A 57,671-nucleotide genomic window follows, 5' to 3' on the forward strand; every position below is an offset into this window, starting at 1 on the left:
GGGCCTCGCGGACGCCGCGCCGGCCGGGCGCTCGGCTGTCAGCGTCGCCAGCACGCCGGTGACGCCCGGCAGGCGGCGCACCGCCTCCTCCGCCGCCTTGCGCATCGGCTCGGCCGCCGCCGGCCGCGCCGGGTCGGCCGCGATGGAGAGGTAGACCTTGCCGTTCTGGATGGAGACGCCCGCGAGAGCGCCGGATTGCGGCAGCGGCGTCCGCCCGTCCGGGCCGGGAACCGCTGACAATGCCGACAGGACGTCCTTCTCGCTGGCCACGCTCGTCACTCCCGCGAATGGCGCGCCCTCCGCGCCCTTGCGCGCGGACCGACGCCCGTGTTGTCGTGCGCTCTATGTAACCGGCGACCGGGCGGGGTCAATGCGCCAGGACAAACAGGCACGAGGCCGCGCGTGAGCGGGGTTCCCCCGCGACCCCCGTGGCACGTGCTCGGCGCCGTGCTGGCCGGCGGGCTTTCCTCCCGCATGGGGCGCGAGAAGGCGCTCGTGCAACTGGAGGGCGCGCCGCTGCTGCGCCACGTGCTGGACCGCTTCGCGCCGCAGGTCGACGCCATCGTCCTCAACGCCAACGGCGACCCGGCGCGCTTCGCCGCGTTCGGGCTGGAGGTCGTCGCCGACGGCAGGCCGGGCGCGCCGGGGCCGCTCGCCGGCCTGCTCGCCGCGATGGAGGCGGCGCGCGCGCGGGGCCTCGGCCTCGTCGCGACCGTGCCGTCTGACGCGCCGCTGCTGCCGCGCGACCTCGTCGCCCGGCTCGCCGCCGCGCTGGGCCCGGCGGACGTGGCGAGCCTCGCCGTCAGCCCGGGCGGGCTCGAGCCCCTGTTCGCGCTGTGGCGCGCCGACGCCGCGCCCGCCATCGCCGCCGCGCTCGACCGGGGCGAGCGCGCGCCCCACCGGCTCGTCGCCACCCTGCCCCACGCGCGCGTCGCCTTCGAGAGCGAGGCGGCGTTCCTCAACGTCAACACGCCGGAGGACCTGCGCCGCGCGGCGGAGCTGATGCGGGTGGCGCGGGCGGCGGAAGCTTAGGCTCGCCCTTTACTTGCCGCTTTCGTGCTCCCATCGTGCGGCGTCGCGCAACGCCCGCGTGCGTTCGCCGGTTGGATGGAGACGATGGCCGTATCGGCATGGCGGAGTGTGGGTTGCGCGGGCTTGGCGCTGCTGGCGCTGGCGGTTCCCGCCGCGGCGCCGCTCGCGCGCGAGTGGCGCACCGTCCGCATCGCCACCGAGGGCGCGTACCCGCCGTTCAACTTCACCGACGCCGACAACCAGCTGCGCGGCTTCGAGGTCGATCTCGGCAAGGCGCTGTGCGCGCGCATGAAGGTCGAGTGCGTGTTCGTGCAGGAGGACTGGGACAACCTGATCCGCGGGCTGCGCCGCGATCGCTTCGACGCCATCATGGCCTCGATGGAGATCACCGACGAGCGACGCGAGCGGATCGCCTTCTCGCGGCGCTACTACCGCACGCCGCCCGTGTTCATGATCCGCACCGACAGCGACGTCGCCGGGGTGTCGCCCGAGGCGCTCAAGGGCCGCCGGCTCGGCGCGATGGCCGACACGGTCTACGCCACCTATCTCCAGGACCTCTACGGGGCCGACAGCACGGTGCGCCTCTACGCCAACCAGGACGAGGCGAGCCTCGACCTCGCGCTGGGGCGGCTCGACGCCGTGCTGGGCGACCGCATCGCGCTGTCCGTGTGGCTCAAGCGGGGCCGCGAGGCGAGCTGCTGCCGCTTCCTCGCCGAGCCGCCCTTCGACCCCGCCTATTTCGGCGAGGGCTACGGCGTCGGCCTGCGCAAGAAGGACGACGATTTGCGCCAGATGTTCGACGACGCCATCGCCTCGATCCAGGCGGACGGCGTCTACGACGAGATCCGCGCCCGCTATTTCGATTTCGACGTGAAGTAGGCGCGCTACTGCGCCAGGAAGCCCCCGTCCACCGGCAGCACCGCGCCGGTCACCATCGACGCCGCCGGGCTCGCCAGGAACAGGCAGGCGCGCGCCACCTCGTCGGGCTGCGCCAGCCGGCCCATCGGCGTCATGCGCCGCACCTCGTCCATCAGCGCGGGATTGGCCTTGAGCGCGGCGATGAACTCGGTGTCGACCCAGGTGGGCGCGACCGCGTTGACGCGCAGGCCCTCGCGCGCCCACTCCACCGCCAGCGCGCGCGTCATGTTGACCAGCGCGCCCTTGGTCGCCTGGTAGGAGATGTTGGGATAGAGCCCGCCGCCCGACAGGCCCATGATCGAGGCAAGGTTGACGATGGCGCCGGAGCGGCGCGGCAGCATCAGCCGCGCGGCGGCGCGCGCGCACAGGAACGCCCCGGTCATGTTGACGTCGACGACGCGCTGCCAGTCGGCCAGCGACAGCTCGACGGTGGGGCGGCGGATCGCCGTCCCGGCGTTGTTGACGAGCACGTCGAGCCGGCCCTCCTCGGCGGCGAGCGCGGCGAACGCCGCGTCGACTTGCGCCTCGTCGGCGACGTCGAGTTCACGCCATGTCGCGGCCGGGCCGATGCGGGCCGCCTCCGCCGCGCCGCCGTCCCGGTCGAGCACCACGACCCGCGCGCCGGCGGCGGCGAACAAAGTCGCCGTGGCCAGCCCGATTCCCCGCGCCCCTCCGGTGACGGCCGCGACCTGGCCGTCGAGCCGGAAGCAGCCGAGCGCGTCGGCGTCCGCCATCGCCGCGCTCCGTCTCAGGCCGGCACGGCGGCGTCGGCCGCCAGCAGGCCCTCGGCCTTGAGGTCGCTCCACAGCGCCGCGGGAATCGGCTGCGCCAGGTCGGCCGCGTTGGCGCGCGGCTCGGCCGGCTTCACCGCGCCGATGACGACGGAGATCACCGCCGGATGCGCCAGCGCGAAGGCCAGGGCGGCGCGCCGCAGCGGCACGCCGTGGCGCGCGCACACGTTCTCGATGCGGCGCACCGTCCGCATCACGTCCTCCGGCGCGGCGGCGTAGTTGTATTTCGCGCCCGGGATCGAGCCGGTCGCCAGGATGCCGGAGTTGAAGACGCCGCCGAGCATCACGCCGATGCCCTTGCGCACCGCCAGCGGCAGGAAGGTCTCCAGCGCCGGCTGCTCCAGCAGCGAGTAGCGGCCGGCCAGCAGCACGGTGTCGAAATCCCCTTCGGTCGCGAAGCGCGTGGCGACTTCGCTCTCGTTGACGCCGACGCCGATGGCCTTCACGAACCCCGTGCGGCGCAGCTCGTCCAGCGCCTTGTAGGCCCCGCCCATCGCCTCGCCGAAGCGCCTCTCGTAGTCGTCGCCGTGCGTCCACACGTCGACGTCGTGGATGAGCAGGATGTCGATGCGGCTGAAGCCGGTGCGCAGCAGCGAGTGCTCCACGGAGCGCATCGTGCCGTCATAGGAGTAGTCGAACCGCGCCCCGTGCGGGAAGCCGCCTGCGAAGCCGGGCGAGTAGACGTCCGGGTTCTTGGGCGCGGGCGGCTTGAACGGGTCCATGACCCGGCCGACCTTGGTCGAGAACACGAAGCTGTCGCGCGGCAGGCCGCGCAGCGCCGCGCCGCAGCGCGCCTCGGCGAGGCCGTTGCCGTAGTGCGGCGAGGTGTCGAACAGCGTCACGCCCACCTCGTGCGCGGCGGTGAGCGTCTCGAACACGGTGCGCTCGTCCAGGATCTCGAACAGGTCGCCCAGCGGCGCCGCGCCCAGGCCCATCTCGCTGACATCGAGCGTCGCGCCGGCGCGCGTGGTGAACTTGCGTGACTTCATCCCGGTCCTCCCTTGCGGCCGGCTTCGCGCCGACCGGACCCTTGGCCGCTTCGGCTGCGACTATAGGGCATCGAACGCGCCGCGCGACCTCCCCGCGGCGATGCGGGGGAGCCGGCGCGCGGACCGAAACCTACGGTGGAAACTGCCGCCGCGCCCCTGTTTTCGGCCGCGATTCGACGAATATCCAGCGCGAAATCGCTCACGCGGGGAGTTGCGCTCGGGCAGGACGCGGTGTCCAATGCGGCCCATGCGGCCGCGAAGGCCGAGGCAGGAAAGGGTCGCGCAGGCGACCCGTCGAGGAGGGTAGAGTGAGACGAATCGTCACGATCGCCGCCGTCGCGGCGGCGGCCATGCTGGCGGGCGCGGGTTTCGCCCAGGCGCAGCAGAAGGAATGGAAGGAAGTCCGGATCGGGACGGAGGGCGCGTATCCTCCCTGGAACAACCTCAACAGCAAGGGCCAGCTCGAGGGCTTCGAGATCGATTTCGGCAACGCCCTCTGCGAGAAGATGAAGGTGAAGTGCACCTGGGTCGCGCAGGACTGGGACGGCATCATCCCCGCCCTGCTCGCCGGCAAGTACGACGTCATCATGGCCGGCATGAACGCCACCGAGGAGCGCGCCAAGAAGGTCGACTTCACGGCCGTCTATAGCCGCACGCCGATCAGCTTCATCGCAGCGAAGTCGGTCACCAGCACCGACGTCTCGCCCGCCGCCCTGAAGGGCAAGGCCATCGGCGGCCAGGGCTCGACGATCCACGCCAACTATCTCGAGAAGTACTACAAGGACTCGCAGATCAAGCTGTACCCGACGCAGGAAGAGGCCAACCTCGACCTCAAGAACGGCCGGCTCGACTACATCCTCGCCGACAAGCTCGCGCTCATCGACTTCATCGAGGGCCAGGGCAAGGATTGCTGCAAGTTCGTCGCCGACATCAAGCGCGACCCGCCGATCCACGGCCCGGGCGTCGCCGCCGCGGTGCGCAAGGAAGACACGGCGCTCAAGGCCATGTTCTCCAAGGCGATCGAGGAATCCATCAAGGACGGCACGCACAAGAAGATCATGGACAAGTACTTCAAGGTGAACATCCTCGCCGATTGAAGACGTCCTTTTCGCGGGCGGCGCTGCGGCGCCGCCCGTCGCCTTCCCCCTCCCCCTTCCTCCGCGTGAGCCGACGGCCTCGCGCTTTCCCTGACGGACAGGCGCGGCCGGCGTCCCCATGGACTCATATCTTACGCTGTTATCCTTCGGGGATCGGGGCTGGGGCGACGAGCTCGCGTCCGGCGCGCTCGTCACCATCGCGCTGGCGCTGGCCACGCTGCCCTTCGGCCTCGCGCTCGGGCTCGTCGTGGCCCTCCTGAAGCGCTCATCGAGCGCCGCCCTGCGGGCAGTCGGCACCGTCTACACCACGGTGTTTCGCGGCCTGCCGGAGCTCTTGACGCTCTACATCGTCTATTTCGGCCTCCAGCTCGGCATGCAGCATGCCTGGAAGACGCTCGGGTTTTCGGGCAACCTCGAAATGCCGGCCTTCGTGGCGGGCATGATCGCGCTCGGGCTGGTGCTGGCCGCGTTCTCCTCGGAAGTGTGGGTGGGCGCGCTCAACGCCATCCCCAAGGGCCAGCGCGAGGGCGCCTACGCGCTCGGCCTGACGCGCGGCCTGGCGTTCCGCCTCGTCGTCATGCCGCAATTGCTGCGCGTGGCGCTGCCGGGGCTCGGAAATAACTGGATGGTGCTGCTCAAGGAGACCTCGCTGATCTCCGTCATCGCCCTGCCGGACCTTATGTACTGGACCGGCCGGGCCAATATCGTCACCAAGGAGCCGTTCCTGTTCTTCGGCGCGGCCTGCCTGATCTACCTCGTCTTCTCGCTGATCTCCAGTGCCGGCCTGCAGGCGCTCGAGCGGCGCACCAATCGCGGCGTGGCTCACAATGCCGGGGCCGGCCGATGACGTGGTGCGAAGTCCCCGGCTGGCTGATCGGCAACGAGGCGATCGCTAATTACGGCTGCCGCATGTTCGGCGGCCTCGCGGTGACGCTGCAGCTGGTGGCGATCTCCGTCAGCCTCGGCGCGGCGATGGCGCTGTTGCTGGCCCTCGTCCGGCTCTACGGCGGCAAGGTCGCGTCCACGCTGGTCGGCGGCTACACGACGTTCTTTCGCGGCACGCCGCTGCTGTGCCAGCTCTACCTCGTCTATTACGGCGCGGGACAGTTCCGGCCGTTCCTGACGGACATCGGCCTGTGGACCCTGTTCCGCGACGCCTTCTTCTGCGCGGCGTTCACCTTCACCCTGAACACGGCCGCGTACCAGGCCGAGATCTTCCGCGGCGCCATCCAGTCGGTCGGCCGCGGCCAGTGGGAGGCGGCGCGCGCGCTCGGCCTGCACTGGCGGGGCATCCTGCGCCACATCATCCTGCCGCAGGCCGCCATGGTGGCGCTGCGTCCGCTCGGCAACGAGCTCGTCATCATGGTGAAATCGTCCGCGGTGGCGTCGCTGGTGACGATCTTCGACCTGATGGGCACGACCCGTCTCGCCTTCGCGCGATCCTTCGACCTGACCGTGTACCTCTTCGCCGCCGTGCTCTATCTGTGCATCGTGGAAGTCATCCGGCGCACGTGGGATGTCGCCGAGCGCCGCCTGACGCGGCACCTGCAGGCCGGCTGACCGCGATCGCCGCACCATCGGATCGGAGCACGAACATGAAAGTCGCTTTCCTCGGCCTCGGCGTCATGGGCTATCCCATGGCCCGCCACCTGCGCGCGAAGGGGCACGACGTCACCGTCTACAACCGCACGTTCTCCAAGGCCGAGACATGGGTGTCCGAGCATGGCGGGCGCGCCGCCCGCACGCCGCGCGAGGCCGCGCAGGGGCAGGAGATCGTGTTCGCGTGCGTCGGCAACGACGACGACCTGCGCGCCGTCACGATCGGGCCTGACGGGGCGTTCGCCGGCATGGACAAGGGCGCGGTGTTCGTCGACCACACCACCGCCTCGGCCGAAGTGGCGCGCGAGCTCTATGCGCTGGCCAGGGAGAAGGGCCTCGCCTTCGTCGACGCCCCCGTCTCGGGCGGCCAGGCGGGCGCGGAGAACGGCGTGCTCACCGTGATGTGCGGCGGCGACGCCGACGTGTTTGCCCGCGTCGAGCCGGTCATCATGAGCTTCGCGCGCGCCTGCCGGCTTCTCGGTCCGTCAGGGGCCGGGCAGCTGACCAAGATGGTCAACCAGATCTGCATCGCCGGCCTCGTGCAGGCGCTGTCGGAGGGGGTCCATTTCGCCAAGAAGGCCGGCCTCGACGTCGAGGCGGTGATCGAGACGATCTCCAAGGGCGCCGCGCAGTCCTGGCAGATGGAGAACCGCTACAAGACGATGAACGCCGGCAAGTACGATTTCGGCTTCGCCGTCGACTGGATGCGCAAGGACCTGTCGATCTGCCTCAGCGAGGCCCGCCGCAATGGCGCGCATTTGCCGGTGACGGCGCTGGTCGACCAGTTCTATTCCGAGGTGCAGAAGATGGGCGGCAAGCGCTGGGACACCTCCAGCCTGCTCGCCGTGCTGGAACGCTGACCGGCGGGACCGGGTCTGCCGGGTTTCGATCCGGACCACCTCGTCAGAAAAAAGAAGCCCCGGGCGGCGAGCCCGGGGCTTTTTTCGTGGCCGGCGCGGGGCTCAGCGGCAGGGCTGGCCGTTCGGCAGCACGCAGCGGGGCGGCGCGGCATTGCGCTGCTGCTGCGGCTGGGCCTGCGGCGGCGGCTGGCGCTGCGGCTGAGGCTGCTGGGGCGGCCGGAACGCCGGCTGCGCCTGCGGCGGAGGCCGGTAGGCCGGCTGCGCCTGAGGCGGCGGAGGCCGATAGGCCGGCGGCTCGGGACGCGGCGCGGGCCGCGTTTCCATCTGCGGCGGCCGGCGGAACTCCTGCGGCGGCTGCCGGAACTCCTGCGGCTGCTGCCGGAACTGCTGCGGAGGCTGCCGGAACTCCTGCGGCTGCGGGCGCGGAGGCCGGAACTCCTGCTGCGGCGCGGGGCGCGGCGGCTCGGCGCGCGGTTGAGCGCGGAATTCCTGCGGCGGCTGTGGCCGGCGCTGGATCGGGTTCTCGGCCGTCGGCGGACGCCGGCCGAAATCCGGCTCGCGCGCCTGCGGCGGCTGCCCGCCGGGACGCGCCGTGTCCGGCGTCGGCAGCGGCCGGGTCGCCTCGGGGCGCTGGCCGGGGCGGAAGCCCCCCTGCGCCGGAGGTTGCGCGCCGGGCGCGGGGATCGTCTGCGACGGCGGGATCGCTCCGGGCTGCGGCGGCCGCTGGCCGGGACGGAAGCCGCCGGGCGGAGGCTGCGTTCCGGGAGTCGGCTGCGTCTGCGCGGGCGGGACCGCGCCGGGAGCCGGCTGCGTCTGCGCAGGCGGCACCGTTCCGGGGAGCGGCGGGCGCTGGCCAGGGCGGAAGCCGCCCGGCGGGGGCTGCGTCCCAGGCACGGGCTGCGTTCCCGGAGCCGGCTGCGTCTGCGGGGGCGGGACCGTTCCGGGAAGCGGCGGGCGCTGGCCCGGGCGGAAGCCGCCGGGCGGGGGCTGCGTTCCAGGCACAGGCTGCGTTCCCGGAGCCGGCTGCGTCTGCGCGGGCGGGACCGTTCCCGGGAGCGGCGGCCGCTGGCCGGGGCGGAAGCCGCCGGGCGGGGGCTGCGTCCCGGGAGCCGGAATCGTCTGCGACGGCGGGATGCCGGGCTGCGGCGGGCGCGGGCCGCCGGGGAAGCCGCCGGGCGGAGGCTGCGTCCCCGGAGCCGGGATCGTCTGCGACGGCGGAATGCCGGGCTGCGGCGGGCGCGGGCCGCCGGGGAAGCCGCCGACGGGGATGGGACGGCCCGGCACGTAGATGGGCGGCGGCGGCGGAGGCCGGCGGCGGACCCAGTCCGGCAGCGGCATCGGCCGGGGAATCGGCAGGTAGCCTGGGGCCGGGCGCGGCGGCGGGGGCGGCAGGAAGAAGCCCGGCGGGCGCGGCGGCAGCAGGTAGATCGGCGGAGGCGGCGGCGGCGGGAAGTAGTCCTCCACGTACCACACCGGCGGACGCACGACCTCGATGCCGACCAGCGGCGGCGGCAGGTCGTAGACCTCCTCGACGAAGGTGGCCGGCGGCTCCTCGGGCGCGGTGAGCCGGGCGAGCCGGCGGCGCGCGTCGCGGGCGTGCGGCCCTTCGGGATAGGTGCGCAGGTACGTCCAGTACGCCTCGGGCGTGTTGCGCGACAGAGAGCGCTGCCAGAACAGCGCCTCGCGACGGATGGCGAGGATGCGCTTCACGCGCGCCGACTGCGGCGAGTCGGGGTAGATGCGCAGGAATTCCTGGTAGGCGGGGATGGTGTCGCGCTCCACCGCGATGGCGTAAGCGTCCTCGGGCCCGAGCGAGGAGATCGGCGGCGGGGGCGGCGGCGGAGGCGGCGGGGCCGCGCCGGCTTCCGCCTCGAAGAAGGCGAAGCGCTCGCGCAGCGTGGAGACGTCCCACGGCGTCTGCCGGCCCTGCGTGGCCTCGTGGACGCGCACGCGGACCTTGGCGAACAGCTCGTCCGGGCTCAGGCCGGGCTGGCGCATCATCTCGACGATGGCCGAGGCGTACGCGCCGTAGGAATCGCCGCCCTCCTGGAAGACGAGGTCGGGGCCGGTCGAGTAGGAGAGCAGGAAGCCTTCCGGCGGCTCCACCAGCACGAGGCCGGGCGCGATCTCGCCGCCGTCGCGCAGCGCCGGGAAGGGCCGCGCCAGGTCGAGCATCACGATGCGCGTGCTGGCGCGCAGGGCGGCGAGCGCGCGCGTGAGGTCGTTGATGCGGAACGCCTCGAACGGGATGTCGGTGGCGCGCTCGATGCGGGCGGCGACCGGAACCATGAAGTTCTCGCCCTCGAACTGCACGCCGTGGCCGCCGAGATAGACGACGGCCGACACGCCCGGCCCCGCGGCCTCGACCTTGTCGAGGAACTCGCGCACGCTGTTGCGCAGCCCGTTGAGGTCGAGGTCGGCGCCGGCGACGACCTCGAAGCCGGCCGCCTGCAGGTTCTCGACCATCAGGCCGGCGTCGTTCACCGGCGTCGCGAGCGCGCCGGTGGCGTAGTTGCCGTTGCCGACGACGAGCGCCACGCGCGGCTCCGTCTGCGCCCTCGCGGGGGCGGCGAGGCCCAGCGCCAGGGCGAATAGGGCAATGAGAAGGCGCAAGCTCATGCGCTGGTATCCTGTCTGCGGAATGCCCCCCGGCACGGCACAATGTGTCGCGCAGGCGAAATGAATAACACATGAACCGTTTGTAAGGTCCGCGCCGGGCGCGCGGCGGGGCCGCCTCAATGGGGAGGCGGCGCGTCCGGGCCCGGCGCCGGCGCGCCGGCGGGGCCGCCGAACAGCGCGTGCGCCTTCTCGCGCAGCTCCTGCGCGATGCGGTAGAGCGCCGGGATGAGGAAGATGCCCAGCACCGCCGCCGCCAGCATGCCGCCGAACACCGCCGTGCCCACCGCCCGCCGGCTGGCCGCGCCCGCGCCCGCCGCGATCACCAGCGGCACCAGCCCGAGGATGAAAGCGAAGCTCGTCATCATCACCGCGCGGAAGCGCAGATGCGCGGCCTCCAGCGCCGCGTCCTTGATCGGCTTGCCTTGGGCGCGCGCCTCCATGGCGAACTCGAAGATGAGGATGGCGTTCTTGGCCGCCAGCGCCACCAGCACGACGAGGCCGATCTGTGCGTAGAGATTGTTGGGCAGGCCCAGCAGCAGCAGCGCCCCCATCGCGCCGGCCACCGCCACGCCCACCGACAGCATCACGCCGACGGGCAGCGTCCAGCTCTCGTAGAGCGCCACGAGGAACAGATAGGCGAACAGGATCGACAGCGCGAAGATGAAGCCGGTCTTGCCCGCCGCCTCCTTCTCCTGCAAGGCCGTGCCCGTCCACGCGTAGCCGAAGCCGGCGGGCAGCGTGGCGTCGGCCACCTGCTCCATCGCGGCGAGCGCGGTGCCCGAGGCGACGCCCGAAGCCGGCTCGCCGTTGATCGTCGTCGAGCGGAGATTGTTGTAGCGCGTCAGGCTGGCGGTCGCGACCTCGAGCCGCGCCGAGGCCACGGCGCGCAGCGGCACCATGTCGCCCTTCGCGTTGCGGACGTTGACACGGTAGATGTCGTCGGCCGCCATCCGGTCCTCCGGGCGCGCCTGCAGCATGACCGACCACGTGCGCCCGAACTGGTTGAAGTCGTTGATGTAGTAGCCGCCCAGCGTGGCCTGGAGCGCGGCGAACACGTCGCTGACGTTGACGCCGAGCACCTGCAGGCGCTCGCGGTCGAGGTCGAGCCGCAGTTGCGGCGTGTTCACCGCGAAGCTCGAGCGCACCGAGGCGAGGTCGGCGTTCTGGTTGGCGGCGATGGTCAGCCCGCGCGACACCTGCGCCAGCGCGTCGATACTGGCGCCCTGCCGGTCGAGCAGCTGGAACTCGAAGCCGGAGCCGGTGCCCAGGCCGATGATGGGCGGAAGGTTGAACGCGAAGGCGATGCCGGCGCTCAGCGCGTTGAGCCGCCCTTGCGCGCGGGCGATGATCGCCTGCGCGGTGCTGGCGAGCCCGTTGCGGCCGGCCTCCTCCTTGCGCTCCTCGAAGGACTTCAGCGACACCACGAAGAAGGCGCGGTTCGACAGCACCAGGCCGTCGATCATCGAGTAGCCAGGCACCGCCAGGACCTCGCGGACGGAAGGGTCCTCCCTCAGCACGTTCGTCACCTCGGCCGCCACCTCGCGGGTGCGGTTCACGGACGCGCCGGCGGGCAGTTGCAGCTCGGTGAAGAACGCGCCCTGGTCCTCGTCCGGCAGGAAGCCGGTGGGCGTCAGCCGGCCGAGCCAGAACGCGGCCGCCAGCGACAGCACGAGCAGCGCCACCGTCACGCCGACGCGCCGCACCAAAAGCCCACAGCCGCGCACATAGCCGTCGCGCGCCTTGTCGATGCCGCCCTGCACGCGCTGGATGATCCGGTTGGGCTTCGTGCCGTGTTTCAGCAGCAGCGAACACAGCGCCGGCGACAGCGACAGCGCGTTGATGGCGGAGATCAGCATCGACACCGACACCGCCACGGCGAACTGCTGGTACAGCATGCCGGTGATGCCGGGGATGAAGGCGGTCGGCACGAACACCGACAGCAACACGAGCGTGATGGCGATGATCGGCCCGGTGATCTCGGCCATGGCGCGTTTGGTCGCCTCGGCCGGCGACAGTTCGGGGTGGTCGTGCAGAACGCGCTCGACGTTCTCGACCACCACGATGGCGTCGTCCACGACGATGCCGATGGCGAGCACCAGCGCCAGCAGCGAGACGGTGTTGGCCGAGAAGCCGAGCGCCAGCATCACCGCGAACGTGCCGATCAGCGACACCGGCACGGCGATGATCGGCACCAGCGTGGCGCGCGCGCTGCCCAGGAAGATGAAGACCACGATGGCGACCAGCACGAACGCCTCGATGAGCGTGTGGACCACCTCCTCGATCGTGCTCTTCACGAACACCGTGGTGTCGTACATGGTGCGCACGTCGAGGTCGGCGGGAAAGCGCTGCTTCATCTCGGCGAGCGCCTTGTCGATGCCCTCGGCCACCGCCACCGCGTTCGCGCCCGGGGCCTGGTAGATGCCGATGGCGCTGCCCGGCTGGCCGTCCAGGAAGCTCAGCGAGTCCTGGTTCTTCGCCCCGACCTCGATCCGCGCCACGTCGCGCACCCGCACCGTGCTGCCGTCCGGGTTGGCGCGCACGATGATGGCGCCGAACTCCTCCGGCGAGGTGAGGCGGCCGAGCGTGGTGATGGTGAGCTGGAACTGGGTGTCGCCGGTCAGCGGCGCGGCGCCGATGCGCCCGGCCGCGGCCTGCACGTTCTGCGACTGCACCGCCTTGATGACGTCCGACGGCGTCAGGCCGAGCGCCGTGAGCCGCTCGATGTTGAGGTCGACGCGCATGGCGTAGTCGAGCGGGCCGAACAGCGACACGGAGCCCACGCCCGGCACGCGCGCCAGCGTGTCGAGCATGTTGATCGTGACGTAGTTCGACAGGAACAGGCCGTCATAGCTGCGCTTGGGCGAGTACAACACGGCGATCTGCAGGAGCGCGGAGGACGCCTTGGCGACCGTGACGCCGACGCGCTGCACCTCCTGCGGCAGCTTCGGCAAGGCGAGCTGGACGCGGTTGAGCACGTTGACGGCGTTCATGTCGGGGTCGCTGCCCACCGCGAACGAGACGGAGAGGCTGTAGCTGCCGTCGTTGCCGGAGGTCGACTTCATGTACAGCATCTTGTCGACGCCGTTGACCTGCGACTCGATGAGCTGGGCCACGGTCTGCTCCACCACCGCGGCCGACGCGCCCTGGTAGCTCGCCTTTACCGACACCTGCGGCGGCACGATGTCGGGAAACTGCGCCACCGGGATGCGCGTGATGGCCAGCAGGCCGGCGATGGTGATGACGATCGAAATCACGAACGCCATCCGGGGCCGGTCGACGAAGACGGCGGAAATCATGACGGACCTCTGGGTCGCGGAAGCGGGGCGTCGGGCGGACGGGGCGGCGTCAGGATTTCGGGCCGGTCGGCGACAGCATGGGCGTCACCTGCATGCCCGGGCGCACCCGCTGCCCGCCCTCGACGATGACGCGGTCGCCGACGGCGAGGCCCTTCTCCACGACGGCCATTCCGCCGCGCTGCGGGCCGAGCGTGAGGCGCTTGATCTCCACCTTCTCGCCCTGCCCCACCACGAGCACGAACGGCCCCTGCTGGTCGATGGCGATGGCGGAGCTGGGCGTCGTCATCCGCTTCTCCGGCTCGCCGATGTCGAGCAGCACGCGGATCGAGGCGCCGTCGATCAGCACGCCGTCCGGGTTGGCGATCGAGGCCCGCACGGTGACGCTGTCCGTGCCCTGGTTCGACTGCACGTCGAGCAGCTGCACGTGGCCCGTCTCGCCATAGACGGACCCGTCCGCGAGGCGCAGGCGCACGCCGATCCGTTGCGGTTCGCCGCCGGCGCGCTGGCGCGCCTGCAGCAGCTCGCGCTGCGTCACCGGAAACGTCACGTTGATCGGGTCCACCGAGACGAGCGTCGCCAGCGGCGGGCTGGACGGGCCGACGAGATTGCCCCGCGTGACCTGTGCCTGGCCGATGCGGCCGGAAATGGGCGCCTTGACGTCGGTCCACGACAGGTTGATCTCCGCCGAACGCAGCGCCGCCTCCACCCGCATGATGTCGGCCTTGGCCTTGGCGTCCTCGGCGATGCGCTGGTCCAGCGTCGCCTGGGGAGCGTTGCCCTTTTCCGCCAGCTCGCGCGTGCGGGCGAGCTGGAGTTCGGCGTTCTGGGCCAGCGCCTTGGCCGAGGCCAGCTCCGCCTTCACCTGATCCAGCGCGGCCTCGAACGGGGCCTTGTCGATGACGAAGAGGATGTCGCCCTCCTTCACCATCTGGCCTTCGGTGAAGCGGCGCTCGGTGAGGAAGCCCTGCACCCGAGCCCGCAGCTCCACCTTGTCGGTCGCCTGGATGCGGCCGAGGAAGTCGGCCTGGCTGGTGATGTCGGTGAGCGTGACGGGCGTCACCAGCACGGTCGGCGGGGCGGGCGGCGTCTGCGCCTGGGCGAAGCCACTCGCGGCCATGACGCCGCCGGCCAGCGCCGCGATCCGGACGGTTGAGAAGAACATCGCGCAGCCCCCCGCATGGATGTCCCCCTTCAATGCCGCATGATCAAGGCTTAGTCCATCCTGACAATAAGATCAGCCGCGAATTGATCGGCTTGGCTCAAGGTCTGAATGGATCAAGTCGCGGGCGGCTCAATGCCCCTCGGGCCCAGGGCGTCGCCGACGGCCTGCCGCAGCACGGGCAGCAATTCGCTCTCGAACCATGGATTGCGGGCGACCCAGGCGCGGTTGCGCCAGGAGGGATGCGGCAACGGCAGGATGGAGGTCGCGGTCCACACCTCGCGCCAGTTGCGCACCGAGTCGTGCAGGGTGCGCGCCGCGAGATCGGGCCGGCCGACCCGCGCCAGGTGATAACGCTGGGCGTAGAGCCCCAGCGCGATCATCAGGCGCGGCGGCGGCAGCAGGGCGAACAGGGGCCCGTGCCATGTGCGGGCGCATTCCTTGCGCGGCGGCAGGTCGCCTCCCTTGGAGTCGTGACCGGGAAAGCAGAAGCCCATCGGCACGATGCCGATGCAATCCTCGTCGTAGAACGTCTCCCGCGTCACGCCGAGCCAGGATCGCAGCGTGTCGCCCGACGGGTCGTCGAACGGAATGCCGCTGGCGTGAACCCGCGCGCCGGGCGCCTGCCCGCAGATCAGGATCAGCGCCCTTCCCGCGCCGACGCGCAGCACGGGGCGCGGCTCGTGCGGCAGCGGAGGGCCGGACGGCGTGTCCCGGCAGATGCGGCAGGCTGCGATGCGGCGCGTCAGCGACGCGAGGTCTTCGTGGGAGTGCTCGCTCATTCGACCGGCCTCGGATGCCGGGCCCGCCAATCGGCCGGCCTTTCGAAAACCGTGGCCCACACGCCGCGCTTCCAGCGCCGGGCCTCCTGCTCCTCCGCATGATAGGCGTCGACCGCGACGGCGTGTCCGGCCAGCACCATCTCGCGGTTGAGATCGCGCCCGCCCGCGGTGCAGATCGCCAGCGTGCGGCCGTAGCGGTCTCGTCCCGAGCCGTCGCAGCGGACGCCGCCGGATGCGAGCAGCGCGGCGAGCGCCTGCCGCGCCTCGTGGCCGCACGCCTCCTCGCGCCCGCCGCGCAGGCAGGTCTGACGATATTCCGGCGCGTCGACGCCTTCCAGTCGGATCTCGACGCCGCCGAGCCGCAGCGAATCGCCGTCGATGGCGACGGCGTCGCCGCTGATCGGCTGGCGGCGCGGCTGGGCGAGATAGAGGCTGACGGCGGCGACCGCGCCGAGCGCCAGCCCGCTCCAGAACGAGGAGCCGACCCTGCGGACGATGCGCCCGCCCATCGCCGTCAGCGGTTCGAGACGCCGGCGGACGAGAAGGTGGCCATGTCGCGGTGGCAGGCGAGAGCGGCCTTGACCAGCCCCATCGCCAGCGCCGCGCCGCTGCCCTCGCCCAGCCGCATGCCGAGATCGAGCAGCGGCTTCTTGCCGAGCCGCTCCAGCACCTCGCGGTGCGCGCCCTCGGCCGAGACGTGCCCGGCGATGCAGTGGTCGAGCGCGGAGGGGTCCAGCGCGTGCAGGATCGCCGCCGCCGCCGTCACCACGTAGCCGTCCAGCACCACCGGCACGCGCTGCAGGCGCGCGGCGAGGATGGCCCCGGCCATGGCGGCGACCTCGCGCCCGCCCAGCCGCCGCAGCACCTCCAGCGGGTCCGACAGGTGGCCGGCGTGGGTCGCCAGCGCCATCTCGACCACCTCGACCTTGCGCGCCAGCCCGGCGTCGTCGACGCCGGTGCCCCGGCCGACGAAGCGCCGCGCCTCGCCGCCATAGAGCGCCGCGTAGATTGCGGCCGCGATCGTCGTATTGCCGATGCCCATTTCGCCCAGGCCCAGCAGGTCCGTGCCGCCGGCGACGGCCTCCATGCCGAAGGCCATGGTGGCGACGCAGGTGCGCTCGTCCATGGCCGGCCCGCTGGCGATGTCGCCGGTCGGCATGTCGAGCGCCAGGTCGAAGGCCTTGAAGCCGAGGTCGTAGGCGGCGCAGATCTGGTTGATCGCCGCGCCGCCGGCCGAGAAGTTCTCCAGCATCTGGCGCGTCACCGCCTGCGGATAGGGCGACACGCCCCGCTCCACCACGCCGTGATTGCCGGCGAAGACGCAGACCGTGGGACGGTTGACCGTCGGCTTCGCATTGCCCTGCCAGGCGGCGAGCCATTCGACGATCTCCTCCAGCCGCCCGAGGCTCCCCGGCGGCTTGGTAAGGTCGCGGTCGCGCGCCCGCACCGACTCGACCGACGCCGCGTCGGGCTCCGGCATCAGCGGCAGCAGGTTGCGGATGTCGTCGAAGGGAATGCCGGTCGCGTTCTGCGCCATGTCGGGGGCCTGCTGTGAACGGGGGGTTGGGAGGGCGACGCCGCCTGCTATACAGGGTCGAACCGCCCGCCGAAAGCGCGTCCGCCATGTCCGAGCCGCAACCCGCCCCGTCGTTCTCCTGGCCCGGCTTCGCCGCCGAGGTGGCGCAAAACATCCGCTTCTATTCGCGGCTGAGGACGCCGCGCCTGCCCGGCGAGCCGGACCCGCACGCCACGCCCGACTTCACCCGCCTGCCGCGCGCTTTGCCGCTGGCCGGGGCGGCGATCGGCTGCGTCGGCGCGGCCGGGCTCGCCCTCCCGGCCGCGCTCGGCCTGCCGCCTTTGGTGTGCGGGGCGGTCGCCGTGGCCGCGCTCGTCCTCGCCACCGGCGCCTTCCACGAGGACGGGCTGGCGGACATGGCGGACGGGTTCGGCGGCGGCGGCACCCGGGAGCGCCGGCTCGAGATCATGCGCGACAGCCGGGTCGGCAGCTACGGCGCGACCGCGCTGGCGCTCTCGTTGCTGCTGCGCGCCGCCCTGGCCGGGGCGCTACTCGAACGGCTCGGCCCCGGCCCGGCCGCGCTGGCGATGGTGGCGGCAGCCTCGGCCTCGCGCGTCGCCGGGCTCGTGCCGGTTTGGGCGCTGCCGAGCGCGCGGGCGGACGGCAAGTCGGCGGCGGTGGGCCGGCCGGGCGACGCGGCGATGGCGTGGGCTGCGGGGCTGGCGGTCGCGCTCGCGCTGGTGCTGCTCGGCCCCTCGGCGGGGCCCGCGCGGGCGCTGGCGGCCTGCGCCGCCGCGGCGCTCACCGCCTGGCCGGTGTGCCGGCTGTCGAAGCGGCTGATCGGCGGCCAGACCGGCGACGTCGCCGGAGGCGCCCAGCAGCTCGCCGAGATCGCCTTCATGGCCGTTCTCGCCGCCCATCTCGGATGAATGCGCGGAAAACGGCCTTTTCCGATTTTGCTTTGGAACTCGGCGGCCGAACAGGCCGGAATTCGCTACGAAATGATCCCGACAAGGAAGCGAAGACAGACAAGCAGGAGGAAGATTCCAAAGAGTTTCTCCAGCCAGGCCTTCGACAGGCGGTGCGCCACCGCCACGCCCAGCGGCGCGGCGATAATGCTGGTGGGGATCAAAAGCGCCATGCCGATCAGCGACACATAGCCCAGCGAGAAGGGCGGCAGCTCGCCCATGTGGGGCCAGCCGGCATAGACGTAGCCGACCGCGCCGGGAATCGAGATGAGCACGCCCAGCCCCGACGACGTGGCCACCGCCTGGTGGATCGGCCTTCCGTAGAAGGTCATGAAAAGATTGGACAATTGCCCGCCGCCAATGCCCATCAGCGAGGACAGCACGCCGATGATGAGGCCGTAGATCTTCATCACCGCGCCGCCCGGCATCTCGGTCCCGAAGCGCCAGGAGTCCCGGCCGAACAGCAGGCGGATGGAGCTGACGCCGGCCACCACCACGAACACCGCCTTGAACAGGTCTGCCGGCGCGTAGCGCGCCACGAAGCTGCCGCCGATCACCCCCACCACCACCGGCAGCGCCCACATCCGCAGGATGCTCATATCCACCGCCCCCTTGCGCTGATGCGCCCGGAAGGACCGGATCGAGGTCGGGATGATCACCGCCAGCGAGGTGCCCACCGCCAGCGGCATGCGGATGTCCTCGGGCACGCCCTGGAAGCGGAACAGCTCGTAGAGCACGGGCACCACGATGGCCCCGCCCCCGACGCCGAACACGCCGGCCAGCAGCCCGGTGACGGCGCCTGCGGCGAGCAGGCCGACGACGAGGACAAGGATCTGGCTCAGGGCGATATCAGCGAAAGGCATGGAGCGGACGACCTCGGGGGATGGCTGCGCAGCCCCGGGGCGACGGCACGCGGCGGAGCGGCGCGGCGCGGGGGCACGGGATGCTTGGAGCATTTCCGCCGCCCGGGCAAGCCCCGCGAGGCGCAAGGCCGTCCCCTGACCCCGGATCAGGCCGCCGCGCGCGGCCCGCTTTCGCGCGACACCAAAGCCAGCGCCTCGCGAAGCGTCGCCAGCCCCGCGCCGGGCTTGACGGCCTCGGTGGCGAGATGGCGTCGCCAGGCCCGCGCGCCCGGCCGGCCGGGGAACAGCCCCAGCATGTGGCGGGTCATGGAATGCAGGCGCACGCCCTCGGCCAGCCGGCGCTCCACATAGGGCAGGAAGGCCTCGACCGCCTCGAAGCCGTCGGCCACGGGCGCTTCCTCGCCGAACAGCAGCGGATCGACGCCGATCAGGATCTCCGGGTCGTGGTAGGCGGCGCGGCCGAGCATCATGCCATCGAGCGGCGGTAGGTGCGCCAGCCCCGCCTCGAGTGAGGCGAGGCCGCCGTTCAGCACCACCGGCGCGCGCGGCAGCCGCGCCTTGAGCTGGAGAACGCGGTCGTAGTCGAGCGGCGGAATCTCGCGGTTTTCCTTGGGCGACAGGCCCTGCAGCCATGCCTTGCGCGCATGGACGATCAGCGCGCCGGCCCCGGCGGCCAGCGCCGCGTCGACCAGCGCGTCGAGCGCCGGCCCGGGGTCCTGCTCGTCCACGCCGATCCGGCACTTCACCGTCACGGGGATGGACACGGACGCTGTCATGGCGGCGACGCACTCGCCCACCAGCCCGGGCGTGCGCATCAGGCACGCGCCGAAGCGCCCGTCCTGCACGCGGTCCGACGGGCAGCCGACGTTCAGGTTGATCTCGGCGTAACCCTCGCCCTCGCAGATGCGGGCGGCCTGCGCCAGCGCCGCGGGCTCGCAGCCGCCGAGCTGGACGGCGACGGGCTGCTCGGCGGGGTCGAAGCCCAGCACACGCCGGCGGTCGCCGTGGATCACCGCGCCGGTCGTGACCATCTCGGTGTAGAGCCGCGCCCGGCGCGTCATGACCCGGTGGAAGGCGCGGCAATGGCGATCCGTCCAGTCGATCATCGGCGCGACGCAGAAGCGCCAGCCGCCGGCCATCGGGCCGCCGTCGGTCGTCTCGGTGTCGGTCAAGCTCGGGTCGCTCACGCCTAGTCGCCGCCGGTTGCGCCCGCCGCGCGGCGGGCCGGAGCGGTCCCATACGGCAATCCGGCCCGCGACGCCAGCGCGCGTCGAAAAAGACCCCGCCGACGGGCGTCGGCGGGGCCATGGACCGGACTTGCCGGTGGACCGGAGGGCGGCTCAGACGATGAGGAAGTCGGCCGCCGTGATGGCAGGTTTGCCTGTCAGGGTCACGACCAGCTGCGCCGTGCCCGCGCCGTTGCCGTCCGCGTCGTAGTACAGGTTGCCGGTGTTGGTGTCGTAGAACAGCCGGATATCCGCCGTGGTGGCCGCCGTCATGCCGGCGCCCGAGGCGAAGCTGGTCGCCGCCAGCGCGCCGGCCGCCCCGAGCGCCGTGAACGCGGCATTATCGAACGCGAGGGTATCGTCCGTACCAGCGTCGCAACGGTCGGTTCCAACGAGGCTATCGAAGACGAACCGGTCCGCACCGCCGCCGCCGCTCAACGTATCGTTGCCGGAGCCGCCGATAAACGTGTCTCTGCCCACGCCTGAGCTTAGGTTGTCGTTGCCGCCCATCCCGTAAAAAACGCTCGATCCACCATAGTTTTGGCGGACGTCGAATGTATTGCTCGAAGCATTACCCGTGATGTTCATACCGGACCACGATTCGATCCATACCTTTTCGACATTCGCGGCCATCGTGAAGGTTAGCCTGCTAGTTCCAGCCTCGATATAATAGTTATCGGTTCCCTCGCCCGCAGCCTCGACGACCGTGGAGCCGGTGGAGTTGATGAAGTAGGTATCGTTGCCGACGCCGCCCGCGAGCGTATCCGCGCCACCCCGGGAGTAGAGGTCATCGTCTCCGGCCCCGCCGATCATCGATTCCGCGCTGGTGTCGCCGATAAGACAGTCGTTCCCGATTCCGCCATCGAGCGTATTGGCGCCCGTGCCGCCGTCCAGCGTGTCGGCGCCATCGCCGCCGGATAGCGAGTCGGCCGCGTTGCCGCCGATGAGCACGTTGGCGTTCGCATCGCCGATCAGCGTGCTCGCGGCCGTCGTCGATCCGGTGACGTTCTCGATGTTGACCAGGGCGTCGAGCTGCGCGTCCCCGCCCATGACGATGCTCAGCGTCGAGCCGGCTAACGTGACAAAGACGCTACCCGCGGACCCGGCGTAGCTGACCGTGTCGATCCCGGCTCCGCCGTCGATCGAATCCGCGCCCGCTCCGCCGGTCAGCAAATCCGCGCCGTCGCCGCCCAGCAGCGTGTCGTTGGCCGAGCCGCCGCTCAGCGTATCGTCGCCCGCCATGCCGCTGAGCGAGTCAGCCCCCACTCCACCGTTCAGGACGTTATTCAACGTGTCGCCGATGAGAGTGTTGGCCGCCGTGGAGGAGCCGATGATGTTCTCGATGTTCCTCAGCACATCGTTGGCCGCGTCCCCGCCGGTCACGACGGCGTTGCCGGACCCGTTCAGCGTGACCGAAATGCCTCCGCCGGCCGAATAGTCGACGGTGTCGAAATCGGCGCCGCCGTCGATCGTGTCCGCTCCCACGCCCCCGTAGAAATAGTCGGCGCCGGCCCCGCCGATCAGGGAATTCGCGCCGTCGTCGCCGTCCAGCGTGTCATCGCCGGACCCGCCGTTCAGCCTGTCGTTGCCGAGGCCGCCCCATAGGGAATCGTTCGCACTCCCGCCGGTGAGCGAATTATTGAGCGTGTCGCCGATCAGCGTGTTCGCCGCCGTCGACGATCCCGTGAAGTTCTCGACGTTGCGGACATTGCCGCTGGCGGCGCCGCCGACGTAGACCGTCGCGGCGGTCGCGCCGTTCAGCGTCACGCTAACAGCGGTCGTCTCCGCCGCGAAGGTGACCAGGTCGGTGCCGGCGCCGCCGTCGATGGTGTCGCCATCGGTCCCGCCATCGCCGACGATGGTGTCATTGCCATTGCCCGCGTCGATGGAGTCGGCCCCCAGTCCGCCCCAGAGGCTGTCATTGCCGTCGTTGCCCCTCAGCGTGTCGGCCCCACCGCCGCCCGAGAGGGTGTCGGCGGCCGCGCCGCCGGTCAGGATGTTGGCCGCAGTGTCGCCGGTGAGCGAGTTGGCGGCGGTCGACGAGCCGATCACGTTCTCGACGTTGACGACGGAGCCGTTCGCGGCGCCCCCGACGGTCACGCTCGCGGCGGTTGTGGTGTTCAGCGTCACGGAGACGCCGCCCGTCGCCGCCGAGAAGTTCACCGTGTCAATTTCCGTGCCGCCATCGATCGTGTCGGCGTCCGCGCCGAGGCCGCCGATGATGCTGTCGTTCCCCGCCCCGGCGGAAATGGAATCCGCCCCCGCGCCGCCATCGAGCGTATCGGCCCCGCCGCCGCCGTTCAGCGTATCGGCTCCCGCGCCGCCCGAGAGTGTGTCGGCGGCCGCTCCGCCGGTGAGCACGTTGTTCAACGTGTCGCCCACCAGCGTGTTCGCGCCCGTGCCTGAGCCGGTCACGTTCTCGACGTTGCGCACCGTGCCGCTCGCCACGCCGCCGACGGTCACGTTGGCGTCCGTCGCGCCGTTCAGCGTCACCGAAACGCCGCCGGTCGCCGCCGTGAAGTCCAGCGTATCGACGTCCGCGCCACCATCGATCGTGTCGCCGTTCGCGCCGGCTCCTCCAACGATGGTGTCGTTCCCCGCGCCGGCCGAGACGGAATCCGCCCCCGCGCCGCCATCGAGCGAATCGGCCCCGCCGCCGGCGTCCAGCGTGTCGGCGCCGGCGCCGCCCGAGAGCGTGTCGGCGGCCGCGCCGCCGGTGAGCGCGTTGGCGGCCGAGTCGCCAGTCAGCGCGTTCGCCGCCGTCGCCGAGCCGATCACGTTCTCGACGTTGCGCACGGTGCCGCTGGCCGCGCCGCCGACGGTCACGTTCGCGGCGGTCGCGCCGTTCAGCGTCACCGAGACGCCGCCCGTCGCCGCCGAGAAGTCCAGCGTGTCGATGTCCGCGCCGCCGTCGATGGTGTCGCCGTTCGCGCCGGCTCCCCCGATGATGGTGTCGTTGCCCGCCCCGGCGTCGATGGAATCCGCCCCCGTCCCGCCGTCGAGCGAGTCGGCGCCGGCGGCGGCGACGAGCGTGTCGGCTCCCGCCGCGCCCAGGAGCGTGTCCGCGCCCGAGCCGCCGGTCAGGGCGTTGGCGTTCCCGTCGCCGGTGAGCGCGTTGGCCGCCGTGGCCGAGCCCACGATGCTCTCGACGTTGCGGACCGTGCCGTTGGCCACACCGCCGACGGTCACGTTCGCGGCGGTCGCGCCATTCAGCGTGACCGAGACGCCGCCGGTCGCCGCCGCGAAGGTGACGGTGTCAGAGTCCGCGCCGCCGTCGATGGTGTCGGCGTCCGCGCCGAGGCCGCCGACGATGCTGTCATTGCCCGCGCCGGCGGAGACGGAATCCGCCCCCACGCCGCCATCGAGCGTATCGGCCCCGTCGCCGCCATTCAGCGTGTCGGCCCCGTCGCCGCCATTCAGCGTGTCAGCGGCCGCGCCGCCTGTGAGCACGTTGTTCAGCGTGTCGCCGACCAGCGTGTTCGCGCCCGTCGCCGAACCGACGATATTCTCGATGTTGCGCACCGTGCCGCTGGCCACGCCGCCGATGGTCACCGCGACGTCGTTCGCGCCGTTCAGCGTGACCGAGACGCCGCCGGTCGCCGCCGCGAAGGTCACGGTGTCGACGTCCGCGCCACCGTCGATCGTGTCGCCGTCCACGCCGGCTCCTCCGACGATGGTGTCGTTCCCCGCGCCGGCCGAAATCGAATCCGCCCCCGCGCCGCCATCGATGCAGTCGTTTCCGTCCGCGCCGTTCAGCGTGTCGGCCCCGGCGCCGCCCGAGAGCGAGTCGTTGCCCGCGCCGCCGCTCAAGACGTTGGCGTTGACGTCGCCGACCAGCGTGTTCGCGCCCGTCGCCGAGCCGATCACGTTCTCGACATTGCGCAGAGAGCCGCTGGCCGCGCCGCCCACGGTCACCGCCGCGTCCGTCGCGCCGTTCAGCGTGACCGAGACGCCGCCGGTCACCGCCGCGAAGGTCACGGTGTCGACGTCCGCGCCACCATCGATCGTGTCGCCGTCCACGCCGGCTCCTCCGACGACGGTGTCGTTGCCTGCGCCGGCGGAGACGGAATCCGCCCCCGCGCCGCCATCGAGCGTATCCGCGCCGTCGCCGGCGTTCAGCGTGTCGGCCCCAGCGCCGCCCAGGAGCGTGTCCGCCGCCGAGCCGCCGGTCAGGGCGTTGTCGGCCGTGTCGCCGGTGAGCGCGTTCGCCGCCGTCGCCGAGCCGATGATGTTCTCGACATTGCGCACCGCGCCGTTGGCGACGCCGCCGACGGTCACGTTCGCGGCGGTCGCGCCGTTCAGCGTCACCACGACGCCGCCGGTCGCCGCCGAGAAGCTGACTGTGTCGGAGTCAGCGCCGCCGTCGATCGTGTCGGCGTTCGCGCCGAGGCCGCCGACGATGCTGTCATTGCCCGCCCCGGCCGAGATGGAGTCCGCCCCCACGCCGCCATCGAGCGTATCGGCGCCGTCGCCGCCATTCAGCGTGTCGGCCCCCGCGCCGCCCGCGAGCGTGTCGGCGGCCGCGCCGCCGGTGAGCACGTTATCCAGGGTGTCGCCGACCAACGTGTTCGCGCCCGTCGCCGAGCCGATCACGTTCTCGACGTTGCGCACCGAACCGCTCGCCGCGCCGCCGATGGTCACGTTCGCGGCGGTCGCGCCGTTCAGCGTCACCGAGACGCCGCCCGTCACCGCCGCGAAGGTCACGGTGTCGATGTCCGCGCCGCCGTCGATAACGTCGCCGTCCGTGCCGGCCGCGCCGACGATGGTGTCGTTGCCCACGCCGGCCGAGATGGAATCCGCCCCCGCGCCACCGTCGAGCGAGTCGTTGCCGGCGGCGGCGATGAGCGTGTCGGCTCCCGCCCCGCCCGACAGCGTGTCGTCCGCAGAGCCGCCGGTCAGGGCGTTGGCGGCCGAGTCGCCGGTCAGCGCGTTGGCCGCCGTCGCAGAGCCGATCACGTTCTCGACGTTGCGCAGCGTGCCGTTGGCCGCGCCGCCGACGGTCACCGCCGCGTCCGTCCCGCCGTTCAGCGTCACCGAGACGCCGCCGGTCGCCGCCGCGAAGCTGACCGTATCGATGTCAGCGCCGCCGTCGATCGTGTCGGCGTCCGCGCCGAGGCCGCCGACGATGCTGTCATTGCCCGCGCCGGCCGAGACGGAGTCCGCCCCTGCCCCGCCATCGAGCGTATCGGCCCCGTCGCCGCCATTCAGCGTGTCGGACCCGACGCCGCCCGCAAGCGTGTCGGCGGCCGCGCCGCCGGTGAGCACGTTATCCAGCGCGTCGCCGATCAGCGTGTTCGCGCCCGTCGCCGAGCCGATCACGTTCTCGACGTTGCGCACAGTTCCGCTGGCCACGCCGCCGATGGTCACGTTGGCGGCCGTCGCGCCGTTCAGCGTCACCGAGACGCCGCCCATCGCCGCCGCGAACGTCACCGTGTCGGCATCCGCGCCGCCATCGATGGTGTCTCCGTCCGCGCCGACTCCGCCGACAATGGTGTCATTGCCCGCGCCGGCCGAGACGGAATCCGCCCCTGCCCCGCCATCGAGCGTATCGGCCCCGTCGCCGCCATTCAGAGTGTCGGACCCGACGCCGCCCGCAAGCGTGTCGGCGGCCGCGCCACCGGTGAGCACGTTATCCAGCGTGTCGCCGACCAACGTGTTCGCGCCCGTCGCAGAGCCGATCACGTTCTCGACGTTGCGCACCGTGCCGCTGGCCGCGCCGCCCACGGTCACCGCCGCGTCCGTCGCGCCGTTCAGCGTCACCGAGACGCCGCCGGTCGCCGCCGAGAAGTCCACCGTGTCGACATCCGCGCCGCCGTCGATCGTGTCGCCGTTCGCGCCGGCTCCTCCGACGATGGTGTCGTTGCCCGCCCCGGCGTCGATGGAATCCGCCCCCGCGCCACCGTCGAGCGAGTCGGCGCCGGCGGCGGCGATGAGCGTGTCGGCTCCCGCCGCGCCCAGGAGCGTGTCGGCGGCCGAGCCGCCGGTCAGAACGTTGGCGTAGCCGTCGCCGGTGAGCGCGTTGGAGGCGCTCGATGAGCCCACGATGTTCTCGACGTTGCGCACAGCGCCGCTGGCCACGCCGCCGACGGTCACGTTCGCGGCCGCCGAGCCGGTCAGCGCCACCGAGACGCCGCCGGTCGCCGAAGCGAAGGTCACGGTGTCGGTATCCGCGCCGCCATCGATGGTGTCGCCGTCCGTGCCGACTCCGCCGATGATGGAGTCGGCGCCCGCGCCGGCCGAGACGGAATCCGCCCCAGCGCCGCCATTGAGCGTATCGGCCCCATCGCCGCCATTCAGCGTGTCGGCGCCGGCGCCGCCCGCAAGCGTGTCGGCGGCCGCGCCGCCAGTGAGAACGTTATCCGACGTGTCACCCACGAGCGTGTTCGCGCCCGTCGCCGAACCGACAATGTTCTCGACGTTGCGCACCGTGCCGCTCGCCACGCCGCCGATGGTCACCGCCGCGTCGGTCGCTCCGTTTAGCGTCACCGAGACGCCGCCGGTCGCCGCCGCGAAGGTCACGGTGTCGATGTCCGCGCCGCCGTCGATGGTGTCGCCATCCGTGCCGACCGCGCCGACGATGGAGTCGTTGCCCGCGCCGGCCGAGACGGAATCCGCCCCCGCGCCGCCATCGAACGTATCGGCGCCGTCGCCGCCGGTCAGCGTGTCGGACCCGGCGCCGCCCGCAAGCGTGTCGGCGGCCGCGCCGCCGGTCAGGACGTTGGCGTTACCGTCGCCGACCAATGTGTTCGCGCCCGTCGCCGAGCCGATCACGTTTTCGACGTTGCGCACCGTGCCGCTGGCCGCGCCGCCGATGGTCACCGCCGCGTCCGTCGCGCCGTTCAGAGTCACCGAGACGCCGCCGGTCGCCGAAGCGAAGGTCACAGTGTCGAGGTCCGCGCCGCCGTCGATCGTGTCGCCGTTCGCGCCGGCTCCGCCGACGATGGTGTCATTGCCCGCGCCGGCCGAGACGGAATCCGCCCCCAGACCGCCGTCGAGCGTATCCGCGCCGTCGCCGGCGTTCAGCGTGTCGGCCCCAGCGCCGCCCAGGAGCGTGTCCGCCGCCGAGCCACCGGTCAGGACGTTGGCGTTACCGTCGCCGGTGAGCGCGTTGGCGGCCGTAGCCGAGCCGATGATGTTCTCGACATTGCGCACCGTGCCGTTGGCCGCGCCGCCGACGGTCACATTAGCCGCGGTCGCGCCGTTCAGCGTCACCGAGACGCCGCCCGTCGCCGCCGAGAAATTCACCGTGTCCGCGTCCGCGCCGCCGTCGATGGCGTCCGCGTTCGCGCCGAGGCCGCCGACGATGCTGTCGGCGCCCGCGCCGGCCGAGACGGAGTCCGCCCCTAGACCGCCATCGAGCGTATCGGCGCCGTCGCCGCCGTCCAGCGTGTCAGCCCCGGAGCCGCCCGAGAGCGTGTCGGCGGCCGCGCCGCCGGTGAGCACATTATCCAGCGTGTCGCCGACCAGCGTGTTCGCGCCCGTCGCCGAGCCGACGACGTTCTCGACGTTACGGACCGTGCCGCTGGCCACGCCGCCCACGGTCACCGCCGCGTCGGTCGCGCCGTTCAGCGTCACCGAGACGCCGCCGGTCGCCGCCGAGAAGGTCACGGTGTCGATATCCACGCCACCGTCGATCGTGTCGCCGTCCGTGCCGGTTCCGCCGACGATGGTGTCGGCGCCCGCGCCGGCCGAGACGGAATCCGCCCCCAGGCCGCCATCGAGCGAATCGGCTCCACCGCCGCCGTTCAGCGTGTCGGCCCCGGCGCCGCCCGCCAGCGTGTCGGCGGCCGAGCCGCCGGTGAGGGCGTTGGCGAGGCCGTCGCCGGTGAGCGAGTTCGCGGCCGTCGCCGAGCCGATCACGTTCTCGACGTTGCGCACCGTGCCGCTGGCCACGCCGCCAACGGTCACCGCCGCGTCGGTCGCGCCGTTCAACATCACCGAGACGCCGCCCGTGGCGGCCGCGAAGGTCACCGTGTCGGTATTCGACCCGCCGTCGATCGTGTCGGCATCCGCGCCGACGACGCCGAGGATGGTATCGTTGCCCGCGCCGGCCGCGATCGAATCCGCCCCCACACCGCCGTCGAGGGAGTCGGAGCCGCCGCCGCCGTTCAGCGTGTCGGCCCCGCTGCCGCCGGCCAGCGAGTCGTTCAGGTTGCCGCCCGTGAGCGCGTTGTCCGCCGTGTCGCCGACAAGCGTGTTCGCCGCCGTGAGCGAGCCGATCACGTTCTCGACGTTGCGGATCGTGCCGCTCGCCGCGCCGCCGATGGTCACGTTCGCGGCGGTCGCGCCGTTCAGCGTCACCGAGACGGCGCCCGTCGCCGCCGCGAATGTCACCGTGTCGGAGTCCGCGCCGCCGTCGATCGTGTCGCCGTCCGAGCCGGCCGCGCCGAAAATGGTGTCGTTCCCCGCGCCGGCCGAGACGGAATCCCCCCCTGTCCCGCCATCGAGGGAGTCGTCGCCGTCGCCGCCGTCCAGCGTGTCGGCGTCCGCGCCGCCCATCAGCGTGTCGGCTCCGATGCCGCCGGAGAGCGAGTCCGCGCCCGCGCCGCCATCGAGGGAGTCGTTGCCGTCGGCCCCGATCAGCGTGTCGGCGCCGGCAAGCCCGATGAGCGTGTCGTCGCCGGCGCCGCCGTTCAGGCTGTCCGCCGCGCTACCGCCCGTCAGGACGTTGGAGTTGGCGTCGCCGGTCAGCGTGTTCGCGTAGCCCGACGAGCCTGTGACGTTCTCGATGTTGGAGAGGCTGTCGCCCTGGGCGAAGCCCCCGCTCGCGGTGCGCGCCGCCAGGTCGATGACGACGCCGGCCGTGGAAGCCGAATAGTCGACCGTGTCGGTCCCGGTACCGCCGTCCATGGTCTCCGCGTCGGCGCTCCCGGCGAGCGTGTCGTTGACGCCGTTTTGGCCGGGAACCATGACGCCTGCCGCCTTCACCGTCTCGGTGACGTTGCCGCTGTCCTCGTAGCTGAGTTCCACCGTGATCTTCTGGCCCACGTCAGCGGCCGTCAGCAGGTAGGTCGCGGCGATGGCGTTGGCGATGGCCACGCCATTGCGGAACCACTGATAGCGCCGCGAGCTCGCCACGATGCCGTCGACATCGGCCACGCCGGAGATGTCGGCCGTCAGCGTCTGGCCCAGGACGGGCGTTCCGGTGATGGCGACTGACCCGGTCGGGGCGTCGTTCACGCCCGTCACCGTCCACTTCACCTTCGCTTCCGTCTTCGCGCCCTTCTCGTCCATGACGTAGTAGGTCACCTCCACGTCCCGCGTCTGCCCCGCGCCGATTGACTGGAACGCGGCGTTGGCCGGGTCGAGCGTAAAGGTCTTGTTCTCAGCGTCGTAGGTGACGCCGGCCGGCAACGTCGTCGGCACGTCGGTGACGCTCACAGACGAGCCAGCGTCGACGTCGCTGGCGTTGGCGAGCGCGTTGAGCGTCGAGGATGCGCCGCCCTCGGTCGCCGTTCCCGTCACGTTGCCGGTCACCGTCGGCGCGTCGTTCGTGCCGGTGATCGTGACCGTCAGAACCTGCTCCGTGCCGTCCACGGAAGTGACGGTGATGGTGTCGTTCACCTCCTCCCCGTCGGCCAGCGCCTGAACCGCGGCGAGCGTGTTGCCGAGCGTGTAGGTCCAGTGGCCGGACGCGTTCATGGAGAACGTGCCGTAGCCGTTGTCGCCCGCCTGGGACGTCACCGCCGTGAACGTGTTGTCGGGGTTGTCGACGTCGTCGGCCAGCAGCGTGCCCGAGACGGTCGCCGTTCCGGTCGTCCCCGCGCCGGCCTCCGTCACGGAACCCGTCGTGTCGCCGGAGATGACGGCCGGAATGTTCTTGCCCTTGATGGTGACGGTCAGCGTTTTCGTGGTGCCATCTTCGGCTTCGACCACCAGCGTGTCCGTCAGTTCCTCACCGGGGGGGAGCGCCGCGACCGTGGCGTTGGCGGCGTCGAGCGTGTAGGTCCAGTGTCCGGCCTCGTCCATGACGAACGTGCCGTAGTTGTTGGCTCCCGGCGTCCCGGCCGCGACCGCCATGAAGGTCTCGGCGTCGTCCTCGTCCGTGATGGTCAACGTGCCAGAAATGGTGTTCGAGTCGCCCGCCTGCACCGGCTTCTCGATGGTCTTGGAGAGGTCGCCGCCGATCACGGCCGCATCGCTCTTGCCGTGAATCGTGACCGTCACGGTCTTCGACGTGCCGTCCTGCGACTTGACGTCGAACGTGTCCGTCAGCGTGTCGCCGTCATGGAGCGCCTTCACCGCCGCGTTGGCGTTGTCGACCGTGTAAGTCCACTGGCCGTTCGCCGTGACCGTGTAGGTCCCGTAGCCGTTGCCGCCGGCGGTTGCAGTGGTGACCGCCTGGAAGGCGTCCGTCGTGTTGTCGACGTCGGCGGCGGCGAGATCGCCCGTCGCGCTCGGCGTCCCGGCGGACGTTCCGGCCGCCTCGGTGACGGACCCGGTGTCGGCGCCCGTGATGACCGCCGCGTCGTTCTTGCCGTGAATGGTGATCGTCACCTCGGACTGCGTGCCGTCGGCGGTCCGCACCGTCAACGTGTCGGTGAGGGTGCTGCCCTCGTTCAAGGCCTGCACGCTCGCGTTGGAATCGTCGAGCGTGTAGGTCCAGCGGCCGGACGCGTCCAGGGAGAACGTGCCATAGCCGTTGTCGGACGCCGTGCCGGCCGCCACGATCTGGAAGGAGCTCTGCCCAGTGTCCACGTCGGTCACGGTGAACGTGCCCGAGGCGCCGGCCACGCCGGCCGTCGCGTTGGCGACGCCGCCCTTCTCGGTCACCTCGCCCGTCGAGGTTCCGCCGATCACGGGGGCGTCGTTCGCGCCGGTGACGGTGATCGTCACGGTCGTCGAAGTGCCGTCCGCCGACTGGACCGTGAAGGTCTCCGTCTTGGTCTCGCCCTCGGTCAGAGCCTGCGTCGCGGCCTTGGAGTTATCGAGCGCGTAGGTCCACGAACCGTCGGCGTTCAAGGAGAACGTGCCGTACGTGCCCGCCACCTCGTCCGCCTGGAACGTCGCCTCGTCGGTGTCGACGTCGGCGACCGTGAGCCGCCCGGTCGCCGTCGCCCTTCCGGCCGCGGCGTTCGCCGCGCCCCCGGCCTCGACGACCGTTCCCGACGTGTCGCCGCCAATCGTCGCGTCGTCATTGACGCCGGTGACCGTCCAGCTCGCGGAAGTGGCGGTCTTCGCGCCCTTCTCGTCCTGGACGTAGTAGTTCACCGTCACCGTCTGCGTCACGCCAGCCGCCAGCGACTGATATGCCGCGTCGGTGGGATCGAACGTGAAGCTGTGGGTCGTGGCGTTGTAGGTGACGCCGGCGGGCAGCGTCGCCGGCAGATCGGTCACGCTCAACGTCGCGCCGTCGTCGACATCGCTGGCGTTGGCGAACGCGTTCACCGTGGAGGACGAGCCGTCCTCCGTCGCCGTCCCCGTCACCGCGCCGCTGACGGTGGGTGCGTCGTTCGTGCCGGTGATCGTCCAGCTCACCTTCGCGGCGGTCTTCGCGCCCTTCTCGTCGCTGACGAAGTAGTTCACCTCGATCGTCTGCGTCACCCCATCGGCCAGATGATCGTAGGCGGAATTCGCGGGGTCGAAGGTGAAGCTGTGGGTCGAGGCGTCGTAGGTCACGCCGGCCGGCAGCGTCGCCGGCACGTCGGTCACGCTGAGAGTCGCGCCGTTATCGACGTCGCCGGCGTTAGCGAACGCGTCCAGCGTCGAGGACGCGCCGCCTTCGTTCACCGTTCCCGTCACGGCTCCGCTCACCGTCGGCGCGTCGTTCGTGCCGGTCACGAGCCAGGTCACGGAGGCGGGGGTCGAGGCGCCATTCTCGTCGGTGACGTTGTAGGTCACCGTCACGCGCAGCTCCTCGCCGGCCGCCAGCGACTGGTACGCCGCGTCGGCGGGATCGAAGGTGAAGCTGTGGGTGGTTGCGTCGTACGTGACGCCGGCCGGCAGCGTCGCCGGCAGGTCGGTCACGCTCAAGGTCGAGCCGGCATCGACGTCGTGGGCGTTGGCGAACGCGTCCAGCGTCGAGGTCGCGCCGTCCTCCGTCGCCGTCCCCGTCACCGCGCCGCTGACCGTCGGCGCGTCGTTCGCGCCCGTGACGGTCACGACGACGGTGGTCGAGGTGCCGTCGGCCGACCGCACGACGAAGCTTTCGGTCGCGGTCTCACCTTCCCTCAGAGCCTGCGTTGCGGCCTTGGTGTCGTCGAGCGTGTAGGTCCACGCGCCGTCGGTCCCCACGGAGAACGAGCCGTACGTGCCCGTCACTTCGGCCGCCCGGAACGTGGCTTCGCCGGTGTCCACGTCGGTCACCGTGAGCTGCCCGGTCGCGGTCGGGGTCCCGGCCGTGGCGTTCTCCGCGCCCCCGGCCTCGACCGCGTCGCCGGTGGTGGAGCCCGCGATCACCGCGGCGTCATTGACGCCGACCACAGTAAAGACGACCGACGCGGCGGTCGTGTTGGAGCCGTCGCTGACCTGGTAGGCCACCGAGAAGGTGCGCGCTTCTCCCTCGGGCAGCGCCTCGAACTGGGCGAGCGTGGGATCGAAGGAGAAGCTGTGCGTCGTCGCGTCGTAGCTCACGCCCGGCGGAAGCTCCGTGGGCACGTTGAGCACGGTCAGCGCCTTGCCGGATTCCGCGTCGCTGGCGTTGGCGAGCGCGTCGAGCACGACAGAGCCCCCGCCCTCCTCCGCCCGGCCGGCCACCGGCCCCGACACGGCCGGCGCCTGGTTCGCCACGACGAGGACCTGCTGCTCCGACACCGGGACGTCCAGGGCGCGGGCTTCAGTCAACGGCGGCTCGATCTTGACGGGATTGGCGAAAATACGGGCGTCGAGCGGGTCGGTCCGGATCCCGATCTGCGAGGAGCTGCCGTCACGAAAAGCCTCGCTCGAGCCGATCTTCGTCCCCGAGCCCGAGCCCTTGGGGTCGAACGTGCCCGTGGACTCCGGCGAGGACTTGCCGCCGCCGCCCTTCACGCCGTCGCCGTCGACCTTGGCGCCATCCGGCTCGCGCCCGAACGCTTCCGAGGAGCCCTTGCCGGTGTCGGACGAGCCCTTGGCCCCGTCCGACGAGCCCTTGACGGAATCGGACGAGCCCTTGGGGTCGCCGTTCGCTCCGTCAGGTCGCGCCGCCTTGTCCTCCGGCTTGGCGTCGCCGCTGGCCCCCGGCTGAGCACCGCCCTGCTGGGCCGCGGACTGGCCCGCGGAGACCGCCAACGCCGACAGAAGACCCACCAGCCAATGAGGTCCGGAGCCAGCTCCCTTTCCGGCAACGCGCCGGGAGCGCTTGAACGACTGGCGACCGTCAACCGGGTGGTGCGTCATAGTAATTCTCGCGAAATATATAATTATGGTTGTTAAATATAAGAATACAACCTAAGGTCGAATACTGTCGTCATATCTATATGGCCCATTGAATAACGCGACCCGTTATCAACGTCCAGCGTGAATGTGCGCAATTCAACAAGTTTGATTACCATTCATGATTAACCGCCGACCCAAAATGTGATCGAGCTTGCGAGCGCGGCCGAACCCAACTCGTCGCGGATGGCCCGCGCATGTCATCTCGCTCCTCACTTGCTTGCGCCCTTCCGCACCCCCGCACAGAGAAGGACGGGACATTCGTGGCGCCGCCCTTCCAGGGAGCGAGCACGTCGCCATCCATGGTTAGCTTCGACGTTCGGCTCGTGCTGAAAACGATGCCGGTTGGAGCAAATGACTGAAGACGTGGCGCTCGTCCCCGCCGCAACCGCCAATCGACGCGCGACGGGTCGGCGGCGCCCAGCGGGCCACGGAAATGAAAAAGGCCGGAGCCTCGCGGCTCCGGCCTTGGACTCAGATCGACGGTGCGGCCGTCGAGGGCGTCAGTTGCCTTCGGGCGTGCGCAGGCCGATCCACTTGTCGCGGACCTGCTCGTAATGGACCGCCGGGTCGTACTTGGCGACCGAGAGCTTCAGCTTCTGCGCCGAGAGCCCGCCCACCGACGCCAGCAACGCGTAGGAGGCGACCACCCGGTCGCGCTGCGACTGGATCAGGGCGACGCGCACGCTCAGCAATTCCTGCTGCGCGTTCAGCACGTCGAGCGTGGTGCGCTGGCCGACCTTGGCCTCCTCGCGCACGCCGTTCAGCGCGATCTCTGAAGCCTTGATGCTGGCCTGTCCCGCCGTGATCCGCTCCTTGGTCGCCTCGAGCTGCCCCCAGGCGGACACCACGTTGGCGCGAACCTGTTCGCGGGCCTGGTCGGCGTCGAGCCGACGCTGACCGAGCGTTTCCTTCGCCTGGCGGACCCGGGAGTAGACCTCGCCGCCCTCGTAGATCGGCACGGTCACCAGCGCCTGCACCGTTCCCTGCGTCTGATCGCGGTGGGAGCTCTGGTAGTCCCAGCGCTGCGTCGCGGTGCCGCGCAGGCCGACCGTCGGCAGCAATTCGCCCTCGGTGATCTTCACCTGCAGCTCGGCGGCGTCGACGTCGTGCAGCGCAGCCAGGATGTTTGGATGATTGGCCTGGGACGTCGCGACCGCCGCCTCGAGCGTGGCAGGCAGCAAGGCGTCAATCGCCTGGGCGGGGCTGAGGTCCTTGGCGTCCACGCCGATCGACTGGCGGTAGCGCGCGAGGCTGCCCTTGAGGTTGGCTGACGCGAGGCTCTCATCGGCATGCGCTGAGGCGAGGCGCGCCTCCGCCTGCGCCACGTCGGTGCGCGTCACTTCGCCGACATTGAAGCGGTCCTTGGTCTGGCGCACCTGCTCGGCCAGCACCTCGATGTTATTGCGGCGAAGGTCGAGGATCGCCGTGTCGCGCAACACGTCCATATAGGCGGTGGAGCCGTCGAGCAGGGTGGACTGCTCGGCCTGGCGCAACTGCTCGCGCGCCTTGAGGACCGTGCTGTCCGCCCGGCGCACCGAATTGACGGTGCGGTTGCCGCTCCAGACGTTCTGGTCGATCTGGATGCCGAGGCCGCGGGGAAAATATTTGTCGTTTGAGGTCCGCCCGCCGATCACGCTGTCCTGGGCGGTGTAGCCCGCGTCCCCGGACGCCGCGGCGCGAGGGCGATAGCCTGACAGCGCCTGCGGCACCACCTCGTCCACGGCCCGCGCCCCGGCGCGGGACGAGTTGAGCTGGGGATTGCCGGCGTAAGCCCTGGCGAGCGCGCCTTGCATGGTCTCGGCGGCGGCCGGTCCGGCCAGTGCGCACGTCGCGGCGCCAATCATCAAGAGAATACGCGAAGCGCTAAGTGAAAGATCTGCCAAGATAAACACCGTGCGTTTAAAATCGACGCAATTGCCCAATGGACGCAAGCGACGCGGCGCGGAAAACAATTTGCGCCAACCTGCTTACCAAAGTGAAAGGTGAACTCAAGTCGGAATTCCTGGCTTTTCAGCCTAGCTGGCGGAACATCTCCTGAAAAATCGAATAAGTGGTACAAATTTGTGACATTTCGAGTTGAAATATACAACTTATGATTGCATTATTGTTGTTTATACTACTTACGCCTTTGCCATTTAGCCCTTGGCCGACGCCGTTCGCCCTCCTCCACCGCCGGTCACGCACTCGTGCGCCGCGAATCACCTCGTTTCCTTGCCCGGGGTCCGGAAACTTGCAATCTGGGTCAATCCCAGCGCCGCGCGCGCAAGTTCCGCTCGGAGGCTCGCCATGATCGTATCCCGGCGCTCCCTTCTTGCCATCGGCGGCGTGTCGCTGCTGGCCCGCCCCGCCGTCGCGCAACAGGCGGGCATGACGGCCGTCACCGCCTACAGGTTTAGCTTCGATGCGCTCGGCGGCGGACAGATCAAGCTGTCGGATTTTGCGCAACGGCCTATCCTCGTGGTCAACACCGCCTCGTTCTGCGGCTTCGCCAACCAGTTCGAGGGGCTGGAGAAGCTATGGGCGACGCTGGGTCCGCGCGGACTGGCGGTCATCGGCGTGCCGTCCAACGATTTCGGCGGCCAGGAGCCCGGCGCGGCGTCGGAAACCCGCGAGGTGGCGACGCAGCATGGCGTCACATTCCCGCTCGCGGCGAAGACGGTCGTCGCCGGGCCCAACGCGCATCCGTTCTATCGCTGGGCGGCTTCGCTGCGCCCGCGCGAGACCCCGCGCTGGAACTTCCACAAATATCTGGTGGGAGCGGACGGCCATCTCGCCGGCGTCTTCGCCACGGAAGTGGAGCCCGAAGCGCCGCCGCTGGTCCTGGCGATCCAGAAGGAACTGGCGGCCCGCTCCTGATCCGACGCCCCGATTGCGCCTGAAAATTCTCGCCTTCCCGTGCAAACATGTCGGTTCGGCGCTAGACTCGCGCGGCTGCGGGACAAGCGCGGCGCGGAGCGGCCAGCCTACGCTTTACGCGTTCGCGGTCGAGCGACCAAGCAAGTGGGACATGGGACGGGAATGACGGCAGGCCAGGCGCAGGCGGCGATCTTCGATCTGGACGAGGCGGGCCGGATCGTCGTCGCCCACCTTCATCTGGACGGCGCGCTGCTGCCGATCCTGCACGCGCTGCAGGAGCGCTTCGGCTACGTGCCCGCCGATGCGGTCCCGCTCGTGGCGGACGCCCTCAACCTGTCGCGCGCCGAGGTGCACGGCGTCCTCACCTTCTACCACGACTTCCGCCGCGCGCCGGCGGGACGGCACGTGCTCAAGATCTGCCGGGCGGAATCCTGCCAGGCCATGGGCTGCGAGAGCCTCGTCGAGCATCTCGCCGCCGAGCACGGGGTGACGCCCGGCGGCGTGACGGCCGACGGCCGGCTGACGGTCGAGACGGTCTATTGCCTCGGCAACTGCGCGCTGTCGCCGGCCGCCATGCTCGACGGCGAACTGATCGGCAGGCTCGAGCGGGACGGGCTCGACGCTCTCGTCAACGCCGCCAGGGGAGCCCGGCCGTGACCGTCGTCTACATCCCCCGCGACGCCGCCGCCCTGTCGGTCGGGGCCGAGCGCGTGGCCAAGGCGATCATGGCGGAGGCCGCGATCCGTGGCGAAACGATCACGCTGGTACGGACCGGCACGCGCGGCGCGTGCTGGCTGGAGCCGCTGGTGGAGATCGACATCGGCGGCGTGCGGCACGGCTACGGCCCGGTGACGCCCGCCGACGCGCCGTCGCTGTTCGACGCCAACTTCCTCTCCGGCGGCGCGCATCCGCTGGCGCTCGGGCCGGTCGAGGCGCTGGACTGGTTCGCCGGGCAGCAGCGCGTCACCTTCGCGCGCTGCGGCGTCATCGATCCGCTCTCGCTGGCCGCCTACGAGGCGCATGGCGGGCTCGCCGGGCTGCGCAAGGCGCTCGCCATTCCGTCGGCCGAGATCGTCGAGGCCATCAAGGCGTCGGGGCTGCGCGGGCGCGGCGGCGCGGGCTTCCCGGCCGGCATCAAGTGGGCCACCGCGCTGGCCGCCGAGTCCGAGACGAAATACGTCGTCTGCAACGCCGACGAGGGCGACAGCGGCACCTTCGCCGACCGCATGCTGATGGAGGGGGACCCGTTCAGCCTGATCGAGGGCATGATCGTCGCCGGCCTCGCGGTCGGCGCGTCCAAGGGCTTCGTTTATATCCGCTCCGAATACCCGCACGCCTTCCGCGCCATGGCCGAAGCCGTGGCCAAGGCCGAGGATGCCGGCCTGCTCGGCCCCTCGGTGCTCGGCTCCGGCCGGGCGTTCGCGATGGAACTGCGGCTGGGAGCCGGCGCATACATTTGCGGCGAGGAGACGTCGCTGCTGGAAAGCCTCGAGGGCCGACGCGGCCAGGTGCGCGCCAAGCCGCCGCTGCCGGCTATCAAGGGGCTGTTCGGACAGCCCACCATCGTCAACAACGTGCTGACGCTCGCCGCCGCGCCCTGGATCCTCGCGCACGGGCCGCAGGCCTACGCGGCGCTTGGGTGCGGCCGCTCGCTCGGCACGCTCACGGTGCAGCTCGCCGGCAATGTGCGCCGGGGCGGGCTCGTCGAGCTGCCGTTCGGAGCGACGCTGCGCCGGCTGATCGAGGAGTTCGGCGGCGGCACCGCCACGGGCCGGAAGCTGCGCGCCGTGCAGGTCGGCGGTCCGCTCGGCGCCTACCTGCCCGACAGCCTGCTCGACACTCCGCTCGACTACGAGGCGCTCGCCGCCGCGGGCGGCATGCTCGGGCACGGCGGCGTGGTGGTGTTCGACGACACCGTCGACCTGGCGAAGCAGGCGCGCTTCGCGATGGCGTTCTGCGCGCATGAGAGCTGCGGCAAGTGCACGCCCTGCCGCATCGGCTCGCAGCGCGGCGTCGAAGTCATCGACCGCATCGTCGCCGGCCATGAGCGCGCCGCCAACCGCGCCGTGCTGGACGACCTTCTGGAGTTGATGACCGACGCGTCGCTGTGCGCCCTGGGCGGGCTGACGCCGCTGCCGGTGCGCAGCGCGCTCGCCCATTTCCCCGAGGATTTCGAACGACCGGCGCGCGGCCCCACGCTGCGCGCGGCCGAGTAGGAGGCCGCCATGGGCCTGATCAAGGAACTCGACACCGGAACCCCCATCCGCGTGGCGGACCGTAGGGTCAGCCTCACCATCGACGGCGTGGCCGTCAGCGTGCCCGAGGGCACGTCGGTGATGGCCGCCGCCGCGTCCATGGGCACGCAGATCCCGAAGCTCTGCGCAACCGACATGCTGGAGCCGTTCGGCTCGTGCCGGCTCTGCCTCGTGGAGATCGAGGGAAGGCGCGGCACGCCCGCCTCGTGCACCACGCCGGTCGAGCCCGGCATGAAGGTCCACACCCAGACGCCGCGCCTGGCGCGGCTGCGCCGGGGCGTGATGGAGCTCTACATCTCCGACCACCCGCTCGACTGCCTCACCTGCCCGGCCAACGGCGACTGCGAGTTGCAGGACATGGCCGGCGTCGTGGGCCTTCGCGACGTGCGCTACGGCTATGCCGGCGCCAACCACTTCGAAGCGGAGACCGACGCCTCCAATCCCTATTTCAGCTTCGACCCGACCAAGTGCATCGTCTGCTCGCGCTGCGTGCGCGCCTGCGAGGAAGTGCAGGGCACGTTCGCGCTCACCATCGAGGGACGAGGCTTCGGCAGCGCCGTGTCGCCGGGCGGCACCGACTTCCTCGGATCGGAGTGCGTGTCGTGCGGGGCCTGCGTGCAGGCCTGCCCCACCTCGACGCTGATCGAGAAGAGCGTCATCGAGGCGGGCCAACCCGAGCATTCGGTCGTCACTACCTGCGCCTATTGCGGCGTCGGCTGCGCCTTCAAGGCCGAGATGCAGGGCGAGAGCGTCGTGCGCATGGTCCCGTTCAAGGGCGGCAAGGCGAACGAGGGGCATAGCTGCGTCAAGGGCCGCTTCGCCTGGGGTTACGCCACGCACAAGGACCGCATCGTTAAGCCGATGATCCGCGACCGGATCACCGACCCGTGGCGCGAGGTGAGCTGGGAGGAGGCGATCGGCCGCGCCGCCGGCGAGTTCCGGCGCATCCAGGCGCAATACGGGCGCGACGCCGTCGGCGGCATCACCTCCTCGCGCTGCACCAACGAGGAAACCTTCCTGGTCCAGAAGCTGGTGCGCGCCGGCTTCGGCACCAACAACGTCGACACCTGCGCCCGCGTCTGCCACTCGCCGACGGGCTACGGGCTGAAGCAGACCTTCGGCACCTCGGCCGGCACGCAGGACTTCCGCTCCGTCGATCATTCCGACGTGGTGCTGGTGATCGGCGCCAACCCGACGGACGGCCACCCCGTCTTCGCCTCCCGCCTGAAGAAACGCCTGCGCGCCGGCGCGCGACTGATCGTCGCCGACCCGCGCCGCATCGACCTGGTGAAGACGCCGCACGTTCGCGCCGACCATCACCTGCAATTGCTGCCCGGTTCCAACGTGGCGCTGATCAACGCGCTCGCCCATGTCGTCGTCACCGAGGGTCTTGTCGACGAGGCGTTCGTCCGCGAACGCTGCGACCTGCAGCATTTCGAGGTGTGGGCGCGCTTCATCGCCGAGGAGCGCAATTCGCCGGAGGCCACGCAGGCCATTACCGGCGTGCCGGCCGAGGAGGTGCGCGCCGCCGCGCGGCTCTACGCAACGGGCGGGGCGGCGGCGATCTATTACGGCCTCGGCGTCACCGAGCACTCCCAGGGCTCGACCATGGTCATGGGCATGGCCAACCTCGCCATGGTCACCGGCAATATCGGCCGCGACGGCGTCGGCGTGAATCCGCTGCGGGGGCAGAACAACGTGCAGGGCTCATGCGACATGGGCTCGTTCCCGCATGAGTTCTCCGGCTACCGGCATGTCTCCGACGACGCCACGCGCGACATGTTCGAGGCGCTGTGGGGCCGCGAGTTGTCGGCGGAGCCCGGCCTGCGCATCCCCAACATGCTCGACGAGGCCGTCGACGGGGCGTTCAAGGGCCTCTACATCCAGGGCGAGGACATCGCCCAGTCCGACCCCAACACGCAGCACGTCGTCGCCGGCCTGATGGCGATGGAGTGCGTCGTCATCCAGGACATCTTCCTCAACGAGACGGCGAAGTACGCGCACGTCTTCCTGCCCGGATCGTCCTTCCTGGAGAAGGACGGCACCTTCACCAACGCGGAGCGGCGCATCAGCCGGGTGCGCAAGGTGATGGCCCCCCTCGCGGGGATGGCGGACTGGGAAGTGACGATGGCGCTCTCCGAGGCGCTCGGCTACCCCATGGCCTACACTCACCCCTCCGAGATCATGGACGAGATCGCGCGGCTCACGCCCACCTTCGCCGGCGTCAGCTACGCCAGGCTGGACGAATTGGGCTCGGTGCAGTGGCCCTGCAACGACGCCGCGCCGGAAGGCACGCCGATCATGCATGTCGACCGCTTCGTGCGCGGCAAGGGCCAGTTCATGATCACCGAGTTCGTGCCGACGCAGGAGCGCACCGGCCCGCGCTTCCCGCTGATCCTGACCACCGGGCGCATCCTCACCCAGTACAATGTCGGCGCGCAGACGCGGCGCACGGCCAACCTCGTGTGGCACGACGAGGACGTGCTGGAGATCCACCCGTTCGACGCGGAGAGCCGCGGCGTCCGCGACGGCGACCTCGTGTCGCTGACCTCGCGCTCCGGCGAGATTTCGCTGCGCGCCCTGCTGACGGACCGGATGCAGCCGGGCGTCGTGTACACGACGTTCCACCACGCCGTGACCGGCGCCAACGTGGTGACCACCGACTACTCGGACTGGGCGACCAACTGTCCGGAATACAAAGTCACGGCGGTCGAGGTGCGGCGCACGAACCATCTCTCGAGCTGGCAGGAGCGCCACCGCGTGGAAGAGGAAGAACTGACGCGGGTCGACCGCGGCGCGGAGGCCGCCGAATGACGACGGAGCGGATGCTCACCATGGCGAACCAGATCGCCGACTTCTTCCGCTCCTTCCCGCACGAGGAGGCCGTGGCGGGCGTGGCGCAGCATGTCCGCCAGTTCTGGGACCCGCGCATGCGGCGCAAGCTGCTCGAGCATCTCGACGCCGGCGGCGAGGGGTTCGACCCGCTGGTGCGCGAGGCGGCGGCGCGGCTGCGCCAGCCGGCCTGAGACGTTTTCGCGCGGCGCCGACGCGCAATTCCGCTTTTCGCGGCGGCACCGCCGCCGTATCCATGGCTTCTCCCTATCGCTCAGGATCCCCCGCGTGACCGCTTCCACCGACCGTGCCGCGACGGCCGCCCCTTCAGCCCGCGCCGGCGAGACGACGGTGTTCAGGGTTTTGCTGGCGATCAGCTTGTCGCACTTCCTGAACGACGTGATGCAGTCGCTGATCCCGGCGATCTACCCGATCCTGAAGGACGATTTCAGGTTGGACTTCGGGCAGATCGGCATCATCACGCTCGCCTTCCAGCTCACCGCCTCGATGCTGCAGCCGCTCGTGGGCATCGCCACGGACCGGCGGCCGATGCCCTATTCGCTCCCGGTGGGCATGAGCTTCACGCTGGTCGGCCTGCTGCTGTTGTCGTGGGCGTCGAGCTTCGGCTGGCTCATCGTGGCGGTGGCGCTGGTGGGGGCGGGCTCGGCGGTGTTCCATCCCGAGGCGTCGCGGGTGGCGCGGCTCGCCTCAGGCGGCCGGCACGGGCTGGCGCAGTCGCTGTTTCAGGTCGGCGGCAACGCGGGCACGGCGGCGGGGCCGCTGCTGGCGGCGTTCATCGTGCTGCCGGGCGGCCAGCGCGGCATCGCGTGGTTCTCGCTGGTGGCGCTGGCGGGCATCTGCGTGCTCGCCTTCGTCGGCTCGTGGTACGCCGCCCATCGGCGGGCCGTGGCGGCGGGCGCGCGCAAGCCCGTCGAGGCCACCCGGCCGAACCTGACGCGCGGCGAGATCACGCGCACGCTCGTCATCCTGGTGACGCTGCTGTTCTCGAAGTTCTTCTATATGGCCTGCCTGGGCACCTACTACACGTTCTACCTGATCGAGACGTTCGACGTGTCGGTGCGCAACGCCCAGCTTTTGCTGTTCGTGTTTCTCGGCTCGGTGGCCGTGGGCGTGCTGGTGGGCGGGCCGATCGGCGACAGGTTCGGGCGACGGTTCGTGATCTGGTTCTCGATCCTCGGCGTGCTGCCCTTCACGCTGGCTCTGCCCTATGTGGGCCTCGCCGCGACGGTGGCGCTGACCGTGGTGATCGGCCTGGTGCTGGCGTCGGCCTCGTCGGCCATCCTCGTCTACGCGCAGGAGATGTTGCCCGGACGGGTCGGGCTCGTCTCGGGCGTGTTCTTCGGCTTCGCCTTCGGCCTGGGCGGCCTCGGCGCTGCGGTGCTCGGCGAACTCGCGGATATGACGAGCCTGACCTTCGTGTTCCGGCTGTGCGCCTTCCTGCCGGCGCTGGGCCTCCTCGCCGTGTTCATCCCGGACCTGAGCGCGGCCAGAAACCGCGTGGTCAGCGGATGAAACGCTCGACGTAGTCGGCCCCGAGGCCCACCTTCGCGTAGTGCGCCTTGCACATCTCGATCTTGGTGAACACGTCCTCGTAGCCCTGCACCTTGCCATCCGGGTCGACATAGATCATCGCGCCGTTGACCTGGAACAACGTCATCATTTCCTCGACGTCGCTGTCGACGACCAGAGTGTGGGTCTCGCCGGGGGCCTCGTAGACGTAACCGCCTTCGGTCGCCACCCAGTCGTGCTCGAGGTAGCGCCAACGTCCCTTGAGCACGAAGCCGTGCACCGGCTGCGGATGGCGGTGGCGCGACAGCACGCCGGACTTGCGCACGCGCAGGATGTTCTGCCAGTAGCCGCGCGAGGCCGAGAGGCACAGCGGCCGGAACCAGACGTTCTCCGCCTGCGGCACCCACACGCGCTCGTCGCGCGGCACGGCGTCGGGAATGACGATTTCCGGGGGGGAGAACTCGGGCTGCGGGTGGCGGTAGGGAACGCGCTTCTCGTCCGCCGTCTCGGTCATGCCGGCGCGGTTGGCGGCGGCGTCGCTGGGCTTTGTCCTGTCGTCCATGTGGATCCTCCCGCGCGGCCGGGCCGCGGCTTCAAACCGTCAGATAGCCCCCGTCCACCGGCAGCACCGCTCCGGTGACGAAGCGGGCGGCGTCGGAGGCGAGGAAGAGCACCACGCCCGCGACATCCCGCGGCTCGCCCCAGCGGCCCATCGGCGTGCGCGCCAGGATGGCGTCGGAGCGTTCGCCGCTCTCGACCAGCGGGCGGGTGAGTTCCGTGGCGATCCAGCCCGGCGCGACGGCGTTGACGCGCACGCCCTCGGGCGCCCACGCCGCCGCCAGCGATTTGGTGAGTTGCGCCACGCCGCCCTTCGAGGCCGAGTAGCCCGGCACGTAGGGGGAGCCGAAGAAGGACAGCATCGAGGCGGTGTTGACGATCGAGCCGCCGGACGCGGCCAGCTTGTCCTTGGCCGCCAGGCACATGCGCATGGTGCCGGTGAGGTTGACCGCGATCGTGCGCTCGAATCCGTCCATGGTGAACTCGACGCCGTCGCGCAGCAGGATTCCGGCGCAGTTGACCACAAGATCCAGCCGTTCGCAGCCGGCGAGCGCCGCGTCGACCGAGGCCTGCTCGGTGACATCGAGGAGGATCGGGTCGATCGAGGGGTGCGCCGCAAAGCCCCCGATCTCCTCCAGCGAGATGCCGCCGGCGCGCACGCGCCAGCCCGCTTCGGCCAGGGCGCGCGCGACTCCCTCGCCGATGCCGCGCGTCCCTCCGGTCACCAGCGCGACCTTGCCCGTGCCCGTGCCGTCCTCGCCTGTCATCTTCTGCTCCGTCCACCCGCCTCAACCGGTTTAGGACGCGACCCGCGTCGGTGGCAAGCGCGGCAGGCCCACGCCAGAGCCGCCATTTCACGCCAGCCACGCCCGCGCCGGCGGCCGCATCCGCCGAGGCCTGTTGACACCCGCCGCGCCGCCCTCTTTGCTGGCTCGGTCGCGGCCATGGGCTCGGACGCGGCGGGGGCGGCAGGCGCGTGCGCTATTCGATATTTTCCGTCTTGCGGGAAGCGTTCAACGGGCAGCGGGGCTGGCGTCCGGCCTGGCGGGAGCCCGATCCCAAACCGGCTTACGACGTGGTCATCGTCGGGGGCGGCGGCCACGGCCTCGCCACCGCCTACTACCTCGCCAAGGTGCATGGGCTGCGCAACATCGCCGTGGTCGAGCGCGGCTATCTCGGCTCGGGCAATGTCGGGCGCAACACGACCATCGTCCGCTCGAACTATCTGCTGCCCGGCAACACGCCGTTCTACGAGTGGTCGCTGAAGCTCTGGGAAGGGCTGGAGCAGGACCTGAACTACAACGCGATGGTCAGCCAGCGCGGCGTGCTGAACCTCTGCCACACCGACAGCCAGCGCGACGCCTACGCGCGGCGCGGCAACGCCATGCGGCTGTGCGGCGTCGACGCCGAATTGCTCGACCGCGAGCAGGTCCGCGCTCTCGTTCCCATTCTCGATTTCGACCATGCGCGGTTCCCCATCAAGGGCGGCCTGCTGCAGCGTCGCGGCGGCACGGTGCGACACGACGCCGTGGCGTGGGGCTATGCCCGCGCCGCCGACCAGCGCGGCGTCGACATCATCCAGAACTGCGAAGTCACAGGGATACGGATCGAGGGCGGGCGCATAATCGGCGTCGAAACCACGCGCGGCTTCATCGGGGCGAAGAAGGTCGGCCTGGCCTGCGCCGGCCGCACTTCGCAAGTGGCTGCGATGGCCGGCCTGCGGCTGCCGATCGAGAGCCACGTGCTCCAGGCCTTCGTCTCGGAGGGCGTCAAGCCGCTGCTGCACCACGTCGTCACCTTCGGGGCGGGGCATTTCTACGTCAGCCAGTCCGACAAGGGAGGCCTCGTGTTCGGCGGCGACATCGACGGCTACAACTCCTACGCCCAGCGGGGCAACCTCCCCACCATCGAGGACGTGATGGAGGAAGGCTTCGCGCTGATCCCCTCGCTCGGCCGGCTGCGGGTGCTGCGCCACTGGGGCGGCATCATGGACATGAGCATGGACGGCTCGCCGATCATCGACCGAACGCCGGTCGAAGGCCTGTATCTCAATTGCGGCTGGTGCTACGGCGGCTTCAAGGCCACGCCGGCCTCCGGCTGGTGCTTCGCCCACACCATCGCCCGCGACGAGCCCCATCCCCTCAACGCCGCCTATCGCCTCGATCGGTTCGCCACCGGCGCGCTGATCGACGAAAAGGGCTCCGGCGCGCAGCCCAATCTGCACTGAGGGCCCGGCATGCGCATCACCTGCCCACACTGCGGCGAACGCGGCAACGAGGAATTCGCCTATCTCGGCGACGCCACCGTGCGCCGGCCGGATGACGCCGGCGCGGCGCGGCCCGGCGCGCCGGAGTTCGAGCGGTGGATGGACTACGTCTATCTTCGCGACAACCCCGCCGGGCGGCACCGCGAACTCTGGCAGCACGTGCACGGCTGCCGCGCCTGGCTGGTGGTGACGCGCGACATCTCCACCCACGCCATCTTTTCGGTGGAGGACGCGCGCGCCGCGGCGCTGGCCCGACCCTCCCTCGTCGCCCGTGACGCCGCGTCATGACTCGCTCCGAAACGCCGAGCCCCCTGCCCTTTCGCCTCCCCGCCGGCGGGCTGATCGACCGTTCGACGGAGATCCGCTTCAGCTTCGACGGGCGAAGCTACGCCGGCCATCCCGGCGATACGCTCGCCTCGGCGCTGCTCGCCAATGGCGTGAGGCTCGTCGGCCGCTCGTTCAAGTACCACCGGCCGCGCGGCCTGCTCTCGGCCGGGCCGGAAGAGCCGAACGGACTCGTGGAGCTGCGCGCCGGGGCGCGGCGCGAGCCGAACACCCGCGCCACCGTGGCGGAGCTCTACGACGGGCTGGAGGCGACCAGCCAGAACCGCTGGCCCTCGCTGCGCTTCGACCTGATGAGCCTCAACCAGCTCGCCGCGCCCATCCTTTCGGCCGGGTTCTACTACAAGACGTTCATGTGGCCCGCGGCGCTGTGGGAAAAGCTCTACGAGCCGATGATCCGCCGCGCCGCCGGCCTCGGCCGCGCCGCCGAAGCGCCGGACCCCGACCGGTACGAGAAGGCGACGGCGCATTGCGACGTTCTGGTGGTTGGCGGCGGCCCGGCCGGGCTGGCGGCCGCGCTGGCCGCCGCGCGCACCGGTGCGCGCGTGATCCTCGCCGACGAGGATTTCCGGCTCGGCGGCCGGCTGCTCGCCGAAGCGCAGACGATCGACGGGCGGCCGGCGCTCGAGTGGGCGGCGCTGGCCGAGGCCGAGCTGGAGGCCGCGCCCGAGGTCCGCATTTTCCGCCGCACCACGGTGTTCGGCGCCTACGATCACGGCGCCTATGGGGCGGTGGAGCGCGTCAACGACCACGTCGCCACGCCGCCCGCGTACGAGCCACGCCAGCGCCTGTGGCGATTCGTGGCGGAGAGATGCGTGCTCGCCGCGGGGGCCATCGAGCGTCCGCTGGTGTTCCCGGGCAATGACCGCCCGGGCGTGATGCTGGCCGGCGCGGTGCGCACCTACGCCCACCGCTACGGCGTGGCGGCCGGCCGCGAGGCCGTGGTGTTCTCGACCGGCGACGACGCGCTGCGCACGGCGCGGGAGCTGGCGGCGGGCGGCGTCACTGTGGCGGCCTGGGTCGACGCGCGCCGCGAGCCGCCCGACGCGTTGCGCGAGGCCGTCCAGGAGCTCGGAGCGCCCTTCTATCCGGACGGGGCGATCACGGCCGTGCACGGCCGCACATCGATCCAGGCGGTCGACATCCGCACGCCGCTGTTCCAGACGACGCTGGAGTGCGACCTCGTCGCCATGTCCGGCGGCTGGTCGCCGACGCTGCACCTCACCTCGCATCTCGGCGGCAGGCCGGTCTGGGACGAGGCGCTGGGGGCCTACCGTCCCGGCGCGCCGCCGCCCGGCATGAGCGTCGCGGGCGCGGCCGCCGGAGGCATGACGTTGCGCGAGTGCCTGGCCACCGGCGGGCGGCTCGGCCTTGAGGCGGCGCGCGCCGCGGGTTTCGAGGGCACGGACGCGCCGCCGCCCGTCGCCTGGCCGGAAAGCGCCGCCGCCGCGACGCTGTGGCGCGGGCCCACCGGCAAGGGCAAGGCGTTCGTCGACTTCCAGAACGACGTCACCGACGCCGACCTCGAACTCGCCGAGCGCGAGGGCTACCGCTCGGTCGAGCACGCCAAGCGATACACGACGCTCGGCATGGCGACCGACCAGGGCAAGACGTCGGGCGTCAACGCGGTCGGCATTCTGGCCGGGCTGCGCGGCCAGGGCATGGCCGAGACGGGCACGACGACGTTCCGCCCCCCCTACACGCCGGTCTCGTTCGGCGCGATGGGCGGCCACCACCGGGGCAAGGAATTCCGGCCGACGCGGCGCACCGCCGCGCACGCATGGGCGGCCGAGCAGGGCGCGTCCTTCGTCGAGAGCGGCGTCTGGTTGCGCGCCGAATGGTTCACCCGCCCCGGCGAGACCGACTGGATGCAGAGCTGCGCCCGCGAAGTCGCGACCGTGCGCGGCGCGGTCGGCATATGCGACGTCTCCACGCTCGGCAAGATCGACATCCAGGGGCCGGACGCGGCCGCGCTGCTCGACCGGCTCTACACCGGCACGTTCTCCACGCTGCCCGTGGGCCGCGCGCGCTATGGGCTGATGCTGCGCGAGGACGGCTTCGTGTTCGACGACGGCACCACCGCCCGGCTCGGGGCCGAGCACTATCTCATGACCACCACCACCGCCAACGCCGGCAAGGTGATGCAGCACATCGAGTTCGCGCTGCAATGGCTGTGGCCGGAGCTGGACGCGCAGGCGGTCTCCGTCACCGAGCAATGGGCGCAGTTCGCCGTCGCGGGGCCGCGCTCGCGGGAGTTGCTGGCGCGCGTGGTGGCGGAGGACGTGTCGAACGAAGCCGTCCCGTTCATGGCCGCCCTTCCGGTGACGCTGCCCGGCGGCGTGCGCGGGCGGCTGTTCCGCATCTCCTTCTCCGGCGAGTTGGCCTACGAGATCGGCGCGCCCTCCTCCTACGGTGAGGCGCTGGCGCGGGCGTTGATGGAGGCGGGGCGCGATCTCGGCGTCGCTCCCTACGGCCTCGAGGCGCTCAACGTCATGCGCATCGAGAAGGGCCACGTCGCCGGCGGCGAGCTCAACGGCCAGACGACGGCGCGCGACCTCGGCCTGCAGAAAATGGTCTCGACGAAGAAGGACTTCATCGGCCGCGTGATGGCGCAGCGGCCGGCGCTGGTCGCGCCGGACCGCCCGGCGCTGGTCGGCTGGAAGTCGGCCGACCCGTCCGTGCGCGTCTCGGCCGGCGCGCATTTCCTCGACGTCGGCGCGGCGGCGAGCATGGAGAACGACCTCGGCTACGTCACCGCCGCCGCGTGGTCGGCGCATGCCGGCGGCTGGATCGGCCTCGGCCTCATGAAGCACGGGCCCGAGCGCATCGGAGAGACGGTGCGCGCCTGGGACGCGGTGCGCGGGCGCGACACGCCGGTGACGCTGTGCGCGCCCTGCTTCTACGATCCGCAAGGGGAGCGCCTGCGTGGCTGAGATCGCCCTGTCACCACCCCTCTCCGCCTTCGCGGCGCTGGCCCGCCACGGCCGCCACGGCCGCGCCGAAGGCCCGGCCGGAGTCGTCGTCGAGGAGCTTCGCGGGCTGGCGCTGGCCACCGTGATCGCCCGAAAAGGCCGCGCAGCCGACCTGGCCGCCGCCTGCCGCGCCTCCTTTGGCGTCGAGCCCGCCTCGACGCCGCGCCGCACGGCGAAAGACGGACTGGCCGTCGTGTGGTCCGGCCCCGGGCAGTGGCTCGCCGTCGCCGAGAAGGGCCACCCGCTCACCGCCGGCGGCGCGGACGGGCTCGCCGACGCCCTGCGCGGCGCGCTGGCGGGCCTCGCCTCGGTCACCGACCAGAGCGACGCGCGCGGCGCGCTGCGCCTCTCCGGGCCGCGCGTGCGCGACGCCCTGGCCAAGGGCCTCGCGCTCGACCTGCATCCACGCGCCTTCCGACCCGGCGACGCCGCCTCCACATGGTGCGCGCTGATCGACGTGCAGCTCTGGCAGGTCGACGCCGCGCCCACATACGACCTGCTGGTCGCGCGGGGATTCGCCGGCAGTTTTTGGCATTGGCTGGAGGCGAGCGCGGCGGAATTCGGGCTCGAAGTGCGCTGAAATCCGCCTAGCATCCACCTCGATGCTGCGTTCCACGGGGGTGTTGCGTTATTCTTCGGGGCGCGTGACAACACACGCCTGAGCCCGGAGGCCAACATGTCCGACACCTCGTCCGTCCCAACCCCCGCTTGTGGCGGCGCCCCCGGCGTCACGCGGCGCGACGTGGTGGTGGGCGTCGGCGCGGCCCTGGGCGCGGCGGCCTTCGGAGCGGAGCCGGCGCACGCCCAGGCGGCGCGTGTCCGACTGCGGCTGATGGCCACGACGGACCTGCACGTCAACGTGCTGCCCTACGACTATTACCGCGACAAGCCGGACGACACGGTCGGCCTCTCCCGCACCGCCAGCCTGGTCGCGGCGGCCCGCGCCGAGCATCCCAACCCGCTGCTGTTCGACAATGGCGACCTCATCCAGGGCAGCCCGATGGGCGACTACATCGCCTACCAGCGGGGCATGAAAGCGGGCGACGTCCACCCGATGTTCGCCGGCATGAACACGCTGGACTATGTGTGCGCCACGCTGGGCAACCATGAGTTCAACTACGGCCTGTCCTTTCTCGGATTCTCGCTGGGCAGCGCCAAGTTCCCGTTCGTCTGCGCCAACGCGATCAAGGCCGACGGCACGCCGCTGGTGAGGCCGTTCATGGTGTTCGACCGCGAGGTGGAGGACGATTCCGGCGGCAAGCAGCGCCTGCGCGTCGGCGTGATCGGCTTCGTGCCGCCGCAGATCGTGCAGTGGGACCAGGGCCATCTCGCCGGCAAGGTGACGACGCTCGACATCGTCGAGGCCGCGCAGCGCCACGTGCCCGAGTTGCGCCGCCAATGCGACGTGCTGCTGGCGCTATGCCACTCCGGCATCGAAGGCGGCGAGCGCAAGGGCGGCGAGGAGAACGCGGCGCTGCACCTCGCCCGCGTGCCGGGCATCGACGCGATATTCACGGGCCACCAGCACAAGGTGTTCCCAGGCAAGGATTTCGCCGGCATTCCGGGCGTCGATGCCGAAAAGGGCACGCTGCACGGCGTCCCGACCGTGATGGCCGGCTTCTGGGGCAGCCACCTCGGCGTTATCGACCTCGAGCTCGCCAAGTCGGACGAGGGCTGGCGCGTCGCCGGTTTCCGCTCCGAGGCCCGGCCCATCTACGAGCGCAAGGACCGCGCCGTCGTCGCCCTCGTCAAGGACGCGCCCGCCGTGGTCGAAGCCGTGCGGGGCGACCACGAAGGCACGCTCGACTATGTCCGCCAGCCCGTCGGCGAGGCCAAGAACCCGATCAACTCGTTCTTCGCGCTCGTCACCGACGACCCGTCGGTGCAGATCGTCTCGCTGGCGCAGACCTGGTACGTGTCGCAGCTCGCCGCGACCGATCCGGCGCTGAAGGACCTGCCGGTGCTCTCCGCCGCGGCGCCTTTCAAGGCGGGCGGGCGTGGCGGGCCGGACTACTACACCGACGTGAAGGCCGGCCCGGTCGCCATCAAGGACGTGGCCGACATCTATCTCTACCCCAACACCGTGCGCGCGGTGAAAGTCACCGGCGCGGAGGTTCGCGAGTGGCTGGAGCGCTCGGCCGGGCTGTTCAACCGCATCGACCCCGCCCGCACCGACGAGCAGGAGCTGATCAACCCCGCGTTCCCGCCCTTCAACTTCGACATCATTGACGGCGTCACGTACCAGATCGACGTCACCCAGCCCTCGCGCTACGGCGAGGACGGCAAGGTGATCGCGCCGGACGCGCATCGCATCGTCGACCTGCGCTACAAGGGCCAGCCGATCGACGACAAGGCCTCGTTCCTCGTGGCCACCAACAATTACCGCGCGGGCGGCGGCGGCAACTTCCCCGGCGCGAACGGCAAGACCATCGTCATCGACGCCCCGGACACCAACCGCGACGTGATCGTGCGCTACATCGTGGCCCAGAAGGTCATCGACCCCGTGGCGGACAACAACTGGCGTATCGCGCCGCTGCCTCCGGGCGTGAAGGTGACGTTTGTCAGCGCGCCGCAGGCCGCAAAGGCGATTCCCAAGGGCTTGCGCGTGAAACCGCTCGGCGACGCGCCCGGCGGGTTTTCCAAGTTCGCCCTAGAAACGGGGGCCTGACCCGGGTCAGTCCCTGTCGGGCTCCATGGCCCGCACGAAGGCCCGGAGCGCCTCGTTGATGCGCCGCTCCGGGTTCTGCCCGGCGGCGCGGAAGAACGCCACGATGTCGGCGTCAATGGCCACCGTGACCCGCTCGGCGGCGGGCTTGGCCGGCTCGGCGGCCCTCGGCGGCTCCGGCGCGACCGGGACGGAGAAGCTCAAATCGTCGTCGGCCGGGACTCGGGCAACGGAGCGGATCTCGTCGTCGACGTCGTCGCGGGCTGTTTCGGGTTCTGGGGCGGGAAGCGCCTGAAGGTCGGCGCCGCCGACGATGCGCGGCAGCGGCCCGTCCCAGACGGACGGGAGATGCAGGTCTCCGCGAAGCTCCTTCGGGCTGCTGTCCCGCGGCACGTGTTTTCCTTGCGAATGAAGGTCGACAGATCGACAAAGATAACGCGCGACGCGAAAATTGGTCGCACGAGCGTGTGATGGAAAACGCCCGGATCAGTATCCGGCAAATAGAAACTACGACGGGTCGAAGACCGGTCGCAATGGAGACTTCGGCGTTGAAGTCCGGAAGCCGGCCCGATGGAATCAATCGGCGGCTTGGGAAGCGGCGCGGTCGGCCAGTGTCTCGGCCAGGTGCAGCGCGGAGGCGACCAGTTCCTTGGTATAGGGATGGCTTGGCCGGTCGAGAACGTCTTGCGTCGGGCCTTCCTCGACCACGCGGCCCTTCTGCATCACCAGCACGCGGTCGGTGATGGCCCGCACCACGCCGAGGTCGTGCGAGATGAACAGGTAGGTCAGCCCCATCCGGGCCTGCAGGCCGGCGAGAAGGTCGAGCACCTGGGCGCGGATGGAGACGTCCAGCGCCGAGACCGGCTCGTCGAGCACGATCAGGTCCGGCCGCGTGATCAGCGCGCGGGCGATGGCGAGGCGCTGGCGCTGCCCGCCCGAGAATTCGTGCGGATAGCGTGCCGCGTCGGCGGCCGACAGGCCGACCTCCTCCAGCGCGGCCGCGACACGGGCCTCCCGCTCGCCCGCGGCGAGTTCGCCGCGCAGCAAATGCAGCGGCTCGCCGACGATGCGCCCCGCCGTGTGGCGCGGATCGAAGGAGCCGAAGGGGTCCTGGAAGACGATCTGCACGCGCCGGCGAAAGCGGCGTCGCGCCTCGGCCGCCAGACCGGCGATGCTCTCCCCCATCAGGCGGATCGCCCCGCCCTGCACCGGTTCGAGTCCGAGGATGGCGCGCGCCAGCGTCGATTTTCCACAGCCGGACTCGCCGACCAGCCCGACGCTCTCGCCACGCCGGACGGCGAAGCTCACCCCGTCCACCGCGCGAAGGCGTGGGGCCGGCGCGAACAGGCGCGTGCGCGGCAGCGTGTAGTCGCGCACCGCCCCGTCGACGTCCAGCACCGTCTCCGCGCCGGCCGGCGACGGCTCGCGCGCCGGCGCGTGGCTCGACGCCGCCAGCAGGGCCCGGGAATAGGGGTGCCGCATGCTGCGGAAGAAGCTGGCGGCCGGGCCCTGCTCGACGATTTCGCCGCGCCGCATCACCGCGATCTCGTCCGCCATCGCGCCGATCACCGCGAGATCGTGGCTGATCAGCAGCAGCCCGGCCCCGTCCTGCGCCACGAGGTCGCGCAGCAGTCGCAGCACCTGCGCCTGCGTCGTCACGTCGAGCGCCGTCGTCGGCTCGTCGGCGATGACGAGGCCAGGCGACAGCGCGACCGCCATGCCGATGACGACGCGCTGGCGCTGGCCGCCGGAGAGCTCGTGCGGGTAGCGGGTCGGCGGCACGCGCGAGGCGGGCATGCCGACGCGCTCCAGCACGAGGCGGGCCCGCTCGCGCGCCTCGTCGCGCCCCAGGCCGAGATGCAGGCGAAAGCCCTCGGCCACCTGGTCGCCGATCGTCCTGAGCGGATTGAGCGCTGTCATCGGCTCCTGAAACACCATGCCGATTTCGCGGCCGCGCACGCGGCACATCTCCGGCTCGCCGAGGCCGAGCAGGTCGCGTCCGCCGAAGTCGATCCGGCCGCGCGTCACGGACCCACGCGGCAGCAGGCGCATGGCGGCGAGCGACGTCATCGACTTGCCTGAGCCCGACTCGCCCACCAGCCCCGTCACGCGGCCGGGCCGCACCTCGACCGAGACGCCGCGCAGCACGGGAATGCCGTGGATCTCCAGCTCCAGGTTCTCGATCGTCAGGTCCGGCACGCTCAGCGCTCCCGGGCGAGGCGCGGATCGGCGAGGTCGCGCAAACCGTCGCCGAGCAGGTTGAGGCCGAGCACCGTGGCGATGATGGCGAAGCCGGGGATCAGCGCGAGGCGCGGAGCGAGCGCCATCAGCGTCTGCGCCTCGTTGAGCATGCGGCCCCAGCTCGGATTGGGCGGCTGCACGCCCAGCCCGATATAGGACAACGCGGCTTCGGCCAGGATGCCGAGCGAGAGCTGAATTGTGGCCTGCACGATCAGCACGCCGACGAGGTTGGGCAGGATGTGCTCGACGGTGATCAGCGTCGGCCCCTTTCCGGAGGTGCGCGCCGCCATGACGAAGTCGCGCGTCCACAGCGGCAACGCCGCGCCGTAGGCCACGCGCGCGAACACCGGCACGTTGAAGACGCCGATGGCGATCATGGCGTTGAGCGTCCCCGGGCCGAACAGCTCGCGCAGCAGGATGGCGATGAGCAGCGCCGGGAAGGCGAAGATGAAGTCGTTGACGCGCATGATCGCCTGGTCGACGCCGCCGCCGCGCTGCTGCGCGGCCAGCAGGCCCAGCGGCACGCCGACGCCGGCTCCGATGCCGATGGCCACGAAGCTCACGGCGATCGAGGTTACCGCGCCGCGCATGATCATCGACAGCGTGTCGCGCCCGTACTGGTCGGTGCCCAGCCAGTGCTCGAGAGAGGGCGGCCTGAGCTTGCCGGGGATGTCGATGGCGGTGGGGTCGTAGGGCGTCCAGACGAGCGACAGAGCCGCCATCAGCGCCACCACGGCGGCGACGGCCATGCCGGCCACGAAGCTCGGATGCCGCAGCGCCCGGCTCGCGAAGCGTTCGGGCCGCCAGGAGAGGGCCGGTTCATTCCCCGCCGCGCTCATCGACGCTTCCGCAGGCGCGGGTCGACCACCGCGTAGGCGAGGTCGACGACGAAGTTCACCAGGATGACGCTGGCGACGAGCAGCATCACCACGCTCTTCACCACGATCACGTCGCGCTGGTTGATCGCCTGGAAGACCAGCCGGCCGAGCCCCGGCAGGTAGAAGACGTTTTCGATGATGATGGTGCCCGCCAGGAGGAAGGAGAACTGCAGCCCCATGATGGTGAGCACGGGGATCAGCGCGTTGCGCAGCGCGTGGCGGCGCAGCGCCTGGCCGGCGCTCAGCCCCTTGGCGCGCGCCGTGCGGACATAGTCGTCGCTCAGCGTCTCCAGGAGCGAAGAGCGCATCACGCGGGCCAGGATCGAGGCCTGCGGCAGCGCCAGCGCCACCGCCGGCAGGACCAGCGCGCGCAGGGCCGGCCAAGGCCCGGCCGCCCAGCCCGGGAAACCGCCCGCCGGGAGCCAGCGCAAGGTGATCGAGAACAGCAGCACCAGCAGCATCGCGAACCAGAAGTTCGGCACGCTGATGCCGATCTGCGTCGCGCCCATGATGCCGAGATCGGCCGCGCTGTTGCGGCGGGCGGCGGCGATCGCGCCGACCGGGATGGCGATCAGCGTCGTCAGCGCGAGCGCCAGCAGCGCCAACGGCAGCGACACCTGCACCCGCTCGGCGACGAGTTCGCGCACGGAGGTGGAATAGGTGTAGCTCGTGCCGAACTCGCCGTGGAGCATGCCCGTCGTCCACTCGACGTAGCGGTCGAAGGCCGGTCGGTTCAGTCCCATCTGCTGGCGCAGGGCGGCCACGGTATCCGGCCGCGCGTTGGTGCCGAGCATCACCTCCGCCGGATCACCCGGCAGCACCTCCATGGCGAGAAACACGACGACGCTCGCTGCTGCGAGCGTCATCGCCAGGCCGGCCAGCCGGCGCAGCACGAAGTCCAGCATCGCGACGCTCCGTTCGCGTCAGCCGGCCGCGGTCAGTCCTCCCAGGCGACCTCGGTAAGGTCGTTACACGGGATCGGCACGTTCTCCCACAGGCCCTTGAGCTTGGCGTTCCAGACGCCGCTCTTGGGCAGCAGGAAGAGGAACACGTTGACGGCGTCGTCGGCCAGCATCGTCTGCGCCTTGCCGTAGAGCTCGAGCCGCTTGGCCTGGTCCAGCGTGACGCTCAGCTCCGCCATCAGCGCCCGGTAGGCCTGGCTCTTGTAGTCGAAGTAGTAGTCGTCGCGGGCATAGATATCGAGGTCCAGCGGCTCGACATGCGAGATGATCGTCAGGTCGTAGTTCTTCTGCTTGAAGACGTCGGAGAGCCACTGCGCCCACTCCATGGGCACGATCTCGGCCTCGATCCCGACCTTCTTGAGCTGCGAGGCGATGATCTCGCCGGAGCGGCGGGCATATTCCGGCGGCGGCAGGACGAGCTTCATCTTCGTCCCCTCGGCGACGCCGGCCTCCTTGAGCAGCGCCTTCGCCTTGGCGATGTCGTAGGGGTACTTGCCGGTCAGGTCGACATAGCCTGGGTCCTGCGGCGCGAAGTGCGAGCCGATCGGCTTGGCGATGCCGTACATGGCCCCGTCGATCACCGCCTTGCGGTCGACCGCCATCGAGATCGCCCGGCGCACGCGAATGTCGTCGAAAGGCTTGCGGCCATTGTTCATGGCCATGATCGTCTTGCCCTCGGTGTTGCCGACGACGACCTTGAAGCGCGGATCGGCGCGGAACTGGTCCAGCACCTCGGGCGCGGGATAGATCGGGAAGGCGTCGACGTCTCCGGCCATCAGCGCGGCGAACGAGGCCTGCGAATCGCCGATGACCTTGAACGTCGCCTTGTCGAGCTTGATCGCCGGGCCCCAGTAGTTCGGGTTCCTGGTCAGCTCCAGGCTGGTGCCCTTGGACCAACGCTCGAACTTGAACGGCCCGGTGCCGATGGGCTTGGTCTTGGCGTCGGCGGCGCTGGCCGGCGACAGGATCACCGCGGCGGGCATGCCCATGTTCCACAGGAACAGGCCGGTGGGCCGCTTCAAGGTCACTTTCACCGTGTTCGCGTCGACGACGTCGACGGATTCGATGGGTTCGAACAGGGCCTTCTGGGGGTTGACGCTGTCGGCCGCCCGCGCGCGGTCGTAGGAGAACTTCACCGCCTCGGCGGTGAACGGCGCGCCGTCGTGGAAGGTCGCGCCCTTGCGCAGGGTGAAGACGTAGGTCTTTCCGTCCGCCGAGATGTCCCACTTCTCGGCCAGAGCGGGCTTCACGCCGGCGTTGCGGTCGATGCGGGTCAGGCCCTCGAAGACGTTGGCGTAGACGATCTCGCCGATCGCCGCCGCCGCGCCGGCGGTGGGGTCGAGGTGCGGCGGCTCGAGGCGAACGCCCACGATCACGTCCTTTCGGGCCGCGGCCCAGGCCGGCAGCGCGGAGAGCGTCGATGCGACGACGACGGAGCCGGTGACGAAGGTCCTGCGGGTCAACATGGCGGCGATCTCCCCTGCGCGCGGCGTCTGCGGGCCGTGCGCTTATCTAGACGCAAGCTGAGCGTCTCGTCGAGGGAGACCGGCGCGTGCGGCGGGGGCGAAAGGTCAACCGGGACACCACTTGCCGCGCCGGGGCGGGGAGGCCAGAGTGCGGCGGCGCGGCGCGGCGGGTCTGGCCGGGCGCGAGAAATTGTCTGGAGGAACGTCATGTCCGAAGCGCAACTCGGCGCGCCCCCCTTCGAGGTTATCGACAAGAGGTTCGCGGCGCTGGTGAACGGCGTCGCCAAGCTGGAGCGGCTCTACACCGGCTGCCGCTGGGCGGAGGGGCCGGCCTACTTCGCCGCGGGGCGATATCTTGTATGGTCCGACATCCCCAACAACAGGATCATGCGGTGGGACGAGACCGACGGCAGCGTGTCGGTGTTCCGGGAGCCCTCCAACAACACCAACGGCCACACGGTCGACCGGCAGGGGCGGCTGGTGAGTTGCGAGCACCTCGGACGGCGGGTGTCGCGGACCGAGTTCGACGGCAGGATCACCGTGCTGGCGGACCGCTACCAGGGTAAAAAGCTCAATTCTCCCAACGATGTAGTCGTGAAATCCGACGGCTCGGTGTGGTTCACCGACCCGGCCTACGGCATCGACTGGGACTACGAGGGAGAGCGCGCCGAGAGCGAGATCGGCCGCTGCAACGTCTACCGCATCGACCCCGCCTCGGGCGACGTCGCGCTCGTCGCGGACGACTTCGAGCGCCCCAACGGCCTGGCGTTTTCGCCT

The 57,671-nt window shown here is 70.9% G+C and carries 39 protein-coding genes (1 of these 39 running past the window's edge); 19 read left to right on the forward strand and 20 right to left on the reverse strand.

Annotated features, from left to right (window positions below; all coding sequences use genetic code 11):
* On the reverse strand, nt 1-270 hold a 270-nt coding region (locus tag NK718_RS03905; RefSeq protein ID WP_254738822.1), incomplete at its 3' end, for an iron-sulfur cluster assembly protein.
* 132 nt (nt 271-402) lie between these two features.
* Between NK718_RS03905 and mobA the strand changes: the two genes are divergently transcribed.
* Together mobA and NK718_RS03915 are read left to right on the forward strand one after the other, a co-directional pair.
* Complete coding sequence (mobA, locus tag NK718_RS03910) at nt 403-1,032, forward strand: molybdenum cofactor guanylyltransferase MobA (RefSeq protein ID WP_254738824.1); 630 nt, start codon at nt 403-405, stop codon at nt 1,030-1,032.
* A gap of 84 nt (nt 1,033-1,116) precedes the next feature.
* The gene (locus tag NK718_RS03915) at nt 1,117-1,911 is read left to right on the forward strand and encodes an ABC transporter substrate-binding protein (RefSeq protein ID WP_254738826.1); all 795 of its coding nucleotides are present in this window, start codon (nt 1,117-1,119) and stop codon (nt 1,909-1,911) included.
* A gap of 5 nt (nt 1,912-1,916) precedes the next feature.
* Here the strand turns inward: NK718_RS03915 and NK718_RS03920 are convergent, their stop codons facing one another.
* Both NK718_RS03920 and NK718_RS03925 read right to left on the reverse strand, forming a co-directional pair.
* A complete protein-coding gene (locus tag NK718_RS03920; RefSeq protein WP_254738828.1) occupies nt 1,917-2,684 on the reverse strand; it encodes an SDR family NAD(P)-dependent oxidoreductase in 768 nt (255 codons plus the stop codon).
* A gap of 14 nt (nt 2,685-2,698) precedes the next feature.
* Complete coding sequence (locus NK718_RS03925) at nt 2,699-3,730, reverse strand: aldo/keto reductase (protein ID WP_254738830.1); 1,032 nt, start codon at nt 3,728-3,730, stop codon at nt 2,699-2,701.
* Between the two features lie 308 nt (nt 3,731-4,038).
* On the opposite strand from NK718_RS03925, the gene NK718_RS03930 reads away from it, so the two are divergent.
* The 4 genes from NK718_RS03930 to NK718_RS03945 all read left to right on the forward strand — a co-directional run bounded on the left by NK718_RS03930 (nt 4,039) and on the right by NK718_RS03945 (nt 7,286).
* Entirely contained in the window at nt 4,039-4,827 is a 789-nt protein-coding gene (locus NK718_RS03930; RefSeq protein ID WP_254738832.1) for a transporter substrate-binding domain-containing protein, read from the forward strand.
* A gap of 118 nt (nt 4,828-4,945) precedes the next feature.
* Nucleotides 4,946-5,674 (forward strand): ABC transporter permease, encoded by a 729-nt coding sequence (locus NK718_RS03935; protein ID WP_254738834.1) that lies wholly within the window; start codon nt 4,946-4,948, stop codon nt 5,672-5,674.
* Nucleotides 5,671-6,387 (forward strand): ABC transporter permease, encoded by a 717-nt coding sequence (locus NK718_RS03940; RefSeq protein WP_254738836.1) that lies wholly within the window; start codon nt 5,671-5,673, stop codon nt 6,385-6,387. Before NK718_RS03935 ends, NK718_RS03940 begins: the two co-directional genes overlap by 4 nt.
* Before the next feature lie 35 nt (nt 6,388-6,422).
* Entirely contained in the window at nt 6,423-7,286 is an 864-nt protein-coding gene (locus NK718_RS03945; protein WP_254738838.1) for an NAD(P)-dependent oxidoreductase, read from the forward strand.
* 102 nt (nt 7,287-7,388) lie between these two features.
* On the opposite strand, the gene NK718_RS03950 is transcribed toward NK718_RS03945, so the two are convergent.
* The 6 genes from NK718_RS03950 to cobT form a co-directional block, all read right to left on the reverse strand.
* On the reverse strand, nt 7,389-9,905 hold the full coding sequence (locus NK718_RS03950; RefSeq protein ID WP_254738840.1) for a caspase family protein: 2,517 nt from the start codon (nt 9,903-9,905) through the stop codon (nt 7,389-7,391).
* A gap of 116 nt (nt 9,906-10,021) precedes the next feature.
* Nucleotides 10,022-13,201, reverse strand: a complete 3,180-nt coding sequence (locus tag NK718_RS03955; RefSeq protein ID WP_254738842.1) for an efflux RND transporter permease subunit — start codon at nt 13,199-13,201, stop codon at nt 10,022-10,024.
* Nucleotides 13,202-13,250: 49 nt separating this feature from the next.
* Complete coding sequence (locus NK718_RS03960) at nt 13,251-14,363, reverse strand: efflux RND transporter periplasmic adaptor subunit (protein WP_254738844.1); 1,113 nt, start codon at nt 14,361-14,363, stop codon at nt 13,251-13,253.
* A 113-nt stretch (nt 14,364-14,476) separates the two neighbouring features.
* Nucleotides 14,477-15,142 (reverse strand): uracil-DNA glycosylase family protein, encoded by a 666-nt coding sequence (locus NK718_RS03965; protein ID WP_254738846.1) that lies wholly within the window; start codon nt 15,140-15,142, stop codon nt 14,477-14,479.
* Nucleotides 15,139-15,651, reverse strand: a complete 513-nt coding sequence (locus NK718_RS03970) for a thermonuclease family protein (protein WP_254738848.1) — start codon at nt 15,649-15,651, stop codon at nt 15,139-15,141. The genes NK718_RS03965 and NK718_RS03970 overlap by 4 nt, the downstream gene beginning before the upstream one ends.
* A 5-nt stretch (nt 15,652-15,656) precedes the next feature.
* Nucleotides 15,657-16,679 (reverse strand): nicotinate-nucleotide--dimethylbenzimidazole phosphoribosyltransferase, encoded by a 1,023-nt coding sequence (gene cobT, locus NK718_RS03975; RefSeq protein WP_254738850.1) that lies wholly within the window; start codon nt 16,677-16,679, stop codon nt 15,657-15,659.
* Between the two features lie 86 nt (nt 16,680-16,765).
* Between cobT and NK718_RS03980 the strand changes: the two genes are divergently transcribed.
* Entirely contained in the window at nt 16,766-17,587 is an 822-nt protein-coding gene (locus NK718_RS03980; RefSeq protein WP_254738852.1) for an adenosylcobinamide-GDP ribazoletransferase, read from the forward strand.
* Between the two features lie 65 nt (nt 17,588-17,652).
* Here the strand turns inward: NK718_RS03980 and NK718_RS03985 are convergent, their stop codons facing one another.
* The 4 genes from NK718_RS03985 to NK718_RS04000 all read right to left on the reverse strand — a co-directional run bounded on the left by NK718_RS03985 (nt 17,653) and on the right by NK718_RS04000 (nt 34,864).
* Nucleotides 17,653-18,489 carry a sulfite exporter TauE/SafE family protein gene (locus NK718_RS03985; protein WP_254738854.1) on the reverse strand — a complete coding sequence of 279 codons (837 nt, stop codon included), beginning with the start codon at nt 18,487-18,489 and terminating at the stop codon, nt 17,653-17,655.
* 146 nt (nt 18,490-18,635) lie between these two features.
* Nucleotides 18,636-19,628, reverse strand: a complete 993-nt coding sequence (dusA, locus tag NK718_RS03990) for a tRNA dihydrouridine(20/20a) synthase DusA (protein ID WP_256515425.1) — start codon at nt 19,626-19,628, stop codon at nt 18,636-18,638.
* A gap of 201 nt (nt 19,629-19,829) precedes the next feature.
* Nucleotides 19,830-32,942: a VCBS domain-containing protein gene (locus NK718_RS03995; protein ID WP_254738856.1), complete on the reverse strand. Its 13,113-nt coding sequence runs from the start codon at nt 32,940-32,942 to the stop codon at nt 19,830-19,832.
* A gap of 629 nt (nt 32,943-33,571) precedes the next feature.
* Nucleotides 33,572-34,864: a TolC family outer membrane protein gene (locus NK718_RS04000; RefSeq protein WP_254738858.1), complete on the reverse strand. Its 1,293-nt coding sequence runs from the start codon at nt 34,862-34,864 to the stop codon at nt 33,572-33,574.
* 493 nt (nt 34,865-35,357) lie between these two features.
* Here NK718_RS04000 and NK718_RS04005 point away from each other — a divergent pair, with 493 nt between their 5' ends.
* From NK718_RS04005 to NK718_RS04030, 6 genes are all read left to right on the forward strand, one after another.
* Nucleotides 35,358-35,927 (forward strand): glutathione peroxidase, encoded by a 570-nt coding sequence (locus NK718_RS04005; protein ID WP_254738860.1) that lies wholly within the window; start codon nt 35,358-35,360, stop codon nt 35,925-35,927.
* Between the two features lie 162 nt (nt 35,928-36,089).
* Nucleotides 36,090-36,584, forward strand: coding sequence for a formate dehydrogenase subunit gamma (locus NK718_RS04010; protein ID WP_254738862.1), 495 nt, complete (start codon nt 36,090-36,092; stop codon nt 36,582-36,584).
* Entirely contained in the window at nt 36,581-38,143 is a 1,563-nt protein-coding gene (locus tag NK718_RS04015; RefSeq protein WP_254738864.1) for a formate dehydrogenase beta subunit, read from the forward strand. Before NK718_RS04010 ends, NK718_RS04015 begins: the two co-directional genes overlap by 4 nt.
* Nucleotides 38,144-38,152: 9 nt before the next feature.
* Nucleotides 38,153-40,996, forward strand: coding sequence for a formate dehydrogenase subunit alpha (gene fdhF / locus NK718_RS04020; RefSeq protein WP_254738866.1), 2,844 nt, complete (start codon nt 38,153-38,155; stop codon nt 40,994-40,996).
* Nucleotides 40,993-41,208 carry a formate dehydrogenase subunit delta gene (locus tag NK718_RS04025; RefSeq protein WP_254738868.1) on the forward strand — a complete coding sequence of 72 codons (216 nt, stop codon included), beginning with the start codon at nt 40,993-40,995 and terminating at the stop codon, nt 41,206-41,208. The genes fdhF and NK718_RS04025 overlap by 4 nt, the downstream gene beginning before the upstream one ends.
* 85 nt (nt 41,209-41,293) lie before the next feature.
* The gene (locus tag NK718_RS04030; RefSeq protein ID WP_371877216.1) at nt 41,294-42,547 is read left to right on the forward strand and encodes an MFS transporter; all 1,254 of its coding nucleotides are present in this window, start codon (nt 41,294-41,296) and stop codon (nt 42,545-42,547) included.
* On the opposite strand, the gene NK718_RS04035 is transcribed toward NK718_RS04030, so the two are convergent.
* Together NK718_RS04035 and NK718_RS04040 are read right to left on the reverse strand one after the other, a co-directional pair.
* Nucleotides 42,537-43,058, reverse strand: a complete 522-nt coding sequence (locus NK718_RS04035; protein ID WP_254739307.1) for a 2,4'-dihydroxyacetophenone dioxygenase family protein — start codon at nt 43,056-43,058, stop codon at nt 42,537-42,539. The genes NK718_RS04030 and NK718_RS04035 overlap by 11 nt on opposite strands.
* A gap of 79 nt (nt 43,059-43,137) precedes the next feature.
* Nucleotides 43,138-43,869 carry an SDR family NAD(P)-dependent oxidoreductase gene (locus NK718_RS04040; RefSeq protein ID WP_254738872.1) on the reverse strand — a complete coding sequence of 244 codons (732 nt, stop codon included), beginning with the start codon at nt 43,867-43,869 and terminating at the stop codon, nt 43,138-43,140.
* Between the two features lie 209 nt (nt 43,870-44,078).
* On the opposite strand from NK718_RS04040, the gene NK718_RS04045 reads away from it, so the two are divergent.
* The 5 genes from NK718_RS04045 to NK718_RS04065 all read left to right on the forward strand — a co-directional run bounded on the left by NK718_RS04045 (nt 44,079) and on the right by NK718_RS04065 (nt 51,350).
* On the forward strand, nt 44,079-45,329 hold the full coding sequence (locus NK718_RS04045; RefSeq protein WP_254738874.1) for a sarcosine oxidase subunit beta family protein: 1,251 nt from the start codon (nt 44,079-44,081) through the stop codon (nt 45,327-45,329).
* Nucleotides 45,330-45,338: 9 nt separating this feature from the next.
* Nucleotides 45,339-45,656 carry a sarcosine oxidase subunit delta gene (locus NK718_RS04050; RefSeq protein WP_254738876.1) on the forward strand — a complete coding sequence of 106 codons (318 nt, stop codon included), beginning with the start codon at nt 45,339-45,341 and terminating at the stop codon, nt 45,654-45,656.
* Nucleotides 45,653-48,643, forward strand: coding sequence for a sarcosine oxidase subunit alpha family protein (locus NK718_RS04055; RefSeq protein ID WP_254738878.1), 2,991 nt, complete (start codon nt 45,653-45,655; stop codon nt 48,641-48,643). Before NK718_RS04050 ends, NK718_RS04055 begins: the two co-directional genes overlap by 4 nt.
* Nucleotides 48,636-49,262 carry a sarcosine oxidase subunit gamma gene (locus NK718_RS04060; protein ID WP_254738880.1) on the forward strand — a complete coding sequence of 209 codons (627 nt, stop codon included), beginning with the start codon at nt 48,636-48,638 and terminating at the stop codon, nt 49,260-49,262. The genes NK718_RS04055 and NK718_RS04060 overlap by 8 nt, the downstream gene beginning before the upstream one ends.
* A gap of 96 nt (nt 49,263-49,358) precedes the next feature.
* Nucleotides 49,359-51,350: a bifunctional 2',3'-cyclic-nucleotide 2'-phosphodiesterase/3'-nucleotidase gene (locus NK718_RS04065; protein ID WP_254738882.1), complete on the forward strand. Its 1,992-nt coding sequence runs from the start codon at nt 49,359-49,361 to the stop codon at nt 51,348-51,350.
* A gap of 6 nt (nt 51,351-51,356) precedes the next feature.
* On the opposite strand, the gene NK718_RS22130 is transcribed toward NK718_RS04065, so the two are convergent.
* From NK718_RS22130 to NK718_RS04090, 5 genes are all read right to left on the reverse strand, one after another.
* Nucleotides 51,357-51,740, reverse strand: coding sequence for a BrnA antitoxin family protein (locus NK718_RS22130; protein ID WP_254738884.1), 384 nt, complete (start codon nt 51,738-51,740; stop codon nt 51,357-51,359).
* A gap of 183 nt (nt 51,741-51,923) precedes the next feature.
* The gene (locus NK718_RS04075; protein WP_254738886.1) at nt 51,924-53,546 is read right to left on the reverse strand and encodes an ABC transporter ATP-binding protein; all 1,623 of its coding nucleotides are present in this window, start codon (nt 53,544-53,546) and stop codon (nt 51,924-51,926) included.
* A 2-nt stretch (nt 53,547-53,548) separates the two neighbouring features.
* Nucleotides 53,549-54,427, reverse strand: a complete 879-nt coding sequence (locus NK718_RS04080) for an ABC transporter permease (RefSeq protein ID WP_254738888.1) — start codon at nt 54,425-54,427, stop codon at nt 53,549-53,551.
* Nucleotides 54,424-55,371, reverse strand: a complete 948-nt coding sequence (locus NK718_RS04085) for an ABC transporter permease (protein WP_254738890.1) — start codon at nt 55,369-55,371, stop codon at nt 54,424-54,426. Before NK718_RS04085 ends, NK718_RS04080 begins: the two co-directional genes overlap by 4 nt.
* Nucleotides 55,372-55,403: 32 nt before the next feature.
* Nucleotides 55,404-56,894 carry an ABC transporter substrate-binding protein gene (locus NK718_RS04090; RefSeq protein WP_254738892.1) on the reverse strand — a complete coding sequence of 497 codons (1,491 nt, stop codon included), beginning with the start codon at nt 56,892-56,894 and terminating at the stop codon, nt 55,404-55,406.
* Between the two features lie 207 nt (nt 56,895-57,101).
* Between NK718_RS04090 and NK718_RS04095 the strand changes: the two genes are divergently transcribed.
* Nucleotides 57,102-57,671 carry the 5' portion of an SMP-30/gluconolactonase/LRE family protein gene (locus NK718_RS04095; protein ID WP_254738894.1) on the forward strand. 360 nt of this gene lie beyond the right edge of the window, so only the first 570 of its 930 coding nucleotides appear in the window; the start codon lies at nt 57,102-57,104; the stop codon falls past the right edge of the window.

The organism is Alsobacter ponti, assembly GCF_024294805.1.
Taxonomy (GTDB): Bacteria; Pseudomonadota; Alphaproteobacteria; order Rhizobiales; family Beijerinckiaceae; genus Alsobacter; species Alsobacter ponti.

Bases quoted from the DNA above. Each gene is read 5' to 3' on its own strand.
- NK718_RS04000 (WP_254738858.1), bottom strand. From the start codon at position 34,864: ATGCAAGGCGCGCTCGCCAGGGCTTACGCCGGCAATCCCCAGCTCAAC.
- NK718_RS03945 (WP_254738838.1), top strand. From the start codon at position 6,423: ATGAAAGTCGCTTTCCTCGGCCTCGGCGTCATGGGCTATCCCATGGCC.
- fdhF (WP_254738866.1), top strand. From the start codon at position 38,153: ATGGGCCTGATCAAGGAACTCGACACCGGAACCCCCATCCGCGTGGCG.
- NK718_RS03965 (WP_254738846.1), bottom strand. From the start codon at position 15,142: ATGAGCGAGCACTCCCACGAAGACCTCGCGTCGCTGACGCGCCGCATC.
- NK718_RS03955 (WP_254738842.1), bottom strand. From the start codon at position 13,201: ATGATTTCCGCCGTCTTCGTCGACCGGCCCCGGATGGCGTTCGTGATT.
- NK718_RS04090 (WP_254738892.1), bottom strand. From the start codon at position 56,894: ATGTTGACCCGCAGGACCTTCGTCACCGGCTCCGTCGTCGTCGCATCG.
- NK718_RS03960 (WP_254738844.1), bottom strand. From the start codon at position 14,363: ATGTTCTTCTCAACCGTCCGGATCGCGGCGCTGGCCGGCGGCGTCATG.
- NK718_RS04035 (WP_254739307.1), bottom strand. From the start codon at position 43,058: ATGACCGAGACGGCGGACGAGAAGCGCGTTCCCTACCGCCACCCGCAG.
- NK718_RS03970 (WP_254738848.1), bottom strand. From the start codon at position 15,651: ATGGGCGGGCGCATCGTCCGCAGGGTCGGCTCCTCGTTCTGGAGCGGG.
- NK718_RS03985 (WP_254738854.1), bottom strand. From the start codon at position 18,489: ATGCCTTTCGCTGATATCGCCCTGAGCCAGATCCTTGTCCTCGTCGTC.
- NK718_RS04085 (WP_254738890.1), bottom strand. From the start codon at position 55,371: ATGCTGGACTTCGTGCTGCGCCGGCTGGCCGGCCTGGCGATGACGCTC.
- NK718_RS03925 (WP_254738830.1), bottom strand. From the start codon at position 3,730: ATGAAGTCACGCAAGTTCACCACGCGCGCCGGCGCGACGCTCGATGTC.
- cobT (WP_254738850.1), bottom strand. From the start codon at position 16,679: ATGGCGCAGAACGCGACCGGCATTCCCTTCGACGACATCCGCAACCTG.
- NK718_RS03920 (WP_254738828.1), bottom strand. From the start codon at position 2,684: ATGGCGGACGCCGACGCGCTCGGCTGCTTCCGGCTCGACGGCCAGGTC.
- NK718_RS03980 (WP_254738852.1), top strand. From the start codon at position 16,766: ATGTCCGAGCCGCAACCCGCCCCGTCGTTCTCCTGGCCCGGCTTCGCC.
- NK718_RS04050 (WP_254738876.1), top strand. From the start codon at position 45,339: ATGCGCATCACCTGCCCACACTGCGGCGAACGCGGCAACGAGGAATTC.
- NK718_RS03940 (WP_254738836.1), top strand. From the start codon at position 5,671: ATGACGTGGTGCGAAGTCCCCGGCTGGCTGATCGGCAACGAGGCGATC.
- NK718_RS04080 (WP_254738888.1), bottom strand. From the start codon at position 54,427: ATGAGCGCGGCGGGGAATGAACCGGCCCTCTCCTGGCGGCCCGAACGC.
- dusA (WP_256515425.1), bottom strand. From the start codon at position 19,628: ATGGCCGGCGGCTGGCGCTTCTGCGTCGCGCCGATGATCGACTGGACG.
- NK718_RS04025 (WP_254738868.1), top strand. From the start codon at position 40,993: ATGACGACGGAGCGGATGCTCACCATGGCGAACCAGATCGCCGACTTC.
- NK718_RS03915 (WP_254738826.1), top strand. From the start codon at position 1,117: ATGGCCGTATCGGCATGGCGGAGTGTGGGTTGCGCGGGCTTGGCGCTG.
- NK718_RS03950 (WP_254738840.1), bottom strand. From the start codon at position 9,905: ATGAGCTTGCGCCTTCTCATTGCCCTATTCGCCCTGGCGCTGGGCCTC.
- NK718_RS04040 (WP_254738872.1), bottom strand. From the start codon at position 43,869: ATGACAGGCGAGGACGGCACGGGCACGGGCAAGGTCGCGCTGGTGACC.
- NK718_RS04055 (WP_254738878.1), top strand. From the start codon at position 45,653: ATGACTCGCTCCGAAACGCCGAGCCCCCTGCCCTTTCGCCTCCCCGCC.
- NK718_RS04010 (WP_254738862.1), top strand. From the start codon at position 36,090: ATGACGGCAGGCCAGGCGCAGGCGGCGATCTTCGATCTGGACGAGGCG.
- NK718_RS04065 (WP_254738882.1), top strand. From the start codon at position 49,359: ATGTCCGACACCTCGTCCGTCCCAACCCCCGCTTGTGGCGGCGCCCCC.
- NK718_RS04005 (WP_254738860.1), top strand. From the start codon at position 35,358: ATGATCGTATCCCGGCGCTCCCTTCTTGCCATCGGCGGCGTGTCGCTG.
- NK718_RS03935 (WP_254738834.1), top strand. From the start codon at position 4,946: ATGGACTCATATCTTACGCTGTTATCCTTCGGGGATCGGGGCTGGGGC.